The 57,671-nt window shown below is 51.9% G+C and carries 44 protein-coding genes and 4 pseudogenes; 32 read left to right on the forward strand and 16 right to left on the reverse strand.

All coding sequences use genetic code 11. From position 1 onward, the window contains the following. Positions 1–754: 754 nt before the first annotated feature. The 9 genes and pseudogenes from VH86_RS26055 (at position 755) to VH86_RS04640 (ending at position 11,340) form a co-directional block, all read left to right on the forward strand. Positions 755–2,326, forward strand: a pseudogene (locus tag VH86_RS26055) (FAD-dependent oxidoreductase). A 363-nt stretch (positions 2,327–2,689) separates the two neighbouring features. Then, complete coding sequence (locus VH86_RS04605) at positions 2,690–3,427, forward strand: DeoR/GlpR family DNA-binding transcription regulator (protein ID WP_045832074.1); 738 nt, start codon at positions 2,690–2,692, stop codon at positions 3,425–3,427. Positions 3,428–3,449: 22 nt separating this feature from the next. Then, positions 3,450–4,526: an oxidoreductase gene (locus tag VH86_RS04610; RefSeq protein ID WP_045832075.1), complete on the forward strand. Its 1,077-nt coding sequence runs from the start codon at positions 3,450–3,452 to the stop codon at positions 4,524–4,526. A 334-nt stretch (positions 4,527–4,860) separates the two neighbouring features. Further along, positions 4,861–5,064 carry a type II toxin-antitoxin system VapB family antitoxin gene (locus VH86_RS04615; RefSeq protein WP_045832076.1) on the forward strand — a complete coding sequence of 68 codons (204 nt, stop codon included), beginning with the start codon at positions 4,861–4,863 and terminating at the stop codon, positions 5,062–5,064. Then, entirely contained in the window at positions 5,064–5,441 is a 378-nt protein-coding gene (locus VH86_RS04620) for a type II toxin-antitoxin system VapC family toxin (protein WP_045832077.1), read from the forward strand. The genes VH86_RS04615 and VH86_RS04620 overlap by 1 nt, the downstream gene beginning before the upstream one ends. A 190-nt stretch (positions 5,442–5,631) precedes the next feature. Beyond that, on the forward strand, positions 5,632–5,844 hold the full coding sequence (locus VH86_RS04625) for an Lrp/AsnC ligand binding domain-containing protein (protein ID WP_255352460.1): 213 nt from the start codon (positions 5,632–5,634) through the stop codon (positions 5,842–5,844). Positions 5,845–6,642: 798 nt separating this feature from the next. Further along, a complete protein-coding gene (gene fhuE, locus VH86_RS04630; RefSeq protein ID WP_052696544.1) occupies positions 6,643–8,853 on the forward strand; it encodes a ferric-rhodotorulic acid/ferric-coprogen receptor FhuE in 2,211 nt (736 codons plus the stop codon). 185 nt (positions 8,854–9,038) lie between these two features. After that, the gene (locus VH86_RS04635; RefSeq protein ID WP_231647133.1) at positions 9,039–9,626 is read left to right on the forward strand and encodes a pyridoxamine 5'-phosphate oxidase family protein; all 588 of its coding nucleotides are present in this window, start codon (positions 9,039–9,041) and stop codon (positions 9,624–9,626) included. Positions 9,627–9,888: 262 nt separating this feature from the next. Then, positions 9,889–11,340 (forward strand): sugar porter family MFS transporter, encoded by a 1,452-nt coding sequence (locus VH86_RS04640; RefSeq protein WP_045832078.1) that lies wholly within the window; start codon positions 9,889–9,891, stop codon positions 11,338–11,340. 17 nt (positions 11,341–11,357) lie between these two features. Here the strand turns inward: VH86_RS04640 and VH86_RS26265 are convergent, their stop codons facing one another. Next, positions 11,358–11,543, reverse strand: a complete 186-nt coding sequence (locus VH86_RS26265; protein WP_072050577.1) for a DUF2256 domain-containing protein — start codon at positions 11,541–11,543, stop codon at positions 11,358–11,360. Between the two features lie 133 nt (positions 11,544–11,676). On the opposite strand from VH86_RS26265, the gene VH86_RS04645 reads away from it, so the two are divergent. Beyond that, positions 11,677–12,768, forward strand: coding sequence for an NADH:flavin oxidoreductase/NADH oxidase (locus VH86_RS04645; protein WP_045832079.1), 1,092 nt, complete (start codon positions 11,677–11,679; stop codon positions 12,766–12,768). Positions 12,769–12,787: 19 nt separating this feature from the next. On the opposite strand, the gene VH86_RS04650 is transcribed toward VH86_RS04645, so the two are convergent. Further along, complete coding sequence (locus tag VH86_RS04650; RefSeq protein WP_045832080.1) at positions 12,788–14,320, reverse strand: PLP-dependent aminotransferase family protein; 1,533 nt, start codon at positions 14,318–14,320, stop codon at positions 12,788–12,790. Positions 14,321–14,356: 36 nt separating this feature from the next. Here VH86_RS04650 and VH86_RS04655 point away from each other — a divergent pair, with 36 nt between their 5' ends. From VH86_RS04655 to VH86_RS04665, 3 genes are all read left to right on the forward strand, one after another. Then, complete coding sequence (locus tag VH86_RS04655; protein ID WP_045832081.1) at positions 14,357–15,127, forward strand: arylamine N-acetyltransferase; 771 nt, start codon at positions 14,357–14,359, stop codon at positions 15,125–15,127. Positions 15,128–15,218: 91 nt separating this feature from the next. Then, complete coding sequence (locus VH86_RS04660; RefSeq protein ID WP_045832082.1) at positions 15,219–15,497, forward strand: type II toxin-antitoxin system RelE/ParE family toxin; 279 nt, start codon at positions 15,219–15,221, stop codon at positions 15,495–15,497. Next, positions 15,497–15,802, forward strand: a complete 306-nt coding sequence (locus VH86_RS04665; protein WP_045832083.1) for a HigA family addiction module antitoxin — start codon at positions 15,497–15,499, stop codon at positions 15,800–15,802. Before VH86_RS04660 ends, VH86_RS04665 begins: the two co-directional genes overlap by 1 nt. Before the next feature lie 165 nt (positions 15,803–15,967). Here VH86_RS04665 and VH86_RS04670 read toward each other — a convergent pair whose 3' ends face one another. Beyond that, positions 15,968–17,083: a metallophosphoesterase gene (locus VH86_RS04670; RefSeq protein ID WP_045832084.1), complete on the reverse strand. Its 1,116-nt coding sequence runs from the start codon at positions 17,081–17,083 to the stop codon at positions 15,968–15,970. 257 nt (positions 17,084–17,340) lie between these two features. On the opposite strand from VH86_RS04670, the gene VH86_RS04675 reads away from it, so the two are divergent. Next, entirely contained in the window at positions 17,341–18,870 is a 1,530-nt protein-coding gene (locus VH86_RS04675) for a Fic family protein (protein ID WP_045832085.1), read from the forward strand. Between the two features lie 902 nt (positions 18,871–19,772). Then, a pseudogene (locus VH86_RS26325) lies at positions 19,773–20,288 on the forward strand (OprD family outer membrane porin); the annotation flags it as partial. 205 nt (positions 20,289–20,493) lie between these two features. Here VH86_RS26325 and VH86_RS24935 read toward each other — a convergent pair. The 6 genes from VH86_RS24935 to VH86_RS04700 all read right to left on the reverse strand — a co-directional run bounded on the left by VH86_RS24935 (position 20,494) and on the right by VH86_RS04700 (position 28,870). Further along, a complete protein-coding gene (locus tag VH86_RS24935; protein ID WP_072050578.1) occupies positions 20,494–20,733 on the reverse strand; it encodes a cupin domain-containing protein in 240 nt (79 codons plus the stop codon). Positions 20,734–20,919: 186 nt separating this feature from the next. Further along, entirely contained in the window at positions 20,920–23,109 is a 2,190-nt protein-coding gene (locus VH86_RS04680) for a TonB-dependent siderophore receptor (RefSeq protein WP_045832086.1), read from the reverse strand. A 25-nt stretch (positions 23,110–23,134) separates the two neighbouring features. Further along, positions 23,135–24,460, reverse strand: a complete 1,326-nt coding sequence (locus VH86_RS04685; protein ID WP_045832087.1) for a lysine N(6)-hydroxylase/L-ornithine N(5)-oxygenase family protein — start codon at positions 24,458–24,460, stop codon at positions 23,135–23,137. Next, positions 24,457–26,181 carry an IucA/IucC family siderophore biosynthesis protein gene (gene iucC / locus VH86_RS04690; protein ID WP_045832088.1) on the reverse strand — a complete coding sequence of 575 codons (1,725 nt, stop codon included), beginning with the start codon at positions 26,179–26,181 and terminating at the stop codon, positions 24,457–24,459. Before iucC ends, VH86_RS04685 begins: the two co-directional genes overlap by 4 nt. Continuing rightward, positions 26,181–27,128 carry a GNAT family N-acetyltransferase gene (locus VH86_RS04695; RefSeq protein ID WP_045814988.1) on the reverse strand — a complete coding sequence of 316 codons (948 nt, stop codon included), beginning with the start codon at positions 27,126–27,128 and terminating at the stop codon, positions 26,181–26,183. The genes iucC and VH86_RS04695 overlap by 1 nt, the downstream gene beginning before the upstream one ends. Beyond that, positions 27,128–28,870 (reverse strand): IucA/IucC family siderophore biosynthesis protein, encoded by a 1,743-nt coding sequence (locus VH86_RS04700; RefSeq protein WP_045832089.1) that lies wholly within the window; start codon positions 28,868–28,870, stop codon positions 27,128–27,130. Before VH86_RS04700 ends, VH86_RS04695 begins: the two co-directional genes overlap by 1 nt. A gap of 137 nt (positions 28,871–29,007) precedes the next feature. On the opposite strand from VH86_RS04700, the gene VH86_RS04705 reads away from it, so the two are divergent. Both VH86_RS04705 and VH86_RS04710 read left to right on the forward strand, forming a co-directional pair. After that, complete coding sequence (locus VH86_RS04705; RefSeq protein WP_045832090.1) at positions 29,008–30,213, forward strand: MFS transporter; 1,206 nt, start codon at positions 29,008–29,010, stop codon at positions 30,211–30,213. A 16-nt stretch (positions 30,214–30,229) separates the two neighbouring features. After that, positions 30,230–31,123, forward strand: a complete 894-nt coding sequence (locus VH86_RS04710) for a siderophore-interacting protein (RefSeq protein ID WP_045832091.1) — start codon at positions 30,230–30,232, stop codon at positions 31,121–31,123. Between the two features lie 369 nt (positions 31,124–31,492). Here the strand turns inward: VH86_RS04710 and paoC are convergent, their stop codons facing one another. Genes paoC through paoA form a run of 3 tightly spaced genes read right to left on the reverse strand, consistent with a single transcriptional unit; the run spans position 31,493 to position 35,279 of the window. Then, positions 31,493–33,691, reverse strand: coding sequence for an aldehyde oxidoreductase molybdenum-binding subunit PaoC (gene paoC / locus VH86_RS04715; protein ID WP_045832092.1), 2,199 nt, complete (start codon positions 33,689–33,691; stop codon positions 31,493–31,495). Beyond that, on the reverse strand, positions 33,688–34,644 hold the full coding sequence (locus VH86_RS04720; RefSeq protein ID WP_045832093.1) for a xanthine dehydrogenase family protein subunit M: 957 nt from the start codon (positions 34,642–34,644) through the stop codon (positions 33,688–33,690). The genes paoC and VH86_RS04720 overlap by 4 nt, the downstream gene beginning before the upstream one ends. Beyond that, entirely contained in the window at positions 34,641–35,279 is a 639-nt protein-coding gene (gene paoA, locus VH86_RS04725) for an aldehyde dehydrogenase iron-sulfur subunit PaoA (protein WP_045814961.1), read from the reverse strand. The genes VH86_RS04720 and paoA overlap by 4 nt, the downstream gene beginning before the upstream one ends. Positions 35,280–35,541: 262 nt before the next feature. Here paoA and VH86_RS04730 point away from each other — a divergent pair, with 262 nt between their 5' ends. The 4 genes and pseudogenes from VH86_RS04730 (at position 35,542) to VH86_RS26070 (ending at position 38,141) form a co-directional block, all read left to right on the forward strand. Beyond that, positions 35,542–35,961 (forward strand): DUF393 domain-containing protein, encoded by a 420-nt coding sequence (locus tag VH86_RS04730; RefSeq protein WP_045832094.1) that lies wholly within the window; start codon positions 35,542–35,544, stop codon positions 35,959–35,961. Positions 35,962–36,619: 658 nt separating this feature from the next. Continuing rightward, complete coding sequence (locus VH86_RS26270; protein WP_052696546.1) at positions 36,620–36,829, forward strand: FGGY family carbohydrate kinase; 210 nt, start codon at positions 36,620–36,622, stop codon at positions 36,827–36,829. A 10-nt stretch (positions 36,830–36,839) separates the two neighbouring features. Beyond that, positions 36,840–37,310: pseudogene (locus tag VH86_RS26065) on the forward strand (FGGY family carbohydrate kinase); the annotation flags it as partial. A gap of 90 nt (positions 37,311–37,400) precedes the next feature. Next, positions 37,401–38,141, forward strand: coding sequence for an FGGY-family carbohydrate kinase (locus tag VH86_RS26070; protein ID WP_231647145.1), 741 nt, complete (start codon positions 37,401–37,403; stop codon positions 38,139–38,141). 19 nt (positions 38,142–38,160) lie between these two features. Here VH86_RS26070 and VH86_RS04740 read toward each other — a convergent pair whose 3' ends face one another. Next, a complete protein-coding gene (locus VH86_RS04740; protein WP_045832095.1) occupies positions 38,161–38,940 on the reverse strand; it encodes a DeoR/GlpR family DNA-binding transcription regulator in 780 nt (259 codons plus the stop codon). 295 nt (positions 38,941–39,235) lie between these two features. On the opposite strand from VH86_RS04740, the gene gatZ reads away from it, so the two are divergent. The 9 genes and pseudogenes from gatZ (at position 39,236) to VH86_RS04795 (ending at position 49,010) form a co-directional block, all read left to right on the forward strand. Beyond that, positions 39,236–40,531: a tagatose-bisphosphate aldolase subunit GatZ gene (gene gatZ / locus VH86_RS04745; protein WP_045832096.1), complete on the forward strand. Its 1,296-nt coding sequence runs from the start codon at positions 39,236–39,238 to the stop codon at positions 40,529–40,531. Beyond that, positions 40,524–40,982, forward strand: coding sequence for a PTS galactitol transporter subunit IIA (gene gatA / locus VH86_RS04750; RefSeq protein WP_045832097.1), 459 nt, complete (start codon positions 40,524–40,526; stop codon positions 40,980–40,982). The genes gatZ and gatA overlap by 8 nt, the downstream gene beginning before the upstream one ends. 34 nt (positions 40,983–41,016) lie before the next feature. Next, positions 41,017–41,301 carry a PTS galactitol transporter subunit IIB gene (gene gatB / locus VH86_RS04755; protein WP_045832098.1) on the forward strand — a complete coding sequence of 95 codons (285 nt, stop codon included), beginning with the start codon at positions 41,017–41,019 and terminating at the stop codon, positions 41,299–41,301. Positions 41,302–41,305: 4 nt separating this feature from the next. Further along, positions 41,306–42,688 (forward strand): PTS galactitol transporter subunit IIC, encoded by a 1,383-nt coding sequence (locus tag VH86_RS04760; RefSeq protein WP_045832099.1) that lies wholly within the window; start codon positions 41,306–41,308, stop codon positions 42,686–42,688. 41 nt (positions 42,689–42,729) lie between these two features. After that, a complete protein-coding gene (gene gatD / locus VH86_RS04765; protein ID WP_045832100.1) occupies positions 42,730–43,794 on the forward strand; it encodes a galactitol-1-phosphate 5-dehydrogenase in 1,065 nt (354 codons plus the stop codon). After that, positions 43,794–44,651 (forward strand): tagatose bisphosphate family class II aldolase, encoded by an 858-nt coding sequence (locus VH86_RS04770; RefSeq protein WP_045832101.1) that lies wholly within the window; start codon positions 43,794–43,796, stop codon positions 44,649–44,651. The genes gatD and VH86_RS04770 overlap by 1 nt, the downstream gene beginning before the upstream one ends. 503 nt (positions 44,652–45,154) lie before the next feature. Then, positions 45,155–46,294, forward strand: a pseudogene (locus VH86_RS25460) (IS3 family transposase). A gap of 432 nt (positions 46,295–46,726) precedes the next feature. Then, on the forward strand, positions 46,727–47,365 hold the full coding sequence (locus VH86_RS04790) for a hypothetical protein (protein ID WP_156150559.1): 639 nt from the start codon (positions 46,727–46,729) through the stop codon (positions 47,363–47,365). A gap of 151 nt (positions 47,366–47,516) precedes the next feature. Continuing rightward, positions 47,517–49,010 carry an EAL domain-containing protein gene (locus VH86_RS04795; RefSeq protein WP_045832103.1) on the forward strand — a complete coding sequence of 498 codons (1,494 nt, stop codon included), beginning with the start codon at positions 47,517–47,519 and terminating at the stop codon, positions 49,008–49,010. Positions 49,011–49,297: 287 nt separating this feature from the next. Here the strand turns inward: VH86_RS04795 and VH86_RS26330 are convergent, their stop codons facing one another. The 3 genes from VH86_RS26330 to VH86_RS04805 form a co-directional block, all read right to left on the reverse strand. Next, positions 49,298–49,492 (reverse strand): hypothetical protein, encoded by a 195-nt coding sequence (locus tag VH86_RS26330; protein WP_197080193.1) that lies wholly within the window; start codon positions 49,490–49,492, stop codon positions 49,298–49,300. Further along, positions 49,426–50,163 (reverse strand): glycosyltransferase family 9 protein, encoded by a 738-nt coding sequence (locus VH86_RS04800; protein ID WP_052696548.1) that lies wholly within the window; start codon positions 50,161–50,163, stop codon positions 49,426–49,428. Before VH86_RS04800 ends, VH86_RS26330 begins: the two co-directional genes overlap by 67 nt. A gap of 1,130 nt (positions 50,164–51,293) precedes the next feature. Next, a complete protein-coding gene (locus VH86_RS04805; protein ID WP_052696550.1) occupies positions 51,294–52,052 on the reverse strand; it encodes a YdiY family protein in 759 nt (252 codons plus the stop codon). Positions 52,053–53,046: 994 nt separating this feature from the next. Here VH86_RS04805 and VH86_RS04815 point away from each other — a divergent pair. Together VH86_RS04815 and VH86_RS25670 are read left to right on the forward strand one after the other, a co-directional pair. Beyond that, entirely contained in the window at positions 53,047–54,219 is a 1,173-nt protein-coding gene (locus tag VH86_RS04815; protein ID WP_045832106.1) for a glycosyltransferase family 4 protein, read from the forward strand. A gap of 2,686 nt (positions 54,220–56,905) precedes the next feature. Beyond that, on the forward strand, positions 56,906–57,220 hold the full coding sequence (locus VH86_RS25670) for a hypothetical protein (RefSeq protein ID WP_156150560.1): 315 nt from the start codon (positions 56,906–56,908) through the stop codon (positions 57,218–57,220). Positions 57,221–57,671 lie beyond the last annotated feature (451 nt).

Below are 57,671 nucleotides of genomic sequence, written 5' to 3' on the forward strand. Positions count from 1 at the left end.
CATCCAGCATCCAGCATCCAATGCAATCCAAACAACTCAACCTATCCGGCCAATCCAATATTGCTGGCACCAAAAGCATTTCATTTATCAGATGCGATCATTCCATCTCTATAACCAACAAAAGTGATTAATCACACCTTAGAGATGATTTAGACAAGACGGAATCCAGGATAAGGCTTGTATGCTGTTTTTGGCAATGACGCATTAGTGCACGTCAAACTAGAACGATAACGAAATGCCGATTATCGCTTAGGTGGATATTCACTCTTGTAGAAAATTGCCCAACAAGCAGTTGCGAAGAAATAAACAATTCAAAAAATACGGCACGATGAATGCATCGACATACCTTACCAGGATTCAAAACGTAGAGTCCAAACAACCCAATAGCTATCATCGCCGTCTCTTCATCTTCACCAAAAAAACATGGTGATTTTCAGCCTGAAAATTTCTGAAATTTTCTTCTAATACACTACCTTATAGCATTTTCAGGTCGGTGAGAAATCTATCTGAAAACGTGACAATGTCATTTCACGCTTTAGACATTAGCATCCATGATCGCAAGCCCGGAAGGGGAGGGTACTCATCTACTGCCTGTAAGAATGCTTTATTCTGAGTATTAGAAAGACGGTGAGCTAAAGCACGTCCGGCGCTATCAAGTGCAATTATACTTTGCATTAAGATGTGCGAATCAAACTAACCTCAGGCGTTTACCATGGCGTTGCATGTATTACTCGCGCCACAGTCGGATACTCCTATGAACCATATCGACGTTCTCATCGTTGGAGCAGGGCCCACCGGTTTGGTGCTGGCACTCTGGCTCACCCGTCAAGGTGTGTCGGTTCGAATCATCGACAAGAGTCAAGGACCAGGTGAAACATCACGAGCAATGGCTATTCAGGCTCGCACGCTTGAGCTTTATCGTCAGCTGGATATCGCTGAAGAGGTTATAGCAGCAGGCTATAAAATGCCGGCGATGAATATGTGGGCGAGGGGAGAACCGAAGGCGCGTATTCCCCTGCAGAATGCGGGTAAAAGTATTTCCCCCTATCCGTTTGTGCTTGTATTGCCCCAGGACATACATGAAAAACTTCTGATCGCACGCTTAAATACTGCTGGTGTTGACGTCGAAAGGCAAACAGAATTCATGTCGTTCAGGGAAGAGGGCGATAACGTCGTTGCTACGATCAGGACACCAACAGGGCAAACCGAAATCTGCACTGCCACCTACCTTGCAGGCTGTGATGGAGCGCATTCTTCAGTGCGCCATCAAATGGGTAGCGACTTCGAGGGTGGCACTTATAACCACCTCTTCTACGTTGCCGATGTGCTGGCCAGTGGAGTGACACCCGCGAATGAGGGACATATCGCTTTCGACAAGTCAGATTTTGTTTTAGTTATGCCTTATGGACCAGAACATCAATAACGTTTGATCGGCACTGTCGAGAGTGAAGAAGGAGATAGGCAGCAACACGCTTTTGACGATGTCAGCCAACGGGCCATCAGTGGACTAGGGCTCAGCATCCAACAGGTTAACTGGTTTTCTACTTACCGTGTTCATCACCGGGTGACCAATCATTTCCGTGATGGCCGCGCATTTCTGCTGGGTGATGCAGCACACGTCCATAGCCCGGCAGGAGGGCAGGGGATGAATACGGGCATTGCCGATGCGATAAACCTGGCGTGGAAATTGGCTGCGGTGATTAAATATCGGGCCCCTGAAACCTTACTGGACAGCTATGAAACGGAGCGCAAAGCCTTCGCTCACAAACTGGTGAAAACCACAGATCGGGTATTCACCTTTGTCACTGTCGCTGGTGGATTCGCCGATTACGTGCGTACGCACATTGCACCAGCGATCGCCAGTCAAGCCTATCAATATGGTCGCGTACGCGAATACCTTTTCCGGATAATCTCGCAAACGACGATGAGCTATTTGGACAGCCCCCTAAGTGAGGGAAAAGCGGGAGAGATCAGTGCGGGCGATCGCCTGCCGTATGTCGCCGGGGCTGAGACTGACAATTATGCATCACTGAGAAAGATAGCCTGGCAAATACACATCTACGGCAGAGCAACTGAAGACGTCAGGAACTGGTGTGATCGTCATAGTATGGATTGGCAGGTTTTTCCCTGGCAGGAAGCATTTGAGAAAAGAGGATTCAAAAAAGACACGGCTTACTTAATTCGGCCAGACGGCTATATCGGTCTGGTGGTCGCTGAAAGACACGCAGAGCGTCTCTCAACTTATGTCAGTCGTCTTGGACTACAGCGAGCCCTGTTATTGAAACATTGGGAGTTATCACACATTAACAAGCAAACCAACTCCTGACAGAAAAAACGCCATGCCACTGCATGACAAGGCGCAGGTATGACTGTGGCTGATTCTCCCACTGCTCATGATTTAACAAAATCCGCTCGTGCCTTGGCCTTCTCGAACTCATAAGCATTAAGAGCCACTTAGACTCGACTGAGCTTAATATAGATCGCGCAACGTGACTATCTTCCTTAACTGCTTAACTGCTTAACTGCTTAACTGCTTAACTGCTTAACTGCTTAACTGCTTAACTGCTTAACTGAATAGGCAGCGGACATTGCTGAGACGTGTTTTCACGCTCTATCAAAACAATATTATTCGTTTTATTTTTGCTGTATTCTGCTGCATATTGCAATATTTTGCGGCTTTGAGGTTGGCATGCATAAAACAGCCAGACAAAAATTATTGATGGAACTGCTTCTTGAGCAAGGGCAGGTGGGAATTGGGCAGCTCGTAGAGCAGCTGCAGGTTTCTGCGGACACCGTGCGTCGCGATTTGGTCGATCTGGAAAAACAAGGACTGGCGCAAAAAAACCATGGGGGAGCCGTGGCGCTGGATCTGTCTGCGATGAATCGCCACCAGCGCAGCGCACTAATTCCCGACGTCAAAATCGAACTTGGCAGGCGTGTAGCGGAAAAAATACCTGCGGGCGCCACACTATTTCTGGATGCGGGCAGTACGGTGCTGGCGGTTGCCACTCAGCTAAAAGGCCCTGTAACGGTTATTACCACATCCCTGGATATCGCCCATCACCTCAGCGACAAACCCGAAGTCGAACTCATTCTTTTGGGCGGCAAATGGGACAAGCAACAACGGCTGTTTTCCGGCAGAGCCACACTATCTCTGCTTGAAAAGTATCGTGCCGACATCGCCATTCTGGGGGCTTGTGCGCTGCATGCCCGCTTTGGACTGAGTGCCAGCCAGGAGGGTGATGCTGAAGTGAAGCGTGCCATGCTGGCAGCCAGCAGCGAACACTGGGTGGTGGCCGATCATATGAAGCTCAACCGCTGTGAACCCTATCTGGTCGCACCGTTGACCGATATCCATCAACTCTTCCTTGACGCACCCTGGAACGAGTTTGACGTTAGCGGTTCAACGCAGGTCAGCATCACATAATCTTAATGGCAAGGAGACAGAGATGAGTATTGAGAAAGAAATTAATGTTGCACTGATCGGCTACGGATTTGTCGGCAAAACATTTCATGCCCCTTTAATTCAATCCGTTTCTGGTTTGAAACTTCATGTTGTTTCATCCGGCAGTGAGGAGAAGGTTAAAAAGGATCTGCCTGATGTCATCGTGCTCGACTCCCCGGAAGCGGCCATCCAGCATGCAGATATTGATTTGGTGGTCATCGCCTCGCCCAATGCGACTCATGCGCCTTTGGCTAAAATGGCGCTGAACGCCGGCAAGCATGTGGTGGTGGATAAACCTTTCACGCTGGACCTGCAAGAGGCCAGAGAACTGGCGGCACTGGCCAGCGAGAAGAAATTACTGCTTTCAGTATTTCAAAACCGCCGCTGGGATACCGACTACCTGGGGGTCAAGAAGGTCATCGATTCTGGCGTGATTGGTCAGGTTAAACATTTTGAGTCTCACATCGATCGCTTCCGTCCAGAGGTGCGCGATCGCTGGAGAGAGCACGATATTCCTGGCAGCGGTTTATGGTTCGACATTGGCCCTCATGTGATCGATCAGGCTCTGCAACTGTTTGGGCTGCCTGAAACCATTGCTGGTGACATCGCCGTCCTGCGTCATGGCGGCAAAAGCAATGACTGGGCGCACGTCACACTGAGCTACCCGGAGCATAAAGTGATCCTGCATGCCAGCATGCTCGCCGCGGGTGGCGTGTCACGGTTTACCGTTCACGGGGATAAAGGCAGCGTGGTCAAACCTAAAGCCGACCAGCAGGAAGCGCAACTGATTGCTGGGATCGAACCGGGTTCCGCGACCTGGGGCGAAGATCAGGATGATTTGATGGTATTTGACAGCAATCTGCAGGTCACGTCAGTCAAAACGCCCAAAGGCGACCAGCGTCAGTACTACATTCAGGTGCGCGATGCGCTGGCAGGCAAGCAGGCTAATCCTGTTTCTCCCGCTCAGGCCATTGCAGTCATGGCGGTGCTTGAAGCCGCGGTGCGCTCATCGGAGACCGGCTCGGTGCAGAAACTTGCGCTGAGTGAAGCTGAGATTGGAACGTTTTATCAACTGAGTTAACCGGGCTGCGTTTTCTGGACAAGCTTTTATACGCTGGCACAAGTCTGCCAGCGGTTTAGCGTGTCTGGCAAGCCTGTCATGCATGGAATTAATCGTGCCGCAATGGAATCTCACATCTCCGATAGCAGCGCGATTGATGTCCTGATCGTCTTCGCAAGATTTCAACCAGGACAATGAAGGGTGAAATTTGGTGAAATGTATGCGCTTAGCTACGAACATCATTGCCGTCGATGTTGCTCGCTTTTTACCTGAGTCATCATCGCGGTGAGAAATTGAGCTGATTCATATTTTGATGCATGATGACATCAGTTTGTGAATCATATGAGGTGGCAAGATGCGTACTACAGTGACGATTGATGATGTGCTGTATGCTCAGGCTCTGGATATGGCTGATCCAGATATGGACAAGGCTGATATTTTCCGTGAAGCGATGAAAACGTTTGTTCGGGTACAAGCGGCAAAGCGCCTTGCTTCATTGGGTGGCACCGCGCCTGAAATGGAAAGCATTCCCCGCCGTCGCGAGGAACCGTCTGCATAATGTCCATTCTGGTTAATACATCTGTCTGGGTAGATCATTTCAAAAACAGAAATGAAGAGTTAGTGCGGTTACTGAGCGGGGACCTGGTATTGATTCATCCAATGGTGATTGGAGAACTTGCCTGCGGCACTCCGCCAGCGCCCCGCGTGCGCACACTCCGTGACCTGAATCTGTTACCGCAATGCCACCAAGCCAGCATGAGTGAGGTGATGGCATTTATTGAAAATAAAATGCTGTACGAACACGGGTGTGGCCTGGTGGATCTCACCTTGCTTGCATCTGCTCTCATTACCCCCGGAGCAACGCTCTGGACGCTCGATAAACGGCTCGTCAAGTTAGCCAATCATCTTAATGTAGGTTATCAGCCTGTTCACTAACCTTAACTTCATCGTTAAGTTATCCCGCCACACAATCATAGCAAGATGAACCCGCTCTCATAGTCGCTGATAGCATCATATTCAATACCAATCAGACGCGTTCCGATATCCGCCGCTGCCAGTTAGGGTTATTCAATGTCACAGTGGTTGACTGCTCCCCGGCCAAAGGGCGAGGAGCAGTCACCAAGAGATTGTGGATTGCTACAACGTCAGTGGCGGTTACGATTACCTGCTCAAGATTATCGCGCCCACCATATCGATGTTTCAGGATCTAATGGAGCGCCTGTTGGAGGACGATATCGGCATTGAAAAATTTGCCAGCGGTATCGTTCTCCGCCAGCCTTGTCCGCAACGCGGTGAATCGCTGAACGTGATTGCCCATGGCGTTACGAGCTGGAAGTAGGAATCGTCACCTTCGCTATATCTTCATTTCCCAACCCAGCACTGAGGATGGGCAGCGTTGCTTTCCCTGCAATAAGCATCGTGCGCAGAAACTGAAAAAACTATTTCAGGTCAGTGTAGGTTCCTGCCTCTAAACCCCGAGGTCATCAATCCATGTTTTATGTTGTTACATATCATATCGTTATGATTTCACTTCGAGAGGGTTTAATTGGGTCAGTTTTGCGGTTATTTAACAATCATGAGACTGTCGTTGGGAACCTGAATTGAATCAGGGAATGAATCATTAGTGTGATTAAGTCAAATAAACGCCTTCCGGCCTGTATTGTCCATTTAACATGCGGGAATATAGATTAATGCGAAAGCGAAAATAAATTCGTTATTAATTATTTCATCGAGCCACGCTCAATAACTGTCTGTTGGAAGGTTGCTACGATATTTCAACATTTGAGACAGCAAAGAAATTGAATAAGTTTAAACGCTAAGACCAATTTATTTTTACTATGTCCGTAAGGGATTATCACCTGAAGTAATAAGTTTAGCGTAAGTTCTGTTTATTTTCCGTCATTACCGTAAATAACTTGCTCAGTGAATCATAATAATTATAATTCTCATTCGCCTTCTTGGGCGGGTGGGGAATCTGTTGCTGTGCGTCTCTTTCACGCGAAAGCGCTCCCTGCTGTAGTCGGATCTGAAAATAGGTTTTACAGGGAATTCTGTCTCAAATCCTGACGGAGTTGGGCGTTTGCGCATCTGAACACCCACTAGTCATCTCATTAATAACAAATTTCAAAGGATGATAATGTCTCGTTCTTCACGCCAGGCCAGGTTAATAAAGGCGAATAATAACGCCAGTGGCATCCAAACGTTGCCTGTACTCTCACTGCTGGCATTGGTTATCGCCACCGCACTCCACAGCCCGAACGTTTCCGCTGCTGAAACCAACACTCAGGAGCAAACGCTGGAAGTTACGGCGGCAGCTGGTAGCACCAATAACAGCCAGGACACGGACTACAACGTCCCTGTTACGCGTGCAGCGACGAAATTAGCGCTGACCGCGCGCGACACGCCGCAATCGATTTCTGTCATCAGCAAACAGCGTATGCAGGATCAGAAGCTGGAGACGTTAACTGACGTCTTAACCAACACCACGGGCGTCAGCCAGTTCAACTCCGGTGCCAACCGCAGCAACTTCTACTCACGCGGGTTCATGATCGATAACTACCAAATCGATGGTGTGCCAGCACTGATTGATAGTGCCTGGAATCTGGGTGACACCCTGTCAGATACCGCCGTGTATGACCGCGTTGAAGTGGTGCGCGGCGCGACAGGCCTGATGACAGGGGCGGGTAGCCCGGCGGCATCCGTGAATATGGTGCACAAGCAGGCAGACAGTAAAACGTTTCAGGGTAATCTCTCAGCCAGCTATGGCAGCTGGGACACCCAGCGCTACGTAGCCGATTTATCGGGTCCGCTGACCGAATCAAGAAACGTGCGGGGTCGCGTGGTGGCGGGCTATCAGGATGGCGACAGCTGGCTGGATCACTACCATACGCAGAAGAAATTCCTGTATGGCACCGTCGCGGCCGATCTCACCGATTCCACGACACTGACACTGGGTTACGATTACCAGGAAACCAACATACAAGGTGCGACCTGGGGTGGCTTACCGACGTTCTACCTCGACGGCAGCAAAACCAATTACTCCCGCAGCACCAACATCGCGCCAGATTGGGCCTATAACAACAGTGATTCCAAAAAGGTGTTCGCCAGCCTGAAGCAGACATTTAAGAACGGCTGGGAGCTCAACCTGAGCGGCTCGCACACTGAAGCGACCATGGAAAGTAAGCTGCTGTATATCGATGGTTACTTTGATAAATCGACTGGTATCGGTATTGGCCCTTATGAAGGCTATGATTTGTTAGGCGGCACCGGCTATAACACCGCGAAACGCAAAGAAGATACCGCAGACGCTTATGTCACGGGGCCGTATGAGCTCTTTGGTCGTCAGCATGAATTAATGGCGGGTGTCACTTATATTCGTCAGCACGACCGCTACGTCAGCGCTTCCACCAGCTTTACCTCGGCAGACGTGGGCGACTTTAACGACTGGGGCAACTATCCAGAACCGGATTGGGACGATCAGGCACTGTCTCAGGATAATGTGATCCGTCAGAAATCCGCGTATTTAGCCACGCGCATTTCACTGGCCGATCCACTGCATCTGATCCTTGGCGCCCGTTACACGCAATACAACGCCAAAACGCTGACGCAGAATACGGAGAAGAACAACATCACGCCGTATGCGGGCCTGGTGTATGACATCAACGACACCTATTCCGCGTACGCCAGCTACACCTCGATTTTCAAACCGCAGACTTATCGTAACGCGCAGGGTGCTTATCTCACACCTGTCACCGGCAAAAGCTATGAAACCGGGATCAAGGGTGACTGGATGAACAGCCGTGTCACCGCGTCGCTGGCGGTGTTCCGCATCGAACAGGATCACCTGGGCGCGACGGATTATGCGCTGGTTTCGGGCAGCAACGATTACGCCTATTACGAGCAGAACGGTACGGTGAGCAAAGGCGTTGAATTTGAGATCAACGGCGCAGTGACCGACAACCTGCAAATGACCTTTGGTGCAACACGTTACGTGGCGAAAGATGGCGATAATGCCGCGCTGAACTCAACGCAGCCTCGTACCTCACTGAAATTGTTCACCAGCTATCGTCTGCCGATGCTGCAGGATCTGACCGTGGGTGGCGGCGTGAACTGGCAGACGCACACCTGGGATAACGTGGCAGGTCCTGGCGGGACTTCAACGCTGTATGCAGAACAAGGCAGCTATGCGCTGGTGGATCTGTTCGGTCGCTATCAGGTCACCAAACAGCTCTCTGTGCAGGCTAACCTGAACAACTTGTTCGACAAAACCTACAACATTGATGTCGGCAGAAACACCGTGTACGGCGAACCGCGTAACGTATCCATCTCGGCGAATTACCGATTCTGATTCGGCTGAATTCTCCACGGAGAAAGGCCCTGGCATAATCTGCTGTCTGAACCCTTCGTACCTTGTGTGCGGAGGGTTCAGCGTCTTCAGTGTTTCCGCCTTTTTTAGCTATTCCCGCAATACCTCAATGAAAGCGCACGAGTCCCTATACTTAACGTTATTCTTTACATGAGAGGGGGTGACTTTTGACAGCAGAACCTGAAAATATTGATGCCATGGCCTGGCAGGAACTCAACGCTGCAGCAAACGATCCCCACGCTGGGTTTCGTTATCTGAATGTCTGCACCATCGATAGTGAACTTAAACCGCAGGCCCGCATGATGGTGTTAAGGCGCACTGACAGTTCCCAACGACTTCTGGAATTTCACACCGATATCCGCAGTGCAAAATGGCAGGAATTAGCCATTAACCCCACCGCAACGATTTTGGGTTTTTGCTCACAAACGCGCTTGCAGTTACGTTTGCAGGGGCATTTTAAACAATATGAACCAGCAAGCGCTCTCGCCGAGCAAACGTGGCTAGGGCTGTCAGTCTGGACGCGTAGGAGTTATACCGGCGGGCCGCCCGGAGATGCATTGCTGTCTCAGCGCGAACCTGTTCGCCATGCTCAAGATGAGGAGGGCGGGGAAGACGGTCAGCGCCATTTTGGTGTGCTGGTTTTTCAGGCGGCGTCACTGGATTGGTTTCAGTTACAGCGAAATGACAACCGCAGGGCACGTTTGAATTATTCCCCATCGGGAAGTCTGACATCCTTCCAATGGATTAACCCCTGAGGGTTGCTGCGCCTGTTCTAAGCCAGTGCCCTAATCACCTTCGCAGTTCCTCTGTCGCGCATACATCGCTTTTCGTGTGATGTGCACGCCGTCAATGGTCACGCTTGTATGAGGATTTGAAATAAGACGGTGAACCTGTCGGCAAAAAGACACCGGCTTAATGAATTACCGTGATTTAGATCTCATTTTTCAAATCCTGACTATACTCATACCTTTCTTTACACGGGCTTTGGCCGTGTTTTTGCAACCCATGGAAGCTTAAATGCAAAACCCTTCCCAGCCACCGTCTGATGACGGCGGATCTCTGAATTTCACTGTTAAGCAACGTCTGTTTTTTGTGGTGTTAGTGGCAACCATGGGCGCTCTGGCGTTCGGCTACGACACCGGCATCATTTCGGGTGCGCTGCCCTATATGACTCTACCTATCTCGCAGGGTGGGCTGAATCTCACGCCTTTTACCGAAGGGCTGGTCACTTCCGCGCTCACGTTCGGTTCAGCCATCGGAGCCTTCGTTAGCGGCTATGTCTCTGACCGCTTTGGCCGCAGAATTACGCTGCGCAGCCTTGCGGTGGTGTTTGTGGCGGGTGCATTGGGCACGACCATCGCCCCTAATCTAGAAATCATGGTGGTGATGCGCTTTATCCTCGGATTTGCGGTGGGGGGAGGATCCTCAACGGTTCCGGTGTTCATCGCTGAGATTGCGGGTCCGAAACGTCGTGCGCCTCTGGTCAGTCGTAACGAGTTGATGATTGTTTCAGGGCAGTTGCTGGCTTATATCGTCAGTGCGGCTATGAGCCTGCTGCTGCATGACCCGAGTATGTGGCGCTATATGCTGTCTCTGGCGATGATTCCCGGCATTTTGCTGTTTATTGGCACCTTCTTTGTCCCGGCCTCACCGCATTGGATGGTGGCCGAAGGGCGCGTCAATGAGGCGCTGCGTATCCTGCGTAAATTGCGAGAGAACCCGCGCGAAATTAAAAAAGAGATGGCGGAGATGCGGCAGAACGCGCGCGAAGCCCGCCAGGGGCCGCCCGCACGCGAACTGCTGAAAGAAAAATGGATAGTGCGACTGCTGCTCTTGGGCTGCGGCATGGGGATCGTTGCACAATTCACCGGTGTGAACGCCTTTATGTATTACACGCCTATCATTCTCAAAAGCACCGGTCTGGGAACCAGTGCGTCGATCGCCGCCACGATTGGCAACGGTGTGGTGTCGGTGCTGGCAACTTTTGCCGGTATCAAAGCCATCAGCCATTTCGGTCGCCGTCCTATGCTGATGACTGGGCTATCGGTGGTGATCGCCATGCAGCTGGCGCTGGGCGTAGTGCTGGTGCTGTTGCCGCACAGCTTGACGCAGAGCCTGCTGGCGTTAGCTTGCATCCTGGTGTTTCTGTTCTTTATGCAGATGTGTATCTCGCCAGTGTACTGGTTGCTGATGTCTGAATTGTTCCCGATGAAAGTTCGCGGAGTATTAACGGGTTCAGCCGTGGCTTTTCAGTGGGTATGTAACGCCCTCGTCGCCCTGGCTTTCCCGCCATTGCTGTCGCTGGTGGGGAATAATGCCTTCTTCATTTTTGCCGCCATCAACGTGGCCTCGTTGGTGTTTGTCGCGGTGATGTTGCCGGAAACTCGCGGTAAATCGCTGGAGGAGATTGAAGCCCATATGCGTGAACATTTTGGCGAAAGTCCTAATGAAACTGCGCCAACAGCGTAGCGCCTGAAATCCAGCTATCACTCGCTGCTGTCCGTGTGGCTTTTCGCCGCACGGCGGCAGCGCTCCGAGCAGTACTGCACCTCCTCCCAGCAATTCTCCCATTTTTTTCGCCAGGTCATGGGTTTGTGACACTGTTTGCAATAGCGGACGGGCAGGTTTTGTTTGTTTCCTTTGAATGTTTTCGTCGTCAATGGATTTTCCATTATTAAGACTGCCGTTAACATGCGGATCTATACATTGTTTACGCTAACGGCATTGTTTACCAACAAAATGAGTTAAACGGTATAACCTTGAGTAATCAGCGAATCGCTGCTCTACCAACGATAAGGAATCGAGATGAGTCAACTATTTAGTGCCGTAAATATCGGAGAGCTTGAGCTGGAGAACCGCATTGTGATTGCCCCGATGTGTCAATACTCCGCCGATGCGGGATGCGCCAGCAGCTGGCACCGCATCCATTTAGGCTCACTGGCGCTGTCTGGTGCAGGATTGCTGATTCTGGAAGCCACCGCCGTAGAAGTGATAGGTCGTATCTCACCGGGAGATTTAGGGCTGTGGGATGACAAGACAGAAGCCGCATTACACAGTGTGCTTTCTGACATTCGCGCCTGGTCACCCATCCGTCTGGGAATCCAACTGGGCCACGCAGGGCGTAAAGCCTCATGCCGTGCGCCATGGCAGGGAGGGCATCAACTGCTGGAGAGTGAAGGTGGCTGGCAAACCGTTGCTCCTTCAGCGCTGGGCTTTGCAGAGCAGGATGCCGCTCCAACGGCACTGGATGAAGCGGGGCTGACACGCATCAAACAAGCATTTGTAGATAGCGCGAAGCGTGCGGTGCGTCTGGGTATTGAGCTGATTGAGATCCATGCTGCACACGGTTACCTGCTGCATCAGTTCCTGTCACCGCTGAGCAATCAACGTCAGGACCAATACGGTGGTTCGCTGGAGAATCGTTTACGTTTCCCACTCGAGGTCTTTGCGGCGGTACGTGCTGCCGTGCCTGCTTCGATTCCGGTTGGTGTGCGTCTCTCTGCCAGCGATTGGGTCGAGGGTGGCTGGGACGTTGAGCAATCCATTGTGTTTAGTCAGAAGCTGGAAGCGCAGGGCTGTGATTATGTGCATGTGTCGAGCGGTGGACTATCACCACAGCAAACCATCACTGTGGGGCCGGGATATCAGTTGCCGTTCGCACGCGATATCCGCCAGCAGGTGAAGATTCCGGTTATCGGCGTGGGCTTGATTACCGATCCGCAACAGGCTGAATCGGTGGTGGAGCAGGGTGACGCCGATCTGGTCGCGTTGGCTCGAGCAGTCCTTTATAACCCACACTGGCCATGGCAGGCTGCTGCCGCGCTGAATGCGCAGGTCAAAGCCCCGTCACAGTATTTGCGTTCTGAACCGCATGGTGTGAAGGGGACGCTGGTTTAATTTGAACTCTACCGATGGCTCAACATTCTGAGCCATCAATTATCTCGAACCCCGCTGGGCGCGATGAAGTCGTGAGCTCGTGACAAATCGTGCCAATCTGGTCCACGGCATTGAGCAACTGAGTCGTTGGTTCATTCGCACAATTCAAACGCAAAAAGTTCTCTAACTCTGCCGCAGGTGAAAATAATGGTCCAGGGCTCACCCCGATGCCCAGCGCCAGCGCGCGACGATGCACTTCCAGCGCATCAACCGCTGGTGGGAGTTCAACCCACAGTAAAAAGCCCGCTTCTGGCGCAGTGACGCGCGTACCCTTCGGGAAGCTCGCTTCAACTTGTGCGATGACGGTGCGCACGCCATCCGCAACCCGCACTTTCAAGCGCCGCAGATGCCGGTCGTAGTCCCCACTGGCCAGGACGTCGCTGGTGGCGGCTTCGAGTAATGGCGCGCCCGCCCAGTCGCCTGCCATGCGCGCCTGTAATACCTGGGTGTGGTAGCGCCCGGCAGCTATCCAGCCGATTCGCCAGCCGGGCGCGAGGGTTTTGGACAATGAACTGCAATAAATCACATTGCCGCTCTGATCAAAGGCCTTGCAGGCAGGTGGCCGCTGTCCCTCGCCGGCCAGATCGCCATACACATCACCCTCAATTAACGGGATGCCCGCCTGTTCAAGCAATGCGACCAGTTCCTGCTTGCGCGCGACTGACATACTGGCGCCAAGCGGGTTTTGCACGGTAGGAGAAGCCAGCACGGCAGCGGGCCGATGCTGCTTAATGGCGTCAGCGAGCGGTGCCAGCAACAAGCCTTCTTTCGGATCGGTAGGGATTTGCAATGCCTTCAAGCCCAAATCCTCCAGCAGCAGGAGCGTGCCGAAGTAGGCTGGCTGCTCAATGGCAACGGCATCGCCAGGCTGGCACACGGCACGCAGTGCCAGACGAAGCGCCTGGGTCGCGCCAGCGGTGATCACCAGGTCATCGGCGCCAAAGCATGCTCCCCACTGTGCCGCGCGTGCGGCGATCTTATTGCGCAGATCGGCCCTGCCCGGTGGCAGGCTGTAACTTTGGCCATGGGCATCCAGACGACGGCTTGCCGATTGCAGCGCTCGCTGCAGTGTATCCGTCGGCAGCCAGTGGGGATCGGGCAGCGCTGCGCCGAGCGGTATCAAACGGGTTTCCGCACTGCTGAACAATGAACGCGCGACAGCTGCTAAGGTCACGGGCACGGGCCCCGACAGAGCACACGCAGGCAGCATCTCCTGTGAGATGTCTCTCTGGCAGACGAAGTAACCCGAGCGTGGACGCGCAACAATCAAGCCTTCTGCTTCCAGACAACGCAGCGCTTCCAGCGCCGTTGGCAGGCTAACCTGCTCACGATCAGCCAGTCTGCGTGCGGAGATCATGCGATCGCCGGGTCGCAGTGCACCGGAGGCAAGGGTGTGTCGCAGACTTTCAGCAATGCGGCGGTAATGCGGGGACGATAATCGCAGGACGGACATGTCGATCTGTACAGTCTGATTTTTGATGAATCTGACTATACAGACGATGTCGGGTGCCATCTATAGTGTCGAACATGAACCAGACAAGGAGGCACTATGCATTGCGATAACTTCGATCTTTCCCGCTATTTCCGCCGTATCAATTACAACGGCCCTGCGACCGCTCATTCCGACACGCTGCATGCCATCATGCGCCATCAACTGTTCTCTGTGCCTTTTGAGAATCTCGATGTGCAGGCAGGGAAAATCGTCTCGCTGGTGCCCGAAGACATTTGCGAAAAAATTCTGTACCAGGGGCGAGGCGGCTACTGCTATGAAGTCAACGGGCTGTTCGCCATGGCGCTGGAAGCGTTGGGCATCGGTTATCGTTTTGTGGCAGCAAGACCGATGTTCTATCCGGTGCGCCGTCCGAAAACCCATATGGCGCTGGTGGCTGAAGTTGATGGACGTGAGTGGTTGTGCGATCTCGGCTTTGGCAGCTACGGCATTCGTGCACCGATTGCGTTAGATGAGCTTGATAGCGACATTAAGCAGGATTTTGACACCTTCAAACTCACTCGTGATGCGCAAGGCGAGTATCTGTTGCAGGCGAAGGTGGAGGGGGAGTGGTGCAATCAATACGGCTTTGATTTGTCACCTCAGGAGTGGATCGATTTTGCCCCGGCGAATTACCTCAATTCTACGCATCCTGATGCGATCTTTGTGCAGAAACTGCTTATCGTGCAGCATCGCCCCGAGGGACGGCTGATCCTGCTGGGCGATATGTTGAAAACGGTCACAGCGCATGGCGTGGAAAAACAGCAGTTAGCGGAAGGGGAAATTGGTGCCGTGCTGCAAAGCCGCTTTGGGTTGGCCAGCCGCGTATAGGCAAGTAGAAGCGACAACCTTTATGCGGGGTGTTGCATGCTGTGGAACATGTGCTATGATGTTCCACATCAAGCAACAGTGAGATACAAGGATGATTAAAACCTGGCTACATAAGGGGCTTGAAGAGTTTTTCACTACCGGCTCGACACGAAAAATCAACGCTGCTCATGAGAAACGTTTACGTACACGACTTCGAGTGATTGATCTGGCGGAGAACATTGAGGATATGAACCTCAGCGGTTACAGGTTGCATCCTCTCAAAGGTGACAGACAAGGTATCTGGTCAATCACGGTGACGGGGAATTGGCGTATTACTTTTGAATTTAAAGATGGTGACGCTTACATTCTTAATTATGAGGATTATCACTGATGACTATGCATAATCCCCCCCACGCGGGTGAAATCATTTCCGATATCATGGAAGACCTCGATATTGGAGTGCGTGAGCTGGCACGTGCTTTGGCGATTGCCCCTTCTACAGCATCACGAATGGTTTCTGGAGTGACAGCAATTACACCTGAGATGGCCATTAAATTGTCGGCGGTCATTGGTAGTACACCAGCAATGTGGCTTCGCATTCAGGCGGCATATGACCTGGATAGAGCAGCAAGAACGGTTGATGTTTCGGTACTGAATACCCGCTATAAGCCTACCCCCCTCTGCGGCACCAAATAAGCATTTTGAAAATGCTTGTGGTGACAGCGCAGAGTATTGGCCATATCGATAACATGACTCGTCCAGTAGAGCCATAAGTCCTGTACATCACACTTATGGCGCTTCATGTTCTTCATGATGCTGGCTATTCGTTCTGTATCGAATAGCCCGCTAATCCCTTCTCCATTACTCTTTTCGCTGCAGCGTCATTCGCGTGAGTTCTGAAGGTCGTCCCAATCGTATCGCCATTCCCGGCCAGAGCGCGGTGCCGTTATTGACATAGAGTTGCATGCCATCCACATCATAAAGCCCTGAAACAAAGCCCGCGTTGGGTTTCACAAACAACCGATCAAATCCGACGATCAGTCCGCCATGCGTATGACCGGAGAGCTGCAAATCGACTTTATGCGTGGCGTTCTGACGCGCATTACGCGGTTGATGATCCATCAATATCACCGGGGCATTAGCGGGAACACCTGCCAGCGCCTGCTCGAGATCGGGGCCAATAGCCTCTCTGCGGGAAGCTGAGACATCGGGCAGACCGGCAATCACTAGCTCTGCGTCTCCGCGCTTAATGATTGTGTGGCTATTGAGCAACGGCTGTAGCCCCAACGTCGCGAGGTGTTCGGTCCAGCGCTGCTGCTCAAAGAAATATTCATGATTACCGGTGATGGCATAAACACCGTCTGGCGCATGCAAACCCCTTAGTGGCGCTACGTCATTTCTGCGATTTTCCAGGGTGCCATCAATGACATCGCCCGTCACCAGAATCAGGTCAGCATCCAGCGTCATCGCCTTTTTCACCATGGCGGTGGTCCATGCGGCGTTGAAGAGTTTGGTGATGTGCAAATCAGTGAGCTGAAGCAATTGATATCCTTCAAACTCCTTCGGCAGGTTGTCGATGTAAATCGTCACCTCTTTCACCGGCGGTACACGAATGGCCTGATGCACGCCCACGGTGGACAACACCATGGCAAAAAGCGCAGCCAGATAGCGCACGCCGGGCGTAATCACCAGCGGGTGTCGGATCAACAGTGAAATCACTGTCACAACGTCAATCAGGAACTGGGTGAAGGCAAGGAGCAAAACCGTTCCGAATGCCCAGTTAAACAGGATAATCACCGTGCGTGGCATTTCAGGGGAAAAGATGCCACCCGGCGTAAATCGGCTGATCAACAAGTATTGTGAAGCCAGTAACACCACCAGAGATAAGATGATCTTTAACACTAATGGCATGGCTAATGGAAAAACGAAACGTGCGATCACATACCAACTCGGTATGCTGAAAATCAGATGAAACATCACTCTCTTCCCTGGTTTTTAAACGCTGAATGTGCGCGAAAATCAAACTTTTCATTGGAAGTGATGACTATAGCAAAAGTTTGTTTAGAGCCAGCCCTGCTATTCTTCCTGCCTGAGGATTATCGTTTTCATCGGAAATTGAGGTTTTATTAGCATATTTAGTCAGGTGTTATCGAGGTTGCATCGCGAAATTATTATTTTCGCGCTATAGTGCGTATAAATTATCGTTTTCAATTGCATGTTAAAGGATTCAGCTGATGCTGGTGGGATTTAAGGCGCTCTGCAAGCGCTATCACATTGAACTGGTTCAGCCACTGCGGGTGGAATCATCTATTAGCACGGTTCGTGCCACGCATGAGAACCAGGGACGCATCGAGAAGCGCTATCCTACCAGCTATCAGCCTGATGATAGCTTCTCAGGCCATTTTGCTTTCGGCCTCAAATATGAAGAGATCCATCTGGAGTTTTTTGCCCGCCTTTTCGCTGCCATCGGCCCTGAACCGATTGAAAGCTGGTGCCTGCGAGAACCCTTTGGCCAGTACGCACGTCGCACCGGATTTCTCTATGAGTGGCTGACGGGTAATAGGCTCACTAACGTGCCTGATGTGGCCAACGGCGGCTATGTTGCGGCGATCTCCGCGAAGGACTATCTGACGCGAACTGCAGCAATCAAGAATAAACGCTGGCGTATCAACGATAACTTACCCGGCTCGCCTGACTTTTGTCCTGTGATGCGCCGCACGCCTGAGGTTGAGAATGCCATTGCCTTTGATGTCACGGCAGCACTGCATGAACTGGATGATACCTTTGGCGCAGACATTCTGCTGCGAACCGCCAGCTGGCTGACCTTCAAGGAATCCCGGGCCAGCTTTTTGATTGAGAAAGAGGCAGAACAGGCCGATCGTATTCAGCGTTTCGCGCATGTGATCGCGCAATATTGCGGCCAAATCGACGATCCACTCAGTGACGAAAGCCTGCATATTCTGCAAAAAGGGATTCTAGGCCATGATGCCCTCGGTTTAGGGCTGCGACGCTCGCCGGTGTTTGTCGGACAGGCCACGATGCGCGAGGACATCGTGCATTACGTGGCGCCACAATTTGAAGACCTGCCGCAGTTTATGCGTGGATTACAAGAATTTGAGCTCGCCACGCGTGGCGCCGAGCCCCTGGCAAGAGCGGGCGTGATTGCTTTCGGCTTTGTCTATATTCATCCGATGCGCGACGGGAATGGTCGTATTCACCGCTTCCTGATTAATGACGTATTGATACGCGACGGCGCCATCCCTGAGGGCGTTATTCTGCCGGTCTCGGCCAGTATCACCAGCTCACTGGATTTCCGCGTGGGCTATGACCGCACACTTGAAGTGTTTTCAAAACGCCTGATGCGCCGCTACGCGACCTCCTGCCATTTCGGTGAGATCGTGATGTATGACGATGGTACACCGAGCAACTTCTCTTTCTCTGATTATGATGATGCCCGTTTCGCCTGGCGCTATCCGGATTTAACCTCGCACGTGCTGTACACCGCTAAAGTGATTGAGCACACCGTACGCGTGGAAATGGCCGATGAAGCCAGAGTGTTGACGATTTTCCAGCAGGCGCAGGAGAGACTGAAAGAAGTGCTGGAGATGCCGGATCAGGATGCAAATCGCATTATTCGGTCATTGAAGGAAAATGGCTGGCAGGTGTCGGGGAAGCTGAGGAAGGAGTATCCACAGTTGGAGGATGCTGCAAGGGCGGAAAAGATTGTGGTGGCGGTTAAGTCGGCGTTTGAGGAGGGGAGTTAAGGGATAGCTTCTGTGAAGTATGATAGGGAGAATTAGCTGTTGGGGAGAGATATTTATATTGAGGTCAATGCCGATAGTTAATTTCTGTGAGTAAATAACATTTCACAAAGTGTTACGGAAGGCATTAATAAATGACTTTTCCATGAACGTTAATCATTAAATTCGAGGCAGTGATGCGAAGGTGCATGTGGCTCAATAATGTCCCTTGTATACATTATGAGAGTGAAATTATAGGATGATTCCCTATCGCCATTAATCAAATAGAGATTAAAGTTAATAAGGGTAATCAACGGGAGGATATATGGACGATTGAATCATTTTTAGCGAGGGCCAGCAACCCTTTATTAAAAAAGTATCCCGCAGCAGCACTCATATTGAAACTTATAATCCTGTGACAGGAAGTTTCAATAAGTTCAGGTTTCATGCTGTTTTAAAGGGAAGAAGGACACGTAATCCCCAGCGATTTCTCTATGCAGGGAAAGGGAAAACAGGCCCCTATGAAGAGTGGGATGTCTGGCAGCATATTCATCATTTAACTCCATCGCCTGTATCCATTTCCTGAAGTGGATATGACTTAGCAGGGGGTGTTAGGTTGAATTTAAGGAATGTCATCAGTGTTAATGACTAAATCTCACCATGCAGTAGACTGCTTTTTTGGATTAAAAACACCTCAAGGCATGTGTTGATCGATTTTAATTTTAAGTTAATCATTATCCCACCCTGGCAAGATAGAGCCGATTTAACAACCGCCCCCTGACGACTAACCTGATAAATAGCATTCTACCGACGTTGTAATCTGGTACTGGATGCCGATTTTTATTGATCGTGTTCGAGGACGTAACCTAAGTCATTATCAGCTATTGAAAGCCACGGATAAATAGAGTGTATTCAGCTCTGGCTTCAATTATGCCGGTGGCAGTTACACGCAAGTAAAACAGCTAGAACTTAGTGGCTACTTTACGCAGCTTAGTGATTTCCACCAGCAGAATTATGTCGGTATGACCAAGACGTTGTCGTCGGGCCCGGGAAAACTGAAAGCAGATTTGCGCTGTTTCAACAGCCGGAGTAATGGCAATGAGTACGGCGGAAGTGTTGATAACAACGCATACGGCAGCATTGCATCTTAGTCAGCGTGGGGCAGCACGTTTGGTGTGGGTTATCAGCAGCTAACGGGGCCGAGTGGCTAGCCTTACCTCGATTCGGGTCAGTCGGTTGATGGCGTATCAACTGTAACATCCGGCAGCGCAAATTAGCTTGTGAGCGAGTCGCCGTTATCTAAATTTAAAACTGCACATGAGCGAGCGCTGGTCCTACGTTCCACTGCAAAACTGTACACGCTGGGTTTTCCTGGAATCAGTTTTAATAGCAGCTATGTTTCGGGTAGTCATGAGCTCGTATCCAGCGCCAGTGGCAATTAGAATGAATGGGTTCGCGAACTGGGGCTAAGTTATCAACTGTCTGAGAGCGTGGCAAAAGGTGTCACCCTGGCTGGAAGAACGTGACCTATCTTATCAATATTACCGGCACGCGTAGGCAGGATCAGGACATGCTGGTCGTTAACTGGAAATTTAGGATTATGTATAAGCGCTGATGAAATTAAAGTGGTGCATCCGGTTGATCGTATTAGCCCGCCGGATTACTCCGCGTATTTTTAACTTTCGTTTTGCATCCATCTCTCTGCGCTTTGACCGCAGGATTAACGTGCTCATCCAGTCGAAACCACAAGTGACCTTTTCGGATCGAGATGAATTTCATGCCTTCAAACCCAGGATACCGCATAGACCAGTGAGACCCTGCAGACTGTCCTGTGGTGACAGAACTTTGGGCAGCGAGTAGTTGAAGAACATCAGATAAGGGATCCATAATTTTCTCACAAAATAATTCGCGGCTTTGCGTTAGTAAAAGGCTAATGACTTTGGATGAGAGTGGCAAGCTTGCGGTTGGCGCAACTGAGCTTGGTCAAATTGGCGGCTGTTTTCTGTGTAAAATAAATATCAGTTAAAACGATAAATAAAAAGTCATTAGCTCGCGCTAATGACTGCTTAAAAATCAGAATATAACTGAATAATTAAGACCGAATGTTCTGCCGCGGCCCTTATAGGTATAAAGTCCGGCGTCGCCATAGGTTGGGCTGTAAAGCCCTGGAGCGCGCTGTCCCCATGCGGTGGTATAATCTTTGTCTAATAGGTTTTCCACGCTGAAACTGAGCTTTCCAACTGGCAAAGCGTAACTGCCTAAGAAATCAACGGTGTTATAGCCATTGATCTTCTTGCCATCAGCATCTGAAACATCGAAAGTCTGGGTGCTTTGAACTCTCAGGCTCCAGTCACCCGGGGCCCAATTTAACCAGGCACTGACTTTAGATGGGCTTGCACTGTCAATTGTCAACTTTTCCCATTTTCCATCGACGCGAGTTTCAGATTTTATAATGTTGAAGTTAGAACCCGTGCTCCACTCGCTGTCATTAAAGAAATAATCAACTTGCCCTTCAACACCATAAATCCGGCGCTTATCGTCATCCAGATTAATGGTCATATCGGTTTTATTAATGCTGATGGTTTTATCAGAGAGCGAATAATAAGCCGCCAGCTGGGTACGCAGATTATCTCCGGTATAACGCCAGCCAAGCTCGTAAGCATCAACTTTAATGCCATCCAGTTTGGAGTCATTGACGTTAACGCTGTTAGTCAGGTTGTAATGGCCGTTAGCCAATTGGTAAGTGCCAGAACCATAATATTTCGCCAAATCGGGTATTTCAAAGCCCTGCGAGAAGTTAAACCATACCTGCTGGCGCTCGGTTATGCGTCCCAAAATCCCGGCATTAAACAGCAAATTATTATAGTCCGTTGAGCCACCTGGAACGGCATCAGCCGAGGTTGCCCGACCGGTCGCAATGGCTTGCTGCTGGGCGTAGCCAACAAAGTCATCGACTTTGTTCTTCGTATATTGGTAACGAACACCACCGCTGAGCGTGATGGCATCTATGTCATAACTGGATTGCAAGAAGGGCGCCAGATTAGTGATGCTGTAGCCTGGATAGCGCCCGACGTTATAGGCATTTTCCAGGGTCATTCCACCACTTTGTGCCGCGGTGTTCAGGTTAAAGAACTGCTGGTTGGCATCAAACGTTTCATGGTCAGCATCTACGCCGTAATTCAGCGTCAATGCATCCAGGGGTTTACTGTTGAGGGTCAGTTTACCGCCGTAGAAATCGGTTTTCTGCTGTGAGGCGCCAATACTGGTTACCCGGCCACCGCTGAGCGTAGGGAAGGGGTAGAACGTGAGGTTTTCATCACGATAGTAAATCTGTGCCACCAGATCCTGGCCGAGAAAATCGGTATTAGAATATTGCAGGTTGATCAGATGGCGTTCAGTGCCAGGCAAACGATCGGAGTTGAGATTGCCAGAGTTGTAAGCGTTAGCAGAACCGGTTACAGCGGAAAAATTTTCACCCAGATACAGTCCATGCTTGCCATCAGATTCGCTTTTGAAATACTGCGTGGTGAGCTGCAACTGCTGGTTTTCATCGATATTCAGCGTTCCCGTGCCCATGATATCCATACGATTGGAGTACTGCAGCCCGGTCTGGGTATTATCAATGATCACCTCATCGCCTTTGCCATCATACCAGCCGCCGTAACGCTGATACGCCACTGACAACCGACCGGATGCTTTATCATTCCCGCCACTTACCGCGGCACCGATATTCTCATCATGATCGTTATGGCTGTTGAAGCCACTTTTGGCACCGGTCTGTAATTCAACTTCGCTACCCGTCTGACCTTTTTTAGTGACGATATTGATCAGGCCGCCGGTACTGCCGCCGCCATAGAGTGACGTGGCGCCTGAAATCACTTCAATACGCTCAATATTAAATGGATCGATGGAATCAAGCTGGCGGCTGTCGCTGCGTGATGAATTCAGGCGAACGCCGTCCACCATCACCATCATTGAACGTCCCCGCATGTTCATGCCGTAATTGGTTCGCCCCTGGCTACTGACATCCATGCCCGGAATGAGCTGCGCCAGTACTTCCTTTAACTCTTTACCGCCCTGAACCTGCTGCTCAATTTCGGCCTGCTCAATAATCCATGTGGTCTGTGCCATTTCCGCGACGCTACGGTGGGAGCGGCTGGCGGAGACCACCATTTGATCTTCCTTTGTCTCTTCAGCCCAGGCGCTTGAAGTGAGCATAGCGAGCAAACACGGTTTTAATACCCAGAGATACGGCTGTTTCATTTTTTATTTTTTTCCGATGAAGTGTTCAATACAGAACTGAATTAACGGTACGTTGACGTTCCTGACCCTGCACCTCTGGCTGCTGTGTTCGCCATTGGATAACGCCAGGGGTTGTAGCCAGCTCGAAAGGCTCATCTGGGTGCGCACGATTAAGAATGCGTGCAGCTCGCCAAGCCATCAGGCTAAGCTGGGGTTCTGCAATGCCCAGGCTTTGCATCCCGGCATTGACGGCAAAAAGGCTGTTACTGTTTGGCCCATCCCAGTTAAGGGTGAAATCGGTGTTGATTTGGAAATTCTCATCTGGATCCAGCTGCAACCGATGTGCAACAGGCGCCAGAAAAGCGGGACGAGCTGGGCGATAGCCGGTAGCAAATATCACCACATCGGTGGCCAGCTGCTCTTCGCCATGGTCGAGCTGATGACGCAGTGTCAGCTGTGAGTGATCCTGTTGATTTGCAATATGGGTGACCGAACGAGATGGCATCAGATGCGCCCAGGGCTGTTCACGCAGAACTTCAAAGCGGTGGTACATCGCCCGGTAGATAGCGAGCAGCGATTCTGTGGTAATGCCATCCGATGTCATTTTTTGTTCGTTCAACATCTGCTGGCGAGCGCTTTCACCTAAGGTGGAGAAACTCTCCAGGTATTCCGGAGTGAAATACTCATTGGCAAAGGCGGCTTCATCCAGCGCGTTGAAGTTATTACGGCGGGAAACCCAATTCAGGGCGGCGGGCTGGCCCCATTCACCGCGAAAGATATTCAGAAACAGATCGGCTCCGCTTTGACCTCCACCCACAATAGTGACGCGTTTACCTTTAAGGTCCGGCCTGCGAAGCATCATTTCGCTGGCATGGAAGCAGCGATCGCTCTGCTCTGAAACGCATCCAGGCAGACTTGCCTGTTTACCAATCCCCAGGCACACATGGCGTGCGTGATAGCGATCCTGAGCGGTTTCTACGGTGAAAAGCTGAGTTGCGTCATTAAAACTGACACGCGTTACCGCCTGGCTGAATGCCAGATTGCTCAGGCGAGCCGCGGCCCAGGAGAGGTAGTCTGAAAACTCCTCGCGTGACACCGTTCGCTGTTCGGTGGTCAGGAAACGGTAGAATTTTTTCCGCTGGACAAGATAGTTAACAAAGCTGTAGCGATTGGTGGGTTCAACCGCACTCACTAAATCCTTGAGGAAACTGGTTTGCATGGCACAATCCGGCACCATCATGCCGGGATGCCACGCAAAGTGGGGTTTGCGTTCAAGAAATAGAGACGTAAATCCTTCCAGGCCTTCAGCCAGTGCGGCGACGCTGAGGTTGAAAGGCCCAATGCCGATGCCAATAAAATCGTAGGTTTTCATGATTCTGACTCCCGGGTGGCCAGATAGAGGGGGTTATCAAGATCGGTAAGGTAATTTGGCAACATGCGGCTGCCACCGTCATGCTCAGAAAAAGTCAGTTTTACTGGGTTGAGAACAACGCGGATGATTTGCGGTTTGAACAGGTCGAATAACGCGAAACGATCAGCCATGGCCGGATGCTTCTCCATATATTGCTGAAGCACTCTGGCAAGCAGTCGGTAAAAATGCGGCTCTCTGATACCGGACTGAAGCGTGAGTCGGGAGATGAAACGCAGCACGGTGACAAAGTGTCCGGTCTGTAAGTCATGGATTAGGTAGTCAGCGCTGAGTCGGGCGGTCACTTCCTTAACGGATTCAGGCAGAGATGACGCTTCCGGAAATGCGTCGTCGACCAGACGCATATCGCCCTGGAAGTCTTTAAGCAGGATGCGCTGCGGAATGTTGTCTTTCATCACCAGCGTGACATTTTGCCCATGGGCAATGAGCGCAACGCCATAACGACACATCAGGTGATAGAAAGGGATCACCGCGACTTTAAACATGCGGCTCAGCCAGCTTTCTGCATCCAGCGTTGAGCGTGCAATCCAGGCGCTAATTAGCGGATATCCGGCGTTATCCGTCTCCATCAATGCGGCCATTAGCACCGCCTGCTCGCCTTGTTGCAGATAACAGGAGGGATTTTCGCGCCAGATGACACCGAGCATCTCCTGATAGCGATAAGGTGCACCAGCCAGCGCGGCGTAACTTTCGTGCGCCAGATACCCTGCGGCCGGTTCGGCGAGGATTTGCGCGCCCGTTGCACGTAGCGTCTCATCTTGTGCAAATTGCTGCTTCAACCAGCCAGAGGCCAGCGGCCCGGCGGCAATGTATTTACCAGGAATGCCGCGATAGCAGGAGGTGTTGTAAATGGTCAGCGGTAGTTTGATATCAAAGCGCGCGACGCGGCTTACATTGGTCAGCGTGCGCAATGATTGCTGCGCCAGATAGCTATCCCCAAATTCCCCCAGCTCGACCATGTCACGGCGAGCCAGATAAGGCAGGAAGTGGATGGCGATTTTTTGATGCCACTGCCACGGGTGAACGGGCACCGCAATCCAGCTATCGTCGAGCTGAAAAGACTGCCAGCATTGGCGGAAACGCGTTAGCTCGGCGCTGTCCATGGCGCTGGAGATTAACCCTGCGATATCGCAGTTTTGGTCCTGACTCCAGACGAACTTATCCCGCCGCACCGCTATCCAGTGCAGACGAAATCGATTCCGGTACTCCGGGGCATAGGCGCGTAATGCATCGATTCCCCATCCGCGGCGACCCTTATTGAAAATGAACTTTGGATGCCCGCTGAGCAGGCATTGTAGTTCATCAGGATCGAGATCAATCAGATCGTCCGCAGTCAGAGACTGACGCGCTTCCCTAAGTTGCATATCACCACGAAGCGTTGCGTAGAGGTCTTCCAGGTGTTCAGCTGTCTGGGCATCGCTCATCTCCAGCACCGTCGCCAGTTGATACAACAGGGCATCGGCCTCCACGGGTCCGCCGCTGAGTGAGTCGGGCACGATGTGCAACCAGCCCCAGATACTGCGGCTGGCCGTAAAGTCCCATCGCACGGCACCCACGACGATGGCCCAGCGGCCGGAACTTTCTTCGCTGGCATGCAGCGCACGCTCATACTCAAGCTCAGCGAGAATTTTGGCGATCATCTCGCGATTGACCTGCTCCCACATCACAAGCCCACCTCCGTAAAGAAGCGGTGGCGCTCACTCATCACCAGACGGGAGCGTTTATGCGGAAAGTCGAATTCCTTGAGGGTGTGATAGCCCGCTACCGGGAGGTGACGGAAAAGACGTTGATTGTCGAAGCGGGGTTCAGCCACGACGCGCTGGGTACGGGATTCGTCCAGGAACAGAAAATGCGTCAGTCCGCGTAACCAACTGCGGATATGGTGCGCACCTCGCCACGTTTCTTCACCCACCAGCATATGCAGGCCACGATCGTAGGGCTGCCAGCGATAATGGCGACCGATACGATCTTCAGCCGCCCAGTAAACTTCGAAATATCCAAAAGGTTGATCGTCGAAACAACCTATCAGCGGATAGCAGTAACCTGAATCAAGCTGTTTACGCAGGTAAGTTTCCAGTTCTGGCTGCGGCGCGGCCATTTCCCAGAAGGCATTGACACGGGGATCGTTCATCCAGCGAGTAAAGCGCTCGGCGTCTTGTGCAATGTCTGCTACGCGGAAACTGAGTGTCCGCTTAATCTGGGGATCGTAACGGCGATAAACTTCGCCTTCCGGACGGGCAGGGCGCACGGGATAATAGAGCTGACGCTCCTGGTCAAACTGCATCTTCCCGCGGGCTACTGCGGGTTCGCTTCTGCACCAGAGTGGCAGCTGCCAGAAAGTCTCACGCGAGAAGAAGTCGCCGTTGACCGCGTCAAATAATTTCTGCGCCTGCGTTTCGTGTTGCCACTGTTCCCAGGGAAGGTGGATACCGCTTAGCTGTGGCGCTGCGACCAATAACTGGTCGATGACGTCAACAAGCCAGCCATCAGGCATAGAGGGGATCAGCGGCAATGATGCGCTGTTATCCAGTCCCAGCATCAAGGGTAAGAACTGCTCGGTTTGAGAACAGTAGAACCCCTGATTAACATGAACAATGTTTGCCTGCGGCATCATGACTTCTCCCTGTAAAACGGATTCTGGAAATCGAAGTAGATCACCGCCGGATCGACGATGGTGTTTTCGTTATGATCGTGGAGGTAACAATGGAAGTTGCCTTTGCAGTTCCAGTGTTTGCTATCGAGAACGTAATCCAGGGTGCGGGTATCGCTGACGCTGTTGCGTAACGCCGCCAGTTTGTCGCGCACCTTTTCCATCAGAAGAAGCTCAGTGGAGAAACCCGCAGCACCCAGCGCCGCGGTCACGGCAAGGGTCGAGTTTACTAACAGGTAATAAGGGAAATAACGCAGCACCTGATCCCAACTGAAGTGATTTTCGGCATCGGTTTCATCAATTTCGGCGAGCCAGTTGCTGGCATTTTCCGTGAAGCCGCTTCCCTGGCAGTCGCGATAAAGCAGGCCGATGGGGAGATCTTGCTGCATCTCCACCAGAATGTTTTGTTGGTGCGCCAGCAGCACCAAACCGAAGTTTGCTTCAGCGCTAAACACGGGCAGCAGCACGTGATCGCAATAGGCGTTGAGCCAGCACTGCGCTGCCTGCGGTAAAGATAATCCCAGCCTGACGCTTAACCTGCGCACTGCCGCTGCCAGCAGGCTATCGCCTCCGTCAGGTGCAGCCTGTGTAAGACTTACCAGCACATTAGTCTGCGTTTCCGGAGTGTCGAAAAGCAGGTTTACCCTCAGTGCCATCAGACTCTCTTCCTGGATGACACCTTCCACATCGCGCAAACCGGCCCAGCCGTCTTCTTGCATGACCCGCATCGTGGGATGTTGCATCTGCATCGTTTGCCATTGCGCTGTCTGAGCAAGACGAGCAAGGCGCATACCGCGTTTCACCTCCTTCACCGACAATGTGCGAACAGAATTTGTCAGACGTACGCTGAGTGAAAATTTGATCATGTCGTTGCTGGCGGGAGAGTAAAGCGAACGGGACGAGCTGGTGGGGAACCATTCGCTGCCGGCTTCCCCTAAATCGACCAATGCCCCTTGCGCGACCAGTTGCTGGCACCATGATTGCGATAGCAGATGCTGTGCCTGCCAGGGATGCATCGGCACCAGCCAATGCGTATCGGTGAAATGGTGTAACAGATCTGGCGCATTTTGGGCGGTGAAGCGAAACAGTCGTGCGCGTAACGTCAGCCCGAGGCTCTCGCCAGCAATGTACTGCTTTTCAACGGATAACCAACGCAGCGGAAAGCGTGAGCCAAAATCAGGCAGATAACGCCGCGCCTCTGATTCACTGAATGGCTCATGCGATTTAGGCGCAGGATGAAAAGCGTGTCCCACCAGCAGCGCTTGTTCGGCGTCTGAAAATGAGAGCGGTTGTTGCCGCAAAGCTGGCCAGCGATGACGCAGATTGATTGCATGCCAGGTATTGGTATGGCTTTCCTGCACCCGATGTTGGAACCGTTCAATGGCGTTGCTTTTCAATTCCGTTCTTATGGCCGGTTTTGCCAGGATCAGTGGCACCCATTGTTCAAAACTGACTGGCTCACCCACCGGGAATTCCGGGCTAATGAGCAGGGCTGGGAATTGATACTGATGATGTTGAGTAGGGGAAAAATAACGCAGTGGAAAACAGAGGGTATGAGAAGACGATAGCGGCAAAAGGATGTGTTCATTTTGCAGTGGAGGCGCCTCCGTGAGATGTTTCCAGTCACGTGTTTCACGGAAAAGTGCGTTGAGAAAACATTGCGCCGCCACGTCTACTTCCGACGTCCGAGATAGATAATTCATAAGATAATCTCGCAGATCAACTGATAATGATTATCGTTATGATAAGTATTTCATTTACATTGACAACTGTTTTTGCAATATTTACATACATCTTAAGTCATATATATCCCTGTATTTAACGGTGTCTTTACAAATTAATGTCAGTCATTTCAGTTTTGTTTAGTTTGAGGGTGGTAAGAAAATCCTCTTGGCCACTGGCTTTATGTGCCGGTTTGTTGGGGATTGGACAGAATGGCTTATTAGTTGTTCTGCCCCATTTGGTGGACTTGACGGGCCTTACCCTTTCCACCTGGGCAGGATTACTGCTCTTTGGTTCCATGCTCTTTCTGCCTGCTTCGCCTTGGTGGGGGAAAGTATCCGAAGTGAGGGGCTGCAAGTTCGTGGTCGTCGCGGCTCTGACCGGATATTTGTTGAGCTTTGGCGCACTGGCTGCTGTGGTAGGTCTGATGTCACAACACGCTCTCGGTGCGGGTCTGGGGCTGATGGGCTTAATTCTCTCCCGCGTCATTTACGGCCTGACTGTATCGGGCTTGGTGCCTGCCGCACAAACATGGGCCATGCAACGATCGGGGCCAGAGCAGCGAATGGCCGCTTTAGCGACTATCAGTTCCGGCATCAGCTGTGGAAGACTGCTGGGTCCCCCTTTAGCCGCACTTGCTTTAGGTCTAAGTCCCATGGCGCCTTTATGGTTAATGGCCGGGGCGCCTTTGTTCGCATTACTCCTGATCGGCGGACAATATGCGGATCCTCCTCTTGGCGTCATGCCGCATCAATCCACACGTTTCCACAGCAAACTGTTGCCATTCCTTTGCCTGGCTTTACTGCTGGCGGTCGCTATCAGTCTGATGCAGATTGGCCTTGCACCGCTATTGCATCATTCTATCCAGCTGCCTGATGCCGTTAGCTATCATCTTGCATGGCTGTTGAGTCTGGCCGCGGTAAGTACCTTGCTGGCTCAATTTCTGGTGGTGAGGCCGCAGCGTCTGGGCATCACGTCGCTTTTGGTTTTGGCGGGCATGCTGATGATCGCAGGCTTAGCCATGATGGTGATGGGCAATTTACCGGTGTTATATGCCGGGATCGCCGTCACCTCTTTTGGCACAGCCATGGCCACGCCAGCCTATCAGTTACTGCTTAATCAGCAGCTCTCAATCGGCAAAGGAGCGGGTTTGATCGCGACCAGCCATACGCTTGGTTATGGCGTCAGTGCGCTGTTGGTACCCTTGATTACGTGGCTGGCAGGACAGGGCCACTTAATGGCGGGTGCATGGAGTGCATCAATAATCTTCTTCATGATCACCCTCTGGCTGGTGGTCATTTTTAAATCAGAAAGTCAGCGCTGAGCGCCAGGAAAGAAGCATGGCCACCGTTCCCGGTTATAGAATATTTAATGTCACACTTTTGCAGAAGAGATGGCTGACCCCTTCACTGATGAGCTGTGTGTTCACTGGCGACCAGGTCGCGCAGATGAAGATGGATGGGCCGGACCAGCGCATCAAATTACTCCTCCCTTCTTCCAGCGGCCTTGCTTCAGATTTGACTGAGAGCGGCGCATGGTGGGATCAACTTAAAAGCATCCCCGCTGAACAACGGCCAATACTCCGCACTTATACGCTTCGACACGTCAATGCGACTGAGAGAAAAATGGACGTGGAGTTTGTCATTCACGGCATAGAAGGACCTGCATCGGCTTGGGTGTTATCTGCCAGCCCAGGTGATTCTCTACAGATTGTTGCGCCTAATCGTGAACATGAAGCCAGCAGCGGTGGATATGAGTGGAAACCCGATCCTGAGGTGGAGCGAGCATTGATCATTGCTGATGAGACAGCGCTACCTGCGGTTAAGGGGATTTTAGCGCAAATGGCTGAAATGCCTTCTCCGCCGCAAACTCAAGTCTTTCAGGAAGTCCCATTAGAAAAAGACGTTGTGGACCTGAGCAAATACGCCTTTGCTGAGGTATTTTGGCTCCCACGCGACAAACTAAACACCGTTCACGGCGAAGCACTGTTGGCCGCGGTAAGAGAGCAAGCTGTTATCCCTGCTGACACAATCAATACGTTTCATGACTGCGCGTATGAAAGCGAACAGGAAGATCTGTGGCAGAGTGCAGAAAGCATGAATAAACGGTTTCATGGTTGGGTTGCGGCTGAGTCTTCAACGGTAAAACATATTCGTCACTACCTGGTTGGGGAGCGAAATATTGAGAAAACTCTGGTCAGCTTTATGGCGTACTGGAGCAAAGGGAAAGTATGAACCTGACGATGTAAAACCCGCCTACCCGGTTTTTCCATCGCCCGATTGCGTCTATTTTTCTCTACAATCTCTGTATCAAAAAACCAATTGAACCTTAGCGGCGCGCTCTTTATCCGCAGCGAGATCTAATGCTTGTGCGGCATCGACCATATTTATAGGGTTTGCGTGTCGCTGTACTGCGGCGAACTGAAAACCTGCTGCGGGGTGCCAGGCAGCTAATGGCTGACCTGGTGACCAGCAGCACGCCGTCAGTGAACCCGAACGCATTCCGCTTCAGCCGTTTTACCGATGGCGTAGTGATTCGCGCGCAGCGCTGGCTGTGATAATGGGAATACGGTCCAGGCTCCACTGAGACAGGCATGGATGGCATTAAGCGATCTGCGGTAATGCCTCCAGGAGTTTATCCAGCGTGACTGGATAGTCTCTGACTCTGACACCCGTCGCGTTGTAGATAGCATTCACAATAGCCGCACCAACACCGCATAATCCCAGTTCACCCACGCCCTTGGCTTTCATCGGCGAAGAGACCGGGTCGGTATCTTCAAGAAAGATGACTTCCTGATCGGGAATATCAGCATGAACCGGCACTTCATACGCTGCCATATCATGATTGACAAAGAATCCCAACCGGGTATCCACCGCGAGTTCTTCCATCAGTGCGCCACCTAAGCCCATTGTCATCGCGCCGATGACCTGACTACGCGCGGTTTTCGGGTTGAGTATTCGACCCGCTGCACAGACAGCCAGCATGCGGCGCACGCGCACTTCCCCTGTGTAGATATCCACGGCTACCTCGGCAAAATGCCCGGCAAAGGTGGATTGCTGATACTGCTGATCGAGATCGCCAAACTCAATGGTGTCTTCTGCCGTCAGAGTGCATTGAGCCGCTGCTACAGTCAGCGGCACGCTGCGATGACCTGAGCGCACTTCGCCTCCTACAAACTCTGCTTCATCAGGATTGATGCCGAGTACTGTCGACACTTTTTCACGCAGTTTCACACAGGCGGCATAAACGCCGGCCGTTGAGGTATTCGCGCCCCACTGGCCACCCGATCCCGCTGAGACCGGGAAATCTGAATCCCCCAGTTTAACTGTGACTTGTTCGAGAGGCACGCCCATCATTTCTGCCGCCGTCTGGGCGATGATGGTGTAACTACCGGTACCAATATCCGTCATGTCAGTTTCCACGGTGACGATGCCTTGCGCATCCAGATGCACCCGTGCACCGGAGGAAGCGAGGAGATTGTTGCGGAATCCAGCGGCCACACCTAAGCCCACCAGCCAGCGCCCGTCTCTCACCTGCGCAGGTGATGCATTACGCTTTTGCCAGCCGAATTTATCTGCACCAGTGCGCAGACACTCAATCAGCTGGCGGCGTGAGAAGGGGCGTTGAATATCGGCGGGATCAACCTGAGTATCATTCAGTATGCGGAATTGCACCGGATCGATGCCCGCTTTTTCTGCCATCTCATCAATGGCAATTTCCAGCGCCATTAATCCCGGCGCTTCACCCGGTGCCCGCATCGCATTGCCTTCCGGCAGATCAAGCGTTGCCAGACGCAGGCCCGTCAGACGGTTGGCTCCGGCATAAAGGAGCTCCGTCTGTTGTACTGCGGTCTCAGGCGTACCGTTCGGCAAGTTACCCGACCAGCTAATATGCGAAATGCCCGTAATATGCCCGGACTTGTCGGTACCCATGCGAATATGCTGGATCGTCGCCGGTCGATGGGTGGTGTTATTGGGGATCATTGGCCGGGGCAGCATCACTTTTACCGGACGTTTAACGACACGCGCACCTAAAGCAGCCAGCAGGGCATCACTGCGCAGAAACAACTTTCCGCCAAAACCCCCGCCAATATAAGGCGACAGCACCCGCACTTTTTCCAGCGGCAGGTTCAGGGTCTTCGCGAGATCGGATCGGCACCAGTTAATCATCTGGTTTGATGTCCAGACCGTTACCCTGTCTTTATCCCACATGGCCATTGAAGCATGAGGTTCCATGGCCATATGGCTTTGGTCCGGCGTGGTATAGGTTTGGTCCAGCACAAACGCCGCTTCACTCAGGGCACGCTCTGCATCTCCTACGATTTTATCCGGGGTATCTTCGGATGGAGAGGTGACGGAGGGTTTCGCATCCTCAAGGCTGTAAACCCCTTCATCTTGCTGATAGCTAACCTCTACCAGCTGGGCTGCCGCACGTGCCTGTTCAAACGTTTCAGCGACAACTAATGCCACAGCCTGATGGTAATGTTCGATATGGTATTCAGCCAGCAACGTTGCCGTGTTCATCTCTCCCTTACCGAGTTTGCCCGCGTTTCTGGCCGTGACAACGCCTAAGACGCCCGGAGCATCTTCAGCGGCTGCGGTAATGAGTGAAGTGATTTTTCCTTTGGCAATCGGGCTGCCCACCACGTACCCATACGCGACACCGGGCGCTTCATCATGCCATTCATAGGCGTAAGGCGCGCTACCGGTGGTTTTGAGCGGACCATCAATGCGATCTAAGGGGCGTCCCACGTATCTGAGCTGGTCAATAGGATTGGTGCCGGCAGGTTTCTCAAATTTCATGGTTTTGCCCTCGCTTCTGCCAGCACCGAAGCCAAAGTGCGCTTCGCCAGTATCAGCTTAAATTGGTTATCCGCCGTAGGTTGCGCATCCTCAAACAACTTATCGAAAACCGGCTGAGAACCCTTGGGCAGCTCGCTGTCTGCTGATGTCCGCCGCCAGGGCTGGTGTGCCACACCGCCCACGGCGATCCTTCCTGAGTTATCTCGGTGTACGATAGCGGCAATGGAAACCAGTGCAAAAGCATAAGAAGCGCGGTCGCGCACTTTACGGTAGATATGCGTGCCTCCCACCGGCGGCGGCAGTAAGACCGCGGTAATAAATTCGCCAGCGTTAAGCACCGTTTCAAGGTGAGGCGTCTGACCAGGAGTGCGGTAGAATTCGTTGATAGGAATTGCGCGCTCGCTGCCATCCGGGCTGACGGTTTCGATGGTGGCATCCAGCAGTCGCATGGCTACGACCATGTCGCTGGGATGGGTCGCGATACAATCGTTACTGACACCCACCACGGCATGCTGACGGCTGTAACCCCCGATCGCCGCACAGCCGCTGCCGGGCTGACGTTTATTGCAGGGCTGATAGGTGTCATAGAAGTAAGGGCAGCGCGTGCGCTGGAGCAGATTTCCTGCGGTCGTGGCCTGATTACGTAACTGACCGGACGCCCCCGCGAGCAACGCACGTGAAAGAACCGCGTAATCCCTGCGCACGCGCATGTCTGCGGCAAGATCGGTGTTACGCACCAGCGCACCGATACGCAGTCCACCTTGCTGGGTGGGCTCAACCTTATCCAGCGCCAATCCGTTCACATCAATGAGATGAGCGGGCGTTTCTATCTCCAGCTTCATTAAATCCAGCAGGTTGGTGCCGCCAGCAATAAACTTTGCGCCGGGGTTTTGCTGTACGCGCCTGGCGGCTTCCAGAGGAGAGGTGACTTTTTCATAGCTGAAGGCTTTCATGATGTCTGACCCTCCGCGTAGTCTTCAATAGCGGCGAGGATATTGGCGTAGGCCCCGCAGCGGCAGATATTGCCGCTCATACGCTCGCGAATTTCATCTGCATGCCGCGTTGGCTGCTCCAGCAGGTCTGAGGAGACGTGGCTGGGGATCCCGTCTGCAATCTCTTTCAGAACGGCCACGGAAGAGCAAATCTGTCCCGGCGTGCAGTAACCGCACTGATAGCCATCATGTTTGATGAATGCAGCCTGTAGCGGGTGCAGATTGTCCGGCGTCCCCAGGCCTTCAATGGTGGTGACCTCAGCGTGCTGCTGCATCACCGCCAGCGTGAGGCATGAATTAATGCGTCGCCCATCTACGATAACGGTACAGGCACCGCACTGACCGTGGTCGCAGCCCTTTTTGGTCCCGGTAAGATGCAGATGTTCGCGTAAAGCATCCAGCAGCGTGGTGCGGGTATCCAGATGCAGGGACTGCTCTTTACCATTCACTTTCAAGGTTACTGGCATCAAGGCGGGTGGCGGTGTGGTGGCTAACGCGTGTTTGCTCGACGCGGTCGCAGATGAATCGTTGTTCGCTGTTTTGGCGCCTTCTTTGACGCTAGCCTGCTGGTGGTTGACATCGTGTGGGGTGCTCATACCCGGCCTCCAGAAAAATTTGGGTGCCTAAGGCACCTCTGTTTATAAGGTTTTTTGGAAACACTAAGCATAGACGTCAATTCAGCATTGCGGGCTGGCCGGGCTATTTCCTTCCTGGAGATAAGCAGAATGGGAAATAAAACAGCTTAAACACGGCTGAGTAGGGCAGTAAACCGTCTCGCTTAGATTGAGACTTTCCCGCATCGCTTGACGTAAGAGTAAGATGTGCCGTACTGACTGTTTATCGAATGGAAAAATCGTTATGTCGATGCCGCCCTTTCTCAATGCCGGGGATAAAGTCATCATTTATGATGGTGTCTGTAAGTTGTGCAATGCTTGGGTTATTATTTTGCTGAGCCATCACATCGATCGCAAAATACGCTTTGTAGCCATTCAGAGTGAGAAGGGTAAAACGCTGTTGAGATATGCCGGCTTGCCCGATGAAAATATTCGAACAATCGTTCTGATTAATCAGAATCAACACTGGCTCAGGTCACAGGCGATATGCCGGGCAATGGCATTTATGCCGTGGCCCTGGAAGGTGTTGTCTTTAATTCGTTTTCTGCCTGATTTTATTACTGACTTTATTTACAATCGTATTGCACAGAATCGCTATCGGTTATTTGGCCATTATGATGATGTTCATGAGATAGAAGGGGATTATCCTGGAAGGTTTTTATGAGAGTGAGGCGTTTGGTGGGGTTATGATTTGTCGGTTCTCAACTCAAATAACGCTGACTGGGCAGAGCGAACCTGAGTTTGGCAATTTAGCCACCACAAAAAATTCATCCCGGGATTTAAATGAAATATTAGTGAGCGGTTCCGCCTTTAAGTCCAAATCAAACTCTGCGCCATTCGAATTTAATGCGACCTAAGCGTTATATCTTAAAGCAACTTTTTAATTGAGGCTGTATGATAAGCGTACAAAGTGGATATTATATTTGAAACTTTAGTAGCCTATTAGAGTAGAGCGACAAGAACATCAAATTTTCTCACACTGCATTTATTGAATACTAAGAGGAGTCCGTTCCCTAGCCTTTGAGTTGCAGGGCAGACCTAATAGCACACAATGAATTCGCAGCCTGCCCTGATAATGCCAATATCTGCAGCATAATTAGCGATTGTTTTTAGAATAGACTCAAGTCATTAATGGTGCGTCTTTCATTGCATGGCTAGCACCTTGAATTTCTTTTACGCCATGATGTTCTTTCACACGGTGAGTGCTGACCATTGATTTCAGAGTCACACAACTTATTATGGTCACTGGAAAGCACCTCCAGCTCGCGGGTTTTTTACAGGCCCTAACTGGTCATAAATGTTAACTATATGCCGGGGAAGCGATGTTTCTGGGAATTGATTGTGGGACGCAGGGCACCAAGGTGCTGTTGTGGGATGCAGAAAATCAGCACGTGCTGGCAACCAGTTTTCATGCCCACTCTCTGCTGAACGAAAGACCCGGACAGAAAGAGCAGCATCCCGCTGACTGGCTCAATGCCATGCGGGCAGGGGTGCGTGATGTGATAAAAAAAAACGGGCATTGGTCACGATAAAATCATCGGGATGGGTGTTTCAGGGCAGCAACATGGACTGGTGATTCTCGACCAGCATGACGCCGTGATCCGTCCGGCGAAACTCTGGTGCGATACGGAAAGTGCTTCCGAGCTGGCGCATTTTCTGCAGGCATATCAGTCCGTTTATGGCCAAAGCCTGAGTGCTGACATTGGTATCCCGGTCCCGGTAGCCTTTACGCTGGGCAAACTGCTGTAGGTTAAGCAGCATGAATCCGCCCATTACGCCCGCATCGACAAAGTGATGCTGCCACATGACTATCTCAATTATTTCCTCACCGGCCATTTTCGTACCGAGCCGGGTGATGCCTCCGGAACCGGCTATTTCGATACCCGGCTGAAAGCCTGGCGTACTTCGGTCCTGGAACTGATAGACCCCGGCCTGATTACTAAGCTACCCGAAATCATGGCTTCCCATCACGCACAGGGCTTACTTCGTGCTGAGGCTGCCGCGTATCTGGGGCTTTCAACCGGCATAGTGGTGTCCAGTGGCGGCGGCGATAACATGATGTCTGCGATCGGCACAGGCAATATCGCGCCCGGCCAGGTGACGATGAGTCTGGGCACATCAGGAACCCTATCCACCTGCCAGCCCGAACAGATCGATTGCAGCGGCTTTGAGGACATCAATACCTTCTGTTCCTCGACCGGAGCCTGGCTGCCGCTTATCAGCACGATGAACGTGACCAACGCCATCAATAGCTACAGGCACCTGATGGATATCGACATTAAAGATTTCGACAACTACCTGATGGCGAGTAAACCCGGAGCGGAAGGGCTGTTTTCATTTCCGTGGCTGAACGGTGCGCGATTGCCCAATCTGCCCGGTACGCGTGGAGAAATCTCGGGGATGACGATGGCGAACTTTACCAAACCGCACCTGTTACGCTCGGTGGTCGAAGGGGTGACCTTCAATCTCTGCAAGGGCATTGAGATTTTCAATGCCAGAGGGCTGGTGTTCGACAGCGTCACTATTATTGGCGGCGGCGCAAACAGCAGAGCCTGGTGCGGAATGATTGCCGATATTACCGGGCTCACCGTAACCCGGCCGACCGTACCCGACGCGGCAGCACTGGGTGCCGCCATTCAGGCGCACTGGTGTTATCGCAACAGTACGTATCATGCCGAAACGGTTACCCTGTCACAGTTACTCCCAGAATGGCTTACCTCTGAACAGGGTGAGACGATCGCGCCTGATCCAGTTATCAGCGAACAATACCGGCAGATCTATCAGCGTTATCACGCTGAGGTGTATAAACGCAAAGCTCGCTATCTGGATGAAAGCCTAGAGTAGGCCTGGGTTAGCGACACACTCATGCCACAATCACTGTCTTACCCTTTTTCCTCAGTTCTGCCAGCGCCTCAGCAGGCGCATCTTCATCGGTGATCACCGTATGAATTTTGTCGAGCGCAAGAACCTGATTAAATCCTTTACGGCCGAACTTGGAGGAGTCTGTCAGGACAATCACCTGTCTGGAGGCGGCCGCCATCACCGCGCTGATGGCAAACCCTTCATTAAAGGTCGTGATCCCGTTTTCGACGTCTAATCCATCCGCTCCCACGAACATCAGATTGGCCGACACGTCGCGTAATGCCAGTTCGGCAATACTGCCGTGCAGCGAGGCGGTTTTATGGCGCACGGTCCCACCGCACACCACCAGGATGATGTCTTTGTTGTCAGACAGGATGGTGGCGGCGGGCAGGCTGTTGGTGATCACCGTGATATTTTGCCGCTCGGCCAGCGCTTCGGCTAACAGCTTGGTGGTGCTGCCGCTGTCGAGAATCACGGTATCCCCTTCTTTCACCAGCCTGGCGGCCTCGATGGCGATACGCTGTTTGGGATCAGCGGCCAGCTGATAACGTTCATTGAGACTCACTTCAGTATGAGATGCGTTGGCGTCGTTAGCCGAAGCCTCAATACTGGCCGCACCGCCGTGAAATCGGGTGACCAGTCCCCGCTCTTCCAGCAGACGAATATCGGCCCGCACCGTGACTTCCGTCACGCCTAGTTCAGCAGAGATGTCCGTCACCAGCCGGCTGCCGGTGCTGTTGACCATATCAACAATCCTGTTTCTGCGTTCAAACGCATTCATAAACGATCCCCTTAGATGAAAACCAATCCTAAAACGAAAGGATAAGAAAGTAAAACGGCAATATTAGAAGTGAGGGCTTAATACAAGAATTACCGACATTTTATTGAGTTACATACTGAATTAAATAGGAAATATTTCATCTGGCCTTTTAGTTTTGCCATCACAGCAGATAATTAAAACGAAAAATAAAGAAGCAATACGGAAATATATAGATCATGATCACATAAATAAAAGAAAGGAATTGTGCTAAAAACGAAAGATTGTGATGGTGATAAGCATACTTTCGGAGGACAAAATGAAGAAAATCATCCAGCAGCACAAAGACGGTCTTGATTGCGGTATCTGCTCAGTCTGTTCCGCACATCCACTGGTTATTGAAGCGGCACTGCGTCTCGATCTGCACACTCAGCGACAGGTCCTGATCGAGGCGACATCCAACCAGGTCAATCAGTTTGGTGGCTACACCGGTATGAAGCCGGAGGATTTCCGTGATTACGTGCTGGGTATCGCCGCGCGCGTCGGCTTCCCGGCTGAACGCCTGATTCTCGGCGGCGACCACCTGGGACCCAACGTCTGGCAGGGCGAGAAGGCAGAGCAGGCGATGGAGAAGTCCCGCGTATTGATCGCGGCGTATGTGAAAGCGGGATTCAGTAAGATTCACCTCGATGCTTCGATGTCCTGTGCGGATGACCCGGTTCCACTGTCGCCGGACGTGGTCGCCGAGCGTGCCGCAGAACTGTGCCGTATGGCGGAAGAAACGGCCACAGCAGAACAGAAGGCCGCGCTGACCTACATCATCGGCACCGAAGTGCCGGTACCGGGCGGCGAAGCGCACGCAATCAACGAGGTACAGGTTACGCGTCCAGAAGATGCGGCATACACGCTGGATGTACATCATAAAGCGTTCCGTGCCGCCGGCTTAGATGACGCGATTGGTCGCATTATCGGGCTGGTGGTGCAGCCTGGCGTGGAGTTTGATCACAGCAGTGTGATCCACTACGCCCCGGCTGAAGCGCGTGAGCTCAGCACATTTATTGAGTCAACGCCGGTGGTGTATGAAGCTCACTCAACTGACTACCAGACCCGAAAAGCCTATCGCGCGCTGGTGAAAGATCACTTCGCCATTCTGAAAGTCGGTCCGGCGCTGACCTTTGCCCTGCGCGAGGCCATCTTTGCGTTAGCTGAAATCGAAAAAACCCTGGTTGCACCTGAAAAACAGAGCCAGATCCTCGCGGTCATCGACCAGGTGATGCTGAACGAACCGGGCTACTGGAAAAAGTACTATCGCCCGGCGTTCTCCGACTCGCTGGTGGACATTCACTACAGCCTTTCAGACCGCATCCGCTATTACTGGCCAAATGCGCGCATTGTCAGTGCCTTTGACGCGCTGAAAGACAATCTTAACGGCGTGGAGCTGCCGCTCGGTCTGCTAAGCCAGTATCTGCCTAAACAGTTCGATCGCGTGCTGAATGGCAGCATCAGCGCGGATCCCCACACCCTCATCATCGACAAGATTCAGGATGTCCTGCGTGACTACGCGTTCGGATGTGAACCTGAACTGAACCTGCAAAAAGAGGTAAGCCATGCATAACTACCGCCTTCTCGTCTCCTCCGGCCTGAGCTTTATGGATGCCGAAGAAGCGCTGAATCACATCGGCCAGAAAATGGTGCGCGACGGCATCTGTCGTGACAGCTATCCGGCGGCGTTGCTGGAACGTGAAGCCGCCTATCCAACCGGTATTGCGTTGGACGGGCACGCCGTCGCCATTCCGCACTGTGATGCGTCACATGCTGTGGAGCCGGCGATTTATCTGATCCGTCCCGCCTCGCCCGTGCAGTTTCAGCAGGCGGACGATGACGGCACGATCGGCGCCGAGCTAATTATTGCGCTGGTCGTCACGCACCCTGAACAGCAGTTGAACCTGCTCAAGGCGCTGTTCGGCCAGCTGCAGCAGCCTGAATTTATCGAAAGTCTGCTAAGCGCGCCTGAGAGCGAACTGGCCGACTGCTTTACCCACCGCCTGCTCGCACCGGCGGCCTGATAACAACACCTGACCCTGCACCCGGAGAAAAACAATGAAACGTAAAGTGATTGTCGCCTGTGGCGGCGCCGTAGCCACCTCAACCATGGCGGCAGAGGAAATCAAAGATCTCTGTGAAGAGAACAGCATTACCGTCGAAATCGTGCAGTGCCGCGTTAACGAGATCGAAACCTACATGGACGGTGTGGACCTGATCTGTACCACGGCCCGCGTTGACCGTCAGTTTGGTGATATCCCGGTGGTGCACGGCATGCCGTTCATCTCAGGCGTGGGTATTGATGCGTTGCGCGACAAAATCCTGACCGTTCTTCAGGGGTAAGCTTATGTTTACTGAAATCATGCGTTACATCCTCGATCTCGGCCCGACAGTGATGCTGCCGATCGTGATCATTATTTTCTCCGTCTGCCTCGGGATGAAAGTGGGCGATGCCTTTAAGTCTGGACTGTTTATCGGCATCGGCTTTGTCGGCATTGGGCTGGTGATTGGGTTGATGCTGGACTCTATCGGACCTGCCGCCAAAGCCATGGCGGCCAATTTTGAGATTGGCCTCGATGTGGTCGATGTCGGCTGGCCGGGATCGTCGCCAATGACCTGGGCGTCACAGATTGCGCTGGTCGCCATTCCGATTGCGATTGTAGTGAACATCCTGATGCTGGTCACCCGCATGACGCGCGTGGTGAACGTCGATATCTGGAACATCTGGCACATGACATTCACCGGCGCGATGCTGCATCTGGCGACGGGTTCATACTGGCTGGGCATTCTGGGCGTGGTGCTGCATGCGGCCTTCGTTTACAAACTGGGTGACTGGTTTGCGCGCGATACCAGAAACTACTTCGATCTTGATGGTATCGCCATCCCGCACGGTTCCTCTGCCTATATGGGGCCGGTGGCGGTACTGGTAGACACTATTATTGATAAAATCCCGGGCCTGAAGCGTATTCACTTCAGCGCTGATGACGTGCAGAAGCGCTTCGGTGCTTTTGGTGAGCCGGTGACTGTCGGCTTCATCATGGGTATCGTGATCGGCCTGCTGGCAGGCTACGACGTCAAAGGCGTGCTGCAGCTGGCGGTAAAAACCGGCGCAGTGATGTTGCTGATGCCACGCGTGATCAAACCCATTATGGATGGCCTCAACCCGATTGCTAAACAGGCCCGAAAGCGCATGCAGGCAAAATTCGGTGGTCAGGAATTCCTGATTGGCCTCGATCCGGCGCTGCTGCTGGGCCACACCTCGGTGGTCTCCGCCAGCCTGATCTTTATTCCACTGACCATCCTGATTGCCGTGTTCGTGCCGGGCAACCGTGTGCTGCCGTTCGGCGACCTGGCCACCATCGGCTTCTTCGTGGCCATGGCCGTTGCCGTACACCAGGGCAACCTGTTCCGCACCCTGATCTCCGGCATCATCATCATGGGCATGACGCTGTGGATTGCCACCCAGACTATCGGGCTGCATACCCAGCTTGCTGCCAACGCGGGCGCACTTAAGGCTGGAAGCCAGGTGGCCTCGCTGGACCAGGGCGGTTCACCGGTGACCTATCTCCTGATCCAGTTCCTGACCTGGCAGAACGTCACCGCGCTGGTGGTGATTGGTACGGTTTATCTGCTGGGCGTCGTGCTGACATGGCGCAGAGCGCGCCAGGCAATGCAGCCACAGCCAGAGCCGGATAACACCCTTTCTCAGAGTAATTCTTTAGCGAAATAACCGACGGGGGCGAGTTCCCCGTACTTCCCGGAGTTTACCCCATGAAATCTGTCGTGATTCACGCCGGAGGCAGCGTTACGGTTGAACAACAGCCGTTGCCTCAGATTGAAGCCAGAGATGATGTGCTGGTGCAGGTCATCTGCTCCGGACTCTGCGGTTCAGATATTCCGCGCATCTTTCACGCAGGCGCACATTTTTATCCCATCACGCTGGGACACGAGTTCTGCGGCCGCGTAGTGGAATCCGGCACGAGCGTCAGTGACCTTGACGTTGGCGACCTGGTCTCCTGCGTGCCGCTGCAACCCTGCTTTGACTGCGAAGAGTGCCGCCGCCAGCTCTGGTCACAGTGCCGAAATTACCACTTCATTGGATCACGCAGCGACGGCGGTAACCGGGAGTTCATCGTGGTGCCGCGCCAGAACCTGTTCCGCCTTCCGGCCAACACCTCGCCCGTTGAAGGCGCGTTCTTTGAGCCGATGACGGTCAGCCTGCACACCATTGAACTGGCAGGCGGCTGCCGCGATAAAGAGGTGATTATCGTTGGGGCAGGCACCATCGGCCTGCTGGCGATGCAGTGCGCTAAAGCGCTGGGCGCACGCTCGGTGACCGCCATCGATATCAATCCTGAACGACTGGCGCTGTCTCAGCGTCTGGGCGCGGATTACGTCTTTAACAGCGCCGAAATGAGCGCAAGCGACATCCAGAGTGAAATGAGCAATCGCCGCTTTGACCAACTGATCCTGGAAACCGCCGGGGCACCGCAGACGGTAGAACTCAGCATCCAGATTGCCGGGCCGCAGGCGCAGGTGGGACTGATTGGCACCCTGCACAAAGATCTCAACCTGAGCAGCGCCACCTTTGGCCAGATCCTGCGTAAAGAGCTGAAGGTGCTGGGCAGCTGGATGAACTACTCCGGGGCGTGGCCCGGCGTGGAGTGGTCACAGGCTACCGAACTGTTTGAAGCCGGAAAGATCGATCTCTCTGCACTCATCGCCGTACAGGGTGATGCTGATGTTTATGCCCGTGCCGTCGCCGATCTCAACGGAAAACCCATGAGCGGCAAAATCATGCTCGACTTCTCAACTAATGTCGGAGGACAGGCCTAATGTATCTCGTCTCTAATCGCGCCATGTTAATCAAGGCGCAGCAGGGCGGTTACGCCGTGCCTGCGTTTAACGTCCACAACCTCGAAACCGTGCAGGTGATCGCCGAAACTGCAGCGGAACTGGGATCGCCGGTGATTATGGCGGGCACCACGGGCACCTACAAATATGCCGGACTGGGTTATCTGGTGGCGATCTGTGAACAGGCGGCACAGAAGTACGATTTACCCATCGCGCTGCACCTCGATCATCATGAAGATCTGGCGGATATCGAAGCTAAAGTGAAGGCGGGCGTGCGCTCGGTGATGATGGATGCTTCGCACTTCGCCTTTGAGCAGAACATTGAAAAAGTGGCGCAGGCGGTGCGCCTCTGCCACCGCTACGATGCCAGTGTTGAGGCTGAGCTGGGACGCCTCGGCGGTCAGGAAGACGACATCGTGGTGGATGACAAGGACAGCTTTTTTACCGATCCCCTCAAGGCAGCAGAATACGTGCAGCACACCGGCATTGATTCTCTCGCCGTCGCCATCGGCTCGGCGCACGGCATGTATCAGGGGGAACCAAAGCTGGATTTTGCACGCCTGGCGCAAATTCGCGAGCGTGTGGATATTCCGCTGGTGCTGCATGGCGCATCGGGCATTCCTGAGGCGATGCTGCGGCAGTCCATTGAACTGGGTATCTGTAAAGTGAATGTGGCGACTGAACTGAAAATCGCCTTCTCCGATGCGGTAAAAGCTTTCTTCGGAGAGCACCCACACGCCAACGATCCGCGCGAGTATATGGAGCCGGGCAAGCGGGCGATGAAGTGCATCGTGCAGGAGAAGATCCGCATGTGCGGCAGCGAAGGCAAGCTCAGGTAGCAGGGCGTTAAAGATGGATATCGCATCGGTGAGGTCACTCTTCTGGTGTCGGTGAGGATGTTTCACAAGGAAGGAAACAACGTCACTCTTCAGGGGAGAAAAAGGCATATCAGTGGCTGGCTAAACCAAGCCAAGAACAGGAAACTTTTTAGCCGGGTGATTTTCCAGGATATCGAATGGCTGATGATACAAAATCAAAAGTTACATCCTGATGTGATGGAAAGACAGCTGTTAAGAATTTACCGTACGTCGCGATTTATTTGCCTGACGGCTGGATTGAGGATCTGTACAACGGTTGTGTTACTTTTTATATGTAATGATTCAGGAGTTTGCCGGGCTGATGGCGTTCTATCAGTTTGGAAAGTTTTGTCATCATTAAACTATTTTCCTTCCCAAATGCGGGAAAGGGGGCAACGAATGTTATGTTGAATTGGCTGCAAGCGAAGTATAATCGAGATGACCCTGTACAGAAATCCTGCTCCATTCAGAAACAGAATTCCGGCATGATATTCACTTACCTGAGCGGAGGTTGCGCCGATGAAAAGTCACGATTCATCAAAGAGCAGATTGTCTTTGCCCTGAAGCAGGCTGAACTGGGTACGCCCGTACCGGAAGTCTGCCGCAAGCTGGGCATCTCCGATGCCACGTTCTACATCTGACGCAAAACGTACGGCGGGATTTCTCCTTCAGAACTGAAGCATATGCGGCAGCTCGAGGAGGAAAACCTACGCCTGAAGAAGCTGGTTGCAGATCTGAGACTCGACAAGGCCATGCTGCAGACGTTCTGGCAAAAAAGAGCTGACGCTGGCACGCCTGCGCGAGTGGGTCAGGGACTTGCAGACCCGCTACGGCGCCAGTGAAAGACAGGTTTGTTTCGCGCTTAAGATCAGCCGTAGTTCGTACCGTTACCGCTCCGTTGCGGCTGACGACAGCGCGCTGCGGCTGCGCATCAGGGAGATAACCGAAACCCGCGTCCACTATGGCTACCGCAGGGTTCACGACATATTGAAACAGGAAGGCTGGCGCGATAATCACAAGCGTATTTATCGGCTTTACCCCAAGCAGAGATTATCGCTGCGGCTAAAACGCCCACGCCGCAATAAATCTGCGCTGAAACGTCAACCCCAGGCGCAGAGGCTGTATCCCAATCACGTATGGGGGATGGATTTTGTCTCTGATGCGCTGTTGGATGGTCGGCGGCTTCGCCTGCTGACGGTAATCGATCTCAACATGCGCGAATGTCTGTGGATCTGCTTAGGCCAGAACATGCGCTCTTCAGAAGTGGCTGAGATGCTGAATGTCATCGCGATGAGTCGTCCGTTACCGAAGCGCCTGAAAACAGATAATGGCTCTGAATTTGCGGGAAAAATGCTGGATTAGTGGGTTAAGAACGTAATATCCGGATTGACTTCTCACGGCCAGGTAAGCCCACGGATAATGCCATGGTGGAATCATTCAACGGCAGGTTGCGTCAGGAGTGTCTGAACGAGAACTGGTTTATTTCCATGGAGGATACCCGGTGCAAAATCTAGGCCTGGCGCATAGACTATAACCAGAGTCGTCCCCATTCTGCGCTGTGGTGGATGACCCCATCCCAATTCGCCGAAAAATCTGCTGGTTGCCAGAATAAACAACCAACCTGAATCCGATTATTCCTGATTAAGCATCGACATTTTCGGGGTCAGTGAATGCGATAGTATTTCAGAGGTCTGACATAAAGTATAAACGCTACTTCATCGCACAGACAGGAGCCGCTAACTACCACTGGACTTCGCAAATGCGTATTCCTCAATCCGTTTTCGGGCACACCGCGGTACCCGGACTGGCGTGATCGTCCGCTTCCATGAGTCTGAAATAAAAAAGCTTTATGTCTGAGCAGTGGCGGCCGATATCCAATGAGGACTTATTTCATCTTAAGGAAGACGATCATGGTCAGTACAGTAATAAATTACGGTATCACCGCGGACCTTTCAGTCAAACCGGAAAGAGACGGATATGATATCTCCCTGCCGGAAGAGGATGTCAGCCTGCTGAAGGCCAGTTAGTGTACTTTTACACCATCGCTGAGTCAGGATGTGATCGACAAAAACATGAATGACCTGCTCCAGTTGCATAACAGCATTATCAGTCAGAGCAGAAATCAGGTAAATGGCATCAGTAATGACGTGGATGAATACTTTCCATCGCTCCAGGCGGATTCATTCCTTTCCCGGGAAGAAATGTCCGGCCTTATTGCTGAAGCGCTGCAGTCGTATGATGGCTCAGGAAACGCCACCACGTTATCAATGGATCTGGCAGTCACGAAAGACATACTCAGTAAGCTCGTTGAGTCGTTCGTTCCGGAGGCCACTCAGGCGCAAAGCTTCAGCAAAGTTGATAAATTTATCTCCGCCAAAGTGTACGCACAGGATGATTTGCTGCGTGACATGATCAGCAGGTCGCTGGACATTGTCCGACAGTACGGTAATCAGTCTGACCATCAATATTTTCAGCAGCAGCTTGAGTTTATCAGCGCCGGAACACATGACACACAGAAAGAACGGGCTCAGATGATTTCAATCATAGCGAGATCTGATGACAGCACCGCGTGGCTATCAGCCCTGGCGCAGATGATAAGCAAAAAAGATGACAGTGACTTCTTCAGAGATATCAGCGCTGAGCATATTAATGACCTGAAAACCCGAGTTCAGTCATTCAATGGTAAAATCAGTTAAATGCAGAGTCTGCGCAGTGATGTCCCCATTCAGTATTCGCTGAATGGCTGAACAAGCACTGGTTATGTAACCACGCGCTCTGAAATTTAAGGGTAATATCAGCCTTTGAGGTTAACATAGCTGATTAACATCCGGCTATGGAGTCAACAGGATGGGAGCCAAACGTGATTTTCTAACGGTTATACGGCCATACGAGCGCCTGACAGCAGCGGTCATCATGACGCTCGCGCTGCTGTGTGCGGGCGTCATGACCGTATTGAGTCACTTCAGCAAAACGGAAGAGCAGGCCCGGAAAGACAAAAATCAGCGGGCCAGCGACTATGTCGCCTCTCTTTATAGGGAAGCCGAAACCGTCAGCCGCGCCGCGGAGCCTTTTGAAGAAGGTGCCTGTACGAATGAAGTGCTCACGCGGCTGCGTCATATCGTGGCAGTGAATCCCCATATCCGCTCCGTAAATCTCTATCCGGAGAACGGTACGGGTTGCTCATCACTCGAAGGCCGACTGTCGGAAAGGAAAGTCTCCTATTCAGAAGGCCATGTCCGTTTTTACACGACAATGAAACATGAGGACGGATACATTTATTACCTGGTTTATTTCAGATCGTCCGCCTCTTTAACCGGCGTAGCTGTTAATGGTTATTTTGTGCGGGACGCGCTTCGCTATATTTCCCCCGATGCTGCCTTCTATCCTCTACAGGATTTCATGAAGCTGAGTCCTGCGGGTTATGCCTGGAAAAGTTCACAATATCCCTTTGTGCTGGTTTCATCTGACTCCATTAACATCCGCAGGCTTCTTCTCCACAGCCGCGCGGTTGTTATTTTCATTCTTGGCGTCAGCCTGCTGGCGGGCTGGTTGACTTATGTCAGCACCGGTCTGATAAACACGCCGCGGTTTGCGTTGAAATACTATCTGTACAAAAAAAGCTTTTACCCGGTGTATCAGCCTGTTATCAGTACGCGAGACAGAAAGGTGGCGGGGCTGGAAATCCTCATGCGGTGCGGCAATAAAAAGGGGAATGAGGCCTCGCCGGCGCTTTTTATACCGCTTGCCGAACAGAGTGGAATGATTGGGGAGCTGACTTTACAGCTGCTGGAGAAGGTGCGGGAGGATTTTGCTATGTTGTCAGAAAAAGGCCTCTATCTCGCCGTGAATATCACTTCCGAAATCGTCGAAAACCCCGAAACCTTTCGTGGATTACTGAAGTTTACCGAACATGCACAGCGCTATGGACTGGACGTGCTTGTTGAGATTACCGAACGTCAGAGCTTCAGCCTGACAGAACAGCTGTCCGAAAAATTCGCCCTGTTACGCAAAGCCGGCCTACATGTTGCCATAGACGATTTCGGAACGGGATACTCTAATCTCTCCAGCATCACACAGCTGAATCCGGATTACCTGAAAATTGACAAGGATTTTACTGGCTACAGTATGGCAGGGGGGGTCAGGGAAGCAGTGCTGGAGAGCGTGCTGCATATTTCCGCAATCACGGCTATTCCCGTAATTGCGGAAGGCATTGAAACTCCCGCGCAATTCCAGTATTTGCGGGAACGAGGCGTATGGCTTTTTCAGGGATATCTGTTCTCTCGTCCCTGTGATGGCCGAAGCGTTTCAAATTATATTCGCGATTTTTACGTTCAATTTTAACCAGATGGGCATGGTGTAGGACACACCTGCAGAAACCTCCTGCACATTAACGGGTGGCACGGGATAATTTCCTTCAGGAGTCTCAAGCTGCCAGGCCCAACCGGCATGCTCTGACAACCTGCTGTCAGAACTGACGCCGTGATCTCTGGTAATGGTATCCGCCAGCCCTGTTGCTAAGTGAGCGCCTGCTGGTCAGATGAAGTGCTCTGCTATTGCTACCCGCTACAGTTAGTATTAGCAGGACGGACAGCCCCACACAGGCGGTCCGGATTTATAATGGGCTGAGTTCAGGCACTGGCAGGCGAGGCAGAAATCCATGCACCGGTGCCTGGCTCACCAGACGAGTTGATAAGCGGCTCGATCGCACGTATGACGTCTTCCGGGCTGATGTCATTCACGTGTTCACGGCTGCCCCTCAGAGTCTGATGAGGCACATGCCAGGGATGCCAGTGTGCCGGATCGCTGTTGCCATATAATGCCACGACCGGTAATCCGAGCGCGGCTGCAACATGTACGGCCCCCCCCCGTCGCTGCTCACCACTGCTGAACACAGGGAGAGCGCGGCTTTGAGTTCTTCCAGCGTGCGGGTAGGCACGGCCTCAAGTCCGTAGCCTGCCGCCAGTCCGGTGATGTATTCCGCCTTAATGTCGTCGCCCGGGTGCATGGGGTTCGAGCTGTCGCCGGGTGACCAGAATAGAAACATGCGGCATCTGTAGCGCTCAGCGATAAGGCGGGCAAGCGTGATAAAGTTACCGGCGGACCACTGCTGGCCCGGTTTTCGTGCGCTTATCTGCAGGGCGATAATTCGCTCATCCGGCGTAACGCCACAGGTCAACCTGAACTTCTTTACCAGATCAGGGGCCGGGTAGACGCTGCTCTTCCCGAGGTTAAACCGGCGCAGCGGCGGTGCGTCCGTTACGGCTGCAGCTAGCCTGAAAAGCCTTTCAGCAACGTGCAGGGTGCCCTCAGCCCGGGACACACGCCTGTCAATCAGCGGATGTGCTTCATCCCCGAATGCGATAACGCGCTTTGCGTCTATGCCGGCAGCCCACTTGACCGAATGCGAATCCCAGGACGATTTAGCGATAATCACCGCGTCATATTTTTCCTTTCTCAGCCTGAATATGGTTTTTATTCGTACGGCGGCAGCCATGATAAAGCTGATCAGGTTTTACAGTGTTTGGATTTGCTGTACTCATGCACCTTGCGGATTATGGCTGAACACCGGCGATGCATAGCTGTTTGTCAGCACATCTGTGGTCGCTCCGTGGATGGCGGACAGGTGCGCAATGAGCGGCGTGGCAAGTATGCTGTCGCCTATGTTGTCTCTGCAGATGACCAGTATCTTCACCTTTAATTACCTTTTTGAAATCATTAACGAAGGGTAAGAGTCCGGGTAATCATTTCCGTTCAGGGAGGCCTGAAGGTTTTTCACCGAATTTCATATTCAGCGCATTAGGCTTACAATTGACATAACTTCCGCTGTCGCGGATAAATTTTTTTCTCAGAACAATATTCCTGACATCGAGTTTTGCGTGAAGCATGAAGTCTGACCTTTTCTCTGAGACACTACGCAGTCGCCATAAGGCCGTATACAGTTAAAGCTTTTAAGACCAGAAATCATCCCGGCGTCAGAACGGTCTTACTGGCCATTATTTGAAGCTGCGCTGACGGGCGGATTACCAATGCGCATACACATGGTCGCCGGCGCGCTGTATGTCCGGCATTGGGCTACTGTTATTATCCGGACTTTTTTGGCTGAGGTCAGCCGACTGAGCGGAAGGTGGCCACCGCTGAAGCGCGTCTAAACTCCCTGCTTTCCGGGACGGAAGTGATGCTCTGGAAACAATCTGACATCGTTCATGTGACTGTGTGTCAGCCCCTGGAGTGGAAGGTTTTCGGCGGTGCCCCCGGAAGGGGGGCAAACGTACTGCATCATTCCCCCTGCTGAAGTTCACCTAACCTCAGGGAGCAATCTTACTGTCTGAGGCCCGCCGAACGTCCATCATCAGGCAGGCCGCTGATTCCGCCTGCTGTCTGTATTACGCAGATGCTGAACGTCAGCCTGACCTGCCTCCGGACCCGCCGCTAGGGCCATATCCCGTCGGAAAGTGGTACTGTTCAGCTTAACGCCACTAGCAGCAGAACCATTTTTCTCATCTTCATCTCCTCAGAAGCCATCAGCGTATCAGACAGGATGTCAGGCCGAACGCGTGGTTTGATAAGGTATCTCCAGGGGGAGCGAAAATTGATGTCCCGGTTCCGGAATGCAACATCGCTGCATCAGGGAATGTTATAAACAATGGACACCTGCGTTTTTGTGTCGGTTTTATCCGGCGCCGTGGAAGGCGGCATGGAATTGTGCGTGTAGTTATACGTCACTTTCAGGGCGAACCTTTTATTTAGGTCGACTCTCAGGCCGGTTTCGGAATTGAGAGTGGAATCCCTGGAAGCAAGCACTGAAACGCCCTGTATAAAATAAGCAGCGTCAGTGAGTTTGTAAGAATAGCTGAGGGCAGTATAGGCAAGCGCATTGGTCGTTTCGTTTCCGTCAGTGAACTCATCATGCCTGACGCCAGGGCCAACCTCAGCGCGCATAGTATGAAGCGGCCCGCTGAATATCTGCCTGCCGTATCCGGCTACCGCGGTGTAGCGGCCTCGGTACCCGTTGAATCTGTCGCCTGACCACCCGCTCTGTCCGAAAAGGAAATTTTTGCCGTCCAGGTTATGCCGCAGGCGCAGGCCCGCCTGATATTTCTCGGAGGAGCGGGTGTCATCAGAGCTGTAGTTGTAGGCTTCTCCCCAGAGGCTGTAAGCGTTCGCCCTATCAAACCAGGTCAGCGTTGAATCAGCCGAAAGGGTGGACGTACGGGAATTACCTCCCTGATGGGCGTAGCTGCCCTGAACGTTACCTGCAAAATCACTTTCAGCCGTGGAAGGATCATCAGGAACGGTAAATATGTCTACGCTGGCCGGGGCCCCCGCCGAAAAAAGGCTCAGGGCAAACAATGGCATGCAGCGCATTGAGGTCAATGCTTTCAATTCATCAGCTCACATGTAAAAAAATAAAGCTTATACGGACTGAAAATCTTTTCCTGCGGGAAGTCGCTAAGGCATCGTAAAAATCATTAAGGATTTCATAAAGATGGGAGGGATTATTCACGCCATTGTGTGACCTCGGCAGCAGCACGACCGGCACACAGACGCGGGTCAGTCCGTTACCCAGCGCAGCCACGAGTGCGGGGCTCAGGGATCCGACCGGCGGGATGGTGCTTGGAGCCCGTCATCTTCCGAATCGCGGCGCCATTACCTGACTTAAGATGCCACCCTGACTCAGAAACAAAGGTGATGGCAGCCAGCGCGACCATCTGCATCAGCCGGGTCACAGACAGGCTCTCCATCCAGCCTGCCATCCGTCAGAGAGATGAAGCGGATGAGGGTACGGGTGACTCAACTGCAGCGCATGCAGCCCGGCAGGAGCGCTGAAAAGCTGAAAAGCTGCATGGGAAAAATGGTATCCGTACAGAAGAGCGCATCAGTGCCCTGCGGGTGGAAACAACAATGTTTCAGGTGAGTAGCATCACCCTTAAATCCCTGAGTTGCTGCGCCATTATTTCGCCTGTAAATAACTGGCCCACCCGCTTCCGCGCGAAACACCTGTTCTGTCATCAGGCAACGCCACCCTCCCGGTGCGCGGCTATCACTTCCTCCCGAATACTACGTTCCGGCCCCTGCGTCGTGGCTGTATGCCTGAACTGTGTTCCTCCAGAAACAAGTATCAGTACCAGAACTTTCTGAAAAATTCTGTTCCTAAGAAGTACCTTTCTGCGCGGTACAGGCCCGGAGCCCGGGTTAAACCGGGTTGTCCTGCAATCTGCACTGCTCGGGCATTTCTCTGAATGTTCCCTGAATGTGAAACCGCCGCTGGAAAATTAATGTCATCTGATCAAAAGTCGCATTTAGATATCTTTACGTTATAAGAAGTTAATTTACGTTGCGTTCATCTTTTGCCGATTTGTTTCACGCCGGGGGAAATATGAAAATCATCGTGGGGGGTACGGGTTACCCTGAAAAAAGAAACATCCTGACTGATGGTTTACATGACTATCAGGACTACCGACTCAGGAATGTCTGGACCTGGGCCAACGCTGTCAGACAGAAGTTACTGCGCCGCAACAAGTTGTTTATCTTTCGTCCATTTCCCTTTTTCTCCTCAGATGACGCAGACATCATTCATCTGTTCAATGAGGTCGCAACCGGTGCGGGCAGCTGGGTGGCAACCTTTGAAACCGAACTGCCCCGCGTCCTTCCGATCAGGGGGATTGATAAATTCACCAATCCCGAACTGTCCCGGGAGCTCAGGCATGTCAGCTCACCGGGCTGCAGGGGTATCATCGCTATATCCGAAGCCACCCGGCAAATCCAGTTGCAGTTACTTGAGCACTTTCCGGCTGAGCGGTCGGCTATCCTTCCTAAACTGCACGTCCTGCATCCACCTCAGCCGGTTCTGCAGGAGAGGATCGCAAAGACGGTGGGAGGCCCGTTGACCTTTACCTTTGTGGGAAATGAGTTTTACCGGAAGGGAGGCGCTGAAGTCGTGCTTGCTTTCAGTCAGCTGCTCAGGGAAGGCGCGCTCAGCGCGAACGATGTGCGTGTCAATATCGTGGGCGATACGAGCAGGACGCACAACGTGGGGCACGGAAATTTTCAGGACGACGCGACGTTTCGGGGAAGCATTGAAAAAGCGCTCCGCGAAACGCCGGTCTTTCAGCCATTCACCTCTCTGGCCAACAACGCGGTACTGCAGCTTATCCGGTCCACTGACGTCGGGCTGCTGCCCACGTGGCAGGACACCTACGGTTTTTCCGTCCTTGAAATGCAGGCGTGCGCCTGTCCGGTGATCACCACAAACATCCGGGCGCTACCGGAGATTAATCCGGATGAAGCGGGCTGGATGATACGCTGCCCGCTGAATGGATCGTTCGAATTGAGCGTAAAGTCTAAGGAAGAGAAACAACGGCTGCGCATAAGCATGGTAGAACAGCTTAAAAGGATAATTATGGATATCATGAAAAACAGGGCCCAGCTTGAGAGTAAGTCAGCAGGTTCATTAAGGCGCATACGCGCAGAGCACGATCCCCGTCTTTTTCAGCAGCGGCTGAACGCGGTGTACAGGGGAGAAAAAATGCCGGAACCTGCCAGAAAATGAAGCATGTACCCGGATGGATCCTGGCATTCATTCTGGTCGCGACAGCCCTGACGCTGATACCCCATGGCATCCGGGTCGTCAGGGAGCACGTAAAACCCTGGGTGCAGTACTGCCGTGACCCTTTCACTGCCAGACATGCTGTCATCCGATGTGCGGATATTGAGCCCTGATGTCCCCGGACTGAGCAGCAGCGATCGCGCCGGCGGCAGAAAGCCACCCCAGCGACATCGATACGCCGGATGATGCCGGCGCCGGAGGTACTCGCCCCATGCGGCGATACTTTCACGCCGGTAATTAATGTAAACCATAGCAGTAAAAAAGCCCGCACAGCGAGTGAGCTAAAGCGCGGGCAATCTTTGGGGGTAACTATCGAACCCTCTGGTTTGTTACCATCATGCACTTTCCAGCAACAAAAGTTGCAATCTGAGCCGCCTGGACGAAGAAAATAAACCGCTTCTGAAAATGGATCGGGCGTTCAACTGCGGTTTGTGATGTACAACATCACATCACTCATATTGAAGGGATATGGAACGCTATTAGAAAAAACTGAGATCGTTATATAAACTGAATTTAGTATAATGGTATGATTTTTAGCATTAAGAATTAACCACGTATGTAAAGTGTTAACTCTTGGATCTTATTGTAAATATCAGAAATCCTTAAGACAGTAAGTCCCGATTATACCTGAATACAGATGTGACAGTTTTGGGGGCAAAAAAAAGCCCGGGCAAGTGAGTCCGGGCGGCATAATTAAATGCCTGATATAACAATAGAGTGTTGATAATTCCGAGGAGAACCGGAACGCTCTTATGATAGAGGTGGTTCCTGAATAGTCCAATCGTTAGTCACAAAAAAACCCGCGCAGAGGCGGGTAAAAAATTCGTTCAACTGGAAATTCTCTTTTCGTACGCATAACGCTTGCTGTGTGTATATGAATACGTCGCTATTATAGCAACATAAACTTGAGCGTTTTGAAAAGTTCCATGATAAGAATTTACTGGATGGATTAGCCGATTTGGTACGGTTTCAGAAGTGATAGTTTCGTAATTAAAAAATCCCGGCACTGATGGCGTCCGGGCTGCACATAGGGTGCCAATCATGATCAATCGGAGTATGCCGTTAATACAGAGAAGTAGAAGCAACATTTTGATATTAGGGTGAGCCCGTAAAAATTCCAGCGAAGCGGTACAATCAGTGACGCAAATCTTTAGGTCAGTCAACTCACAAACATACGCGCTGATATCGCGGTTGCTGAATTTTAAGGGCGCATTGTCTGCAGATCCAGAGGGATGACTTCGTCAGCAGTATTCGCACAATATCTTTAAACAATACAACGCCGCGCAGCCCGGCAGGCTTCTCGCTATTAAGCGTCGGCGCTCGCGCATGAGCTGAACCGCACGTTCAGGAAGGCCTGCAGGCGGTTAATATTTGCTGGGCCAGCCGCGTCACCTTTCAGCCATGACCGTCGAACCGTCTGTACGATAGCTCTGAAGCAGTCGACGACTCTGTATGTTTGTAATACCAGAATTATTAGCAACAAGGTGGGTTGTCATTTGCCGGTCGACAAATTCCTGAATGATTCAAGCCGATTAACTGTGTCATTAAAGAAAAATCCGAACAAAAGTTGCCACAACAAGATCATCATCAGGTAGCCCGACTCGGACAGGTCTGTGGCTTTTTGTAGCCAGTGCACATAATTATACCTATCATGAAAGCTGCAGGTTCTGCTACCTATCAAGCCTGACAGCCATGAATTAATTAAAATATTCTTTCTCAAATATATTCATCGGGTCACATATTCTGAATGTCACAGCCCCTTTTAGAGGGGATTATTATATCAGATTGAATAACTCAATTTGTTATTGATCCCGCTGAGAGGCCTTACTGTACCTAGAAGATTTAGTCTGACTTTGTTAGCCGAAAGAAGTTTTTTGCACTCCGTATGTGATTAAATTAGAAAATTGCGAGCGGGAAGTGAAAAAAGTCCGCTTTACGCTAAAATTAATTTCCCGTAACTGGAAATTCAGGTCATATCAGACAGCTATGAACTATAATGACGTTCTTCCATGCGAAATGGTAGGGAAATATTTCTCTGGTAGTTTTTCATCTTATAAGAAACTCATGACGCAGGTTATCTCTGTTGAACGTAACGGTGGAGGTTTCCTTGTTACACACACTTTCAACGGCCGCATCAGGAAAACCGCCTTGTCTGTGTTCAGGCTTCGCTTTCCTTTTATTTCTTAACCGTTTTTACTCACGTGCTGTCATGGATATTCGATTTACATGACAGCTGGCTCTGATAAGCGTTGCGCTGAAGGCATCCTGTCAGCGTACGAAATCTCACTTTACTGAAAAGAGAAACTGCTGGGTATCCTGACATCAGAGAATATTGCGGACTCTCACCGGACAGTTCAGCATTACCGTATCGCTGACATAAAACAAAGTCGGTTTTATGTCAGATAAATCCCTTATCCCTTATCCCTTATCCCTTATCCGGTTGCGGGATCATTAAAGTGTCCCGTGGGCAGGTGATGTCATCATCAGCGTATGGGCAGCATGCCTTGCGATCCGCGGTTTACTGGAATGACCACATCTGGCCTTGAGAGGATCTATTGGGGAATTTTAATTTATACAGTTTCTTTAACCTATACTTATCTTTAATTCCGGGATTCAGATGAGGGTACAGATGAACACTTTACTTACGGTTGAATATGAGGTTCAGATAAAAAGACTGGCTTGTCTGCATCAATCAGGAGAGGGATATCAAAGCATTAAATCTGATATAAATGCAGCACTAATGCATCTGAGCGGAGAGATTGGTCTAGATCCCGGAGACCGAGTTGCGACATGGAGTGAGCTGCACACCTCTCTTAAGAGGTCTCTTTTAATCTCTGCTGACCCGCACTGGATTAATGTCATCCGGTTTGCCCTTTCAAGGATAAAATCCTACAAGCAAAATGCTCTTGTGTCCCGTTCGGGTAAAAGAACGGCTCATACTTGATGGCTATTCAAGCGCTTCAGAGGCTTGGTGGCTAACGCGCTTTTTAGCATTAGATAGACCCCGAAGATCCCTACTTTAGTATAAAGTAACCGGTTGCACAGGCTGTTTTACCATGTGTTCAGTGAAAACTTTATCACAGAAAGACGCGCGCCAAAGCCGGTGAGCGGGGTTCAACTCTTGAGTTGGGGTGGAGGTGTGACAACATTGTGGCATAACGTTCGGCCTGAAGACCAGTAAGTAATATCTCATTGATTTGAGCCCCTGACAAATTCCTGCCAATTAAGATAACCGGGCTTTTGAGCAGGTCGGTTACCTTGCAGACATGAAATCAGCCCGTTTCAGAGATGGCTTACGGAAGCCATCTTCTGCCATATGAGGCAGTGTATATCGTGCAGGTCATGCTATCTAACACACCAAACGACAGCCTTTTACTGGTGTACTTGCGGCTTCA

This window comes from Pantoea sp. BL1 (assembly GCF_000963985.1).
GTDB classification, from domain to species: Bacteria; Pseudomonadota; Gammaproteobacteria; order Enterobacterales; family Enterobacteriaceae; genus Pantoea; species Pantoea rwandensis_B.

Bases quoted from the DNA above. Each gene is read 5' to 3' on its own strand.
- VH86_RS04605 (WP_045832074.1), top strand. From the start codon at position 2,690: ATGCATAAAACAGCCAGACAAAAATTATTGATGGAACTGCTTCTTGAG.
- VH86_RS04610 (WP_045832075.1), top strand. From the start codon at position 3,450: ATGAGTATTGAGAAAGAAATTAATGTTGCACTGATCGGCTACGGATTT.
- VH86_RS04615 (WP_045832076.1), top strand. From the start codon at position 4,861: ATGCGTACTACAGTGACGATTGATGATGTGCTGTATGCTCAGGCTCTG.
- VH86_RS04620 (WP_045832077.1), top strand. From the start codon at position 5,064: ATGTCCATTCTGGTTAATACATCTGTCTGGGTAGATCATTTCAAAAAC.
- fhuE (WP_052696544.1), top strand. From the start codon at position 6,643: ATGTCTCGTTCTTCACGCCAGGCCAGGTTAATAAAGGCGAATAATAAC.
- VH86_RS04640 (WP_045832078.1), top strand. From the start codon at position 9,889: ATGCAAAACCCTTCCCAGCCACCGTCTGATGACGGCGGATCTCTGAAT.
- VH86_RS26265 (WP_072050577.1), bottom strand. From the start codon at position 11,543: ATGGAAAATCCATTGACGACGAAAACATTCAAAGGAAACAAACAAAAC.
- VH86_RS04645 (WP_045832079.1), top strand. From the start codon at position 11,677: ATGAGTCAACTATTTAGTGCCGTAAATATCGGAGAGCTTGAGCTGGAG.
- VH86_RS04650 (WP_045832080.1), bottom strand. From the start codon at position 14,320: ATGGCACCCGACATCGTCTGTATAGTCAGATTCATCAAAAATCAGACT.
- VH86_RS04655 (WP_045832081.1), top strand. From the start codon at position 14,357: ATGCATTGCGATAACTTCGATCTTTCCCGCTATTTCCGCCGTATCAAT.
- VH86_RS04660 (WP_045832082.1), top strand. From the start codon at position 15,219: ATGATTAAAACCTGGCTACATAAGGGGCTTGAAGAGTTTTTCACTACC.
- VH86_RS04665 (WP_045832083.1), top strand. From the start codon at position 15,497: ATGACTATGCATAATCCCCCCCACGCGGGTGAAATCATTTCCGATATC.
- VH86_RS04670 (WP_045832084.1), bottom strand. From the start codon at position 17,083: ATGTTTCATCTGATTTTCAGCATACCGAGTTGGTATGTGATCGCACGT.
- VH86_RS04675 (WP_045832085.1), top strand. From the start codon at position 17,341: ATGCTGGTGGGATTTAAGGCGCTCTGCAAGCGCTATCACATTGAACTG.
- VH86_RS24935 (WP_072050578.1), bottom strand. From the start codon at position 20,733: ATGGATCCCTTATCTGATGTTCTTCAACTACTCGCTGCCCAAAGTTCT.
- VH86_RS04680 (WP_045832086.1), bottom strand. From the start codon at position 23,109: ATGAAACAGCCGTATCTCTGGGTATTAAAACCGTGTTTGCTCGCTATG.
- VH86_RS04685 (WP_045832087.1), bottom strand. From the start codon at position 24,460: ATGAAAACCTACGATTTTATTGGCATCGGCATTGGGCCTTTCAACCTC.
- iucC (WP_045832088.1), bottom strand. From the start codon at position 26,181: ATGTGGGAGCAGGTCAATCGCGAGATGATCGCCAAAATTCTCGCTGAG.
- VH86_RS04695 (WP_045814988.1), bottom strand. From the start codon at position 27,128: ATGCCGCAGGCAAACATTGTTCATGTTAATCAGGGGTTCTACTGTTCT.
- VH86_RS04700 (WP_045832089.1), bottom strand. From the start codon at position 28,870: ATGAATTATCTATCTCGGACGTCGGAAGTAGACGTGGCGGCGCAATGT.
- VH86_RS04705 (WP_045832090.1), top strand. From the start codon at position 29,008: ATGTCAGTCATTTCAGTTTTGTTTAGTTTGAGGGTGGTAAGAAAATCC.
- VH86_RS04710 (WP_045832091.1), top strand. From the start codon at position 30,230: ATGGCCACCGTTCCCGGTTATAGAATATTTAATGTCACACTTTTGCAG.
- paoC (WP_045832092.1), bottom strand. From the start codon at position 33,691: ATGAAATTTGAGAAACCTGCCGGCACCAATCCTATTGACCAGCTCAGA.
- VH86_RS04720 (WP_045832093.1), bottom strand. From the start codon at position 34,644: ATGAAAGCCTTCAGCTATGAAAAAGTCACCTCTCCTCTGGAAGCCGCC.
- paoA (WP_045814961.1), bottom strand. From the start codon at position 35,279: ATGAGCACCCCACACGATGTCAACCACCAGCAGGCTAGCGTCAAAGAA.
- VH86_RS04730 (WP_045832094.1), top strand. From the start codon at position 35,542: ATGTCGATGCCGCCCTTTCTCAATGCCGGGGATAAAGTCATCATTTAT.
- VH86_RS26270 (WP_052696546.1), top strand. From the start codon at position 36,620: ATGTTTCTGGGAATTGATTGTGGGACGCAGGGCACCAAGGTGCTGTTG.
- VH86_RS26070 (WP_231647145.1), top strand. From the start codon at position 37,401: ATGAGTCTGGGCACATCAGGAACCCTATCCACCTGCCAGCCCGAACAG.
- VH86_RS04740 (WP_045832095.1), bottom strand. From the start codon at position 38,940: ATGAATGCGTTTGAACGCAGAAACAGGATTGTTGATATGGTCAACAGC.
- gatZ (WP_045832096.1), top strand. From the start codon at position 39,236: ATGAAGAAAATCATCCAGCAGCACAAAGACGGTCTTGATTGCGGTATC.
- gatA (WP_045832097.1), top strand. From the start codon at position 40,524: ATGCATAACTACCGCCTTCTCGTCTCCTCCGGCCTGAGCTTTATGGAT.
- gatB (WP_045832098.1), top strand. From the start codon at position 41,017: ATGAAACGTAAAGTGATTGTCGCCTGTGGCGGCGCCGTAGCCACCTCA.
- VH86_RS04760 (WP_045832099.1), top strand. From the start codon at position 41,306: ATGTTTACTGAAATCATGCGTTACATCCTCGATCTCGGCCCGACAGTG.
- gatD (WP_045832100.1), top strand. From the start codon at position 42,730: ATGAAATCTGTCGTGATTCACGCCGGAGGCAGCGTTACGGTTGAACAA.
- VH86_RS04770 (WP_045832101.1), top strand. From the start codon at position 43,794: ATGTATCTCGTCTCTAATCGCGCCATGTTAATCAAGGCGCAGCAGGGC.
- VH86_RS04795 (WP_045832103.1), top strand. From the start codon at position 47,517: ATGGGAGCCAAACGTGATTTTCTAACGGTTATACGGCCATACGAGCGC.
- VH86_RS04800 (WP_052696548.1), bottom strand. From the start codon at position 50,163: ATGGCTGCCGCCGTACGAATAAAAACCATATTCAGGCTGAGAAAGGAA.
- VH86_RS04815 (WP_045832106.1), top strand. From the start codon at position 53,047: ATGAAAATCATCGTGGGGGGTACGGGTTACCCTGAAAAAAGAAACATC.
- VH86_RS25670 (WP_156150560.1), top strand. From the start codon at position 56,906: ATGAACACTTTACTTACGGTTGAATATGAGGTTCAGATAAAAAGACTG.